51 protein-coding genes and 1 pseudogene (1 of these 52 cut by a window edge) are annotated in these 57,671 nt (G+C 53.1%); 39 read left to right on the top strand and 13 right to left on the bottom strand.

Annotated elements, in window-relative coordinates; genetic code table 11:
• The 8 genes from NYE33_RS01195 to NYE33_RS01160 all read left to right on the top strand — a co-directional run.
• Positions 1-510, top strand: partial view of a nitroreductase family protein gene (locus tag NYE33_RS01195; protein WP_341064477.1) — the 3' portion only. It extends 126 nt beyond the left edge of the window; 510 of the gene's 636 nt are visible here — the last part of the coding sequence; its start codon lies beyond the left edge, outside the window; the stop codon is at positions 508-510.
• Positions 511-568: 58 nt separating this feature from the next.
• Complete coding sequence (locus tag NYE33_RS01190; protein ID WP_076246217.1) at positions 569-865, top strand: putative quinol monooxygenase; 297 nt, start codon at positions 569-571, stop codon at positions 863-865.
• A 27-nt stretch (positions 866-892) separates the two neighbouring features.
• Complete coding sequence (locus tag NYE33_RS01185; protein ID WP_341064475.1) at positions 893-2,080, top strand: pyridoxal phosphate-dependent aminotransferase; 1,188 nt, start codon at positions 893-895, stop codon at positions 2,078-2,080.
• Between the two features lie 242 nt (positions 2,081-2,322).
• Positions 2,323-3,951, top strand: a complete 1,629-nt coding sequence (locus NYE33_RS01180; RefSeq protein ID WP_341064473.1) for a phospholipase D-like domain-containing protein — start codon at positions 2,323-2,325, stop codon at positions 3,949-3,951.
• 65 nt (positions 3,952-4,016) lie between these two features.
• The gene (locus tag NYE33_RS01175; protein WP_341064471.1) at positions 4,017-4,394 is read left to right on the top strand and encodes a hypothetical protein; all 378 of its coding nucleotides are present in this window, start codon (positions 4,017-4,019) and stop codon (positions 4,392-4,394) included.
• A gap of 112 nt (positions 4,395-4,506) precedes the next feature.
• Positions 4,507-4,833, top strand: a complete 327-nt coding sequence (locus NYE33_RS01170) for an ArsR/SmtB family transcription factor (RefSeq protein ID WP_039306638.1) — start codon at positions 4,507-4,509, stop codon at positions 4,831-4,833.
• A gap of 108 nt (positions 4,834-4,941) precedes the next feature.
• On the top strand, positions 4,942-6,720 hold the full coding sequence (locus tag NYE33_RS01165; protein ID WP_076246224.1) for a SulP family inorganic anion transporter: 1,779 nt from the start codon (positions 4,942-4,944) through the stop codon (positions 6,718-6,720).
• A 214-nt stretch (positions 6,721-6,934) separates the two neighbouring features.
• On the top strand, positions 6,935-7,636 hold the full coding sequence (locus NYE33_RS01160; RefSeq protein ID WP_042133288.1) for a DUF1361 domain-containing protein: 702 nt from the start codon (positions 6,935-6,937) through the stop codon (positions 7,634-7,636).
• Here NYE33_RS01160 and NYE33_RS01155 read toward each other — a convergent pair.
• A complete protein-coding gene (locus NYE33_RS01155; protein WP_042133289.1) occupies positions 7,612-8,004 on the bottom strand; it encodes an MGMT family protein in 393 nt (130 codons plus the stop codon). The genes NYE33_RS01160 and NYE33_RS01155 overlap by 25 nt on opposite strands.
• Positions 8,005-8,285: 281 nt before the next feature.
• On the opposite strand from NYE33_RS01155, the gene NYE33_RS01150 reads away from it, so the two are divergent.
• The 10 genes from NYE33_RS01150 to NYE33_RS01105 all read left to right on the top strand — a co-directional run bounded on the left by NYE33_RS01150 (position 8,286) and on the right by NYE33_RS01105 (position 18,231).
• The gene (locus tag NYE33_RS01150) at positions 8,286-9,833 is read left to right on the top strand and encodes a spore germination protein (RefSeq protein ID WP_341064468.1); all 1,548 of its coding nucleotides are present in this window, start codon (positions 8,286-8,288) and stop codon (positions 9,831-9,833) included.
• The gene (locus NYE33_RS01145) at positions 9,830-10,984 is read left to right on the top strand and encodes a Ger(x)C family spore germination protein (RefSeq protein ID WP_052421650.1); all 1,155 of its coding nucleotides are present in this window, start codon (positions 9,830-9,832) and stop codon (positions 10,982-10,984) included. Before NYE33_RS01150 ends, NYE33_RS01145 begins: the two co-directional genes overlap by 4 nt.
• A 2-nt stretch (positions 10,985-10,986) precedes the next feature.
• A complete protein-coding gene (locus NYE33_RS01140) occupies positions 10,987-11,190 on the top strand; it encodes a hypothetical protein (protein WP_042133291.1) in 204 nt (67 codons plus the stop codon).
• Between the two features lie 27 nt (positions 11,191-11,217).
• On the top strand, positions 11,218-12,312 hold the full coding sequence (locus NYE33_RS01135) for a GerAB/ArcD/ProY family transporter (protein WP_341064464.1): 1,095 nt from the start codon (positions 11,218-11,220) through the stop codon (positions 12,310-12,312).
• Positions 12,313-12,435: 123 nt separating this feature from the next.
• Positions 12,436-13,056, top strand: a complete 621-nt coding sequence (locus NYE33_RS01130) for an alpha/beta hydrolase (protein WP_042133293.1) — start codon at positions 12,436-12,438, stop codon at positions 13,054-13,056.
• Between the two features lie 15 nt (positions 13,057-13,071).
• Positions 13,072-13,368 carry an antibiotic biosynthesis monooxygenase family protein gene (locus tag NYE33_RS01125; RefSeq protein ID WP_039306615.1) on the top strand — a complete coding sequence of 99 codons (297 nt, stop codon included), beginning with the start codon at positions 13,072-13,074 and terminating at the stop codon, positions 13,366-13,368.
• Positions 13,369-13,385: 17 nt separating this feature from the next.
• Positions 13,386-14,201 (top strand): phosphotransferase family protein, encoded by an 816-nt coding sequence (locus tag NYE33_RS01120; RefSeq protein WP_042133294.1) that lies wholly within the window; start codon positions 13,386-13,388, stop codon positions 14,199-14,201.
• A 28-nt stretch (positions 14,202-14,229) separates the two neighbouring features.
• Positions 14,230-14,775 carry a DUF1697 domain-containing protein gene (locus NYE33_RS01115; RefSeq protein WP_042133295.1) on the top strand — a complete coding sequence of 182 codons (546 nt, stop codon included), beginning with the start codon at positions 14,230-14,232 and terminating at the stop codon, positions 14,773-14,775.
• A gap of 261 nt (positions 14,776-15,036) precedes the next feature.
• Positions 15,037-17,217, top strand: a complete 2,181-nt coding sequence (locus NYE33_RS01110; protein ID WP_341064462.1) for a glycosyltransferase family 39 protein — start codon at positions 15,037-15,039, stop codon at positions 17,215-17,217.
• A 30-nt stretch (positions 17,218-17,247) separates the two neighbouring features.
• Positions 17,248-18,231, top strand: a complete 984-nt coding sequence (locus NYE33_RS01105) for a glycosyltransferase family 2 protein (RefSeq protein WP_340948124.1) — start codon at positions 17,248-17,250, stop codon at positions 18,229-18,231.
• Between the two features lie 587 nt (positions 18,232-18,818).
• Here the strand turns inward: NYE33_RS01105 and NYE33_RS01100 are convergent.
• The 3 genes from NYE33_RS01100 to NYE33_RS01090 form a co-directional block, all read right to left on the bottom strand.
• The gene (locus tag NYE33_RS01100) at positions 18,819-19,385 is read right to left on the bottom strand and encodes an FAD-dependent oxidoreductase (RefSeq protein WP_042133298.1); all 567 of its coding nucleotides are present in this window, start codon (positions 19,383-19,385) and stop codon (positions 18,819-18,821) included.
• Positions 19,386-19,610: 225 nt separating this feature from the next.
• The gene (locus NYE33_RS01095) at positions 19,611-21,239 is read right to left on the bottom strand and encodes a sensor histidine kinase (RefSeq protein WP_341064461.1); all 1,629 of its coding nucleotides are present in this window, start codon (positions 21,237-21,239) and stop codon (positions 19,611-19,613) included.
• Positions 21,236-21,922, bottom strand: a complete 687-nt coding sequence (locus NYE33_RS01090) for a response regulator transcription factor (protein ID WP_341064459.1) — start codon at positions 21,920-21,922, stop codon at positions 21,236-21,238. The genes NYE33_RS01095 and NYE33_RS01090 overlap by 4 nt, the downstream gene beginning before the upstream one ends.
• A 477-nt stretch (positions 21,923-22,399) precedes the next feature.
• On the opposite strand from NYE33_RS01090, the gene NYE33_RS01085 reads away from it, so the two are divergent.
• The 3 genes from NYE33_RS01085 to NYE33_RS01075 all read left to right on the top strand — a co-directional run bounded on the left by NYE33_RS01085 (position 22,400) and on the right by NYE33_RS01075 (position 27,227).
• Positions 22,400-23,563, top strand: coding sequence for a glucose-1-phosphate adenylyltransferase (locus NYE33_RS01085; RefSeq protein WP_341064457.1), 1,164 nt, complete (start codon positions 22,400-22,402; stop codon positions 23,561-23,563).
• A 22-nt stretch (positions 23,564-23,585) separates the two neighbouring features.
• The gene (gene glgD / locus NYE33_RS01080; RefSeq protein ID WP_042133301.1) at positions 23,586-24,689 is read left to right on the top strand and encodes a glucose-1-phosphate adenylyltransferase subunit GlgD; all 1,104 of its coding nucleotides are present in this window, start codon (positions 23,586-23,588) and stop codon (positions 24,687-24,689) included.
• Positions 24,690-24,794: 105 nt separating this feature from the next.
• The gene (locus NYE33_RS01075; RefSeq protein WP_042133302.1) at positions 24,795-27,227 is read left to right on the top strand and encodes a glycogen/starch/alpha-glucan phosphorylase; all 2,433 of its coding nucleotides are present in this window, start codon (positions 24,795-24,797) and stop codon (positions 27,225-27,227) included.
• 145 nt (positions 27,228-27,372) lie between these two features.
• Here NYE33_RS01075 and NYE33_RS01070 read toward each other — a convergent pair whose 3' ends face one another.
• A complete protein-coding gene (locus tag NYE33_RS01070) occupies positions 27,373-27,852 on the bottom strand; it encodes a GAF domain-containing protein (RefSeq protein ID WP_039309920.1) in 480 nt (159 codons plus the stop codon).
• A gap of 221 nt (positions 27,853-28,073) precedes the next feature.
• Between NYE33_RS01070 and NYE33_RS01065 the strand changes: the two genes are divergently transcribed.
• From NYE33_RS01065 to NYE33_RS01055, 3 genes are all read left to right on the top strand, one after another.
• Positions 28,074-28,373, top strand: a complete 300-nt coding sequence (locus tag NYE33_RS01065) for a hypothetical protein (protein WP_039309934.1) — start codon at positions 28,074-28,076, stop codon at positions 28,371-28,373.
• 177 nt (positions 28,374-28,550) lie between these two features.
• On the top strand, positions 28,551-29,111 hold the full coding sequence (locus NYE33_RS01060) for a GNAT family N-acetyltransferase (RefSeq protein ID WP_171715677.1): 561 nt from the start codon (positions 28,551-28,553) through the stop codon (positions 29,109-29,111).
• A gap of 26 nt (positions 29,112-29,137) precedes the next feature.
• On the top strand, positions 29,138-30,643 hold the full coding sequence (locus NYE33_RS01055; RefSeq protein ID WP_042133304.1) for an MDR family MFS transporter: 1,506 nt from the start codon (positions 29,138-29,140) through the stop codon (positions 30,641-30,643).
• 125 nt (positions 30,644-30,768) lie between these two features.
• Here NYE33_RS01055 and NYE33_RS01050 read toward each other — a convergent pair whose 3' ends face one another.
• Positions 30,769-31,236: a MarR family winged helix-turn-helix transcriptional regulator gene (locus NYE33_RS01050; protein WP_039309924.1), complete on the bottom strand. Its 468-nt coding sequence runs from the start codon at positions 31,234-31,236 to the stop codon at positions 30,769-30,771.
• 404 nt (positions 31,237-31,640) lie between these two features.
• Between NYE33_RS01050 and NYE33_RS01045 the strand changes: the two genes are divergently transcribed.
• Positions 31,641-32,384 (top strand): ABC transporter ATP-binding protein, encoded by a 744-nt coding sequence (locus tag NYE33_RS01045; protein ID WP_042133307.1) that lies wholly within the window; start codon positions 31,641-31,643, stop codon positions 32,382-32,384.
• On the top strand, positions 32,381-33,631 hold the full coding sequence (locus NYE33_RS01040; protein WP_341064455.1) for an ABC transporter permease: 1,251 nt from the start codon (positions 32,381-32,383) through the stop codon (positions 33,629-33,631). Before NYE33_RS01045 ends, NYE33_RS01040 begins: the two co-directional genes overlap by 4 nt.
• 77 nt (positions 33,632-33,708) lie before the next feature.
• Here NYE33_RS01040 and NYE33_RS01035 read toward each other — a convergent pair whose 3' ends face one another.
• Positions 33,709-34,977 (bottom strand): BaiN/RdsA family NAD(P)/FAD-dependent oxidoreductase, encoded by a 1,269-nt coding sequence (locus NYE33_RS01035; protein WP_042133311.1) that lies wholly within the window; start codon positions 34,975-34,977, stop codon positions 33,709-33,711.
• A 160-nt stretch (positions 34,978-35,137) separates the two neighbouring features.
• Here NYE33_RS01035 and NYE33_RS01030 point away from each other — a divergent pair, with 160 nt between their 5' ends.
• The 3 genes from NYE33_RS01030 to nadE all read left to right on the top strand — a co-directional run bounded on the left by NYE33_RS01030 (position 35,138) and on the right by nadE (position 38,405).
• Positions 35,138-36,859, top strand: coding sequence for an ATP-binding protein (locus NYE33_RS01030; RefSeq protein WP_341064452.1), 1,722 nt, complete (start codon positions 35,138-35,140; stop codon positions 36,857-36,859).
• A 176-nt stretch (positions 36,860-37,035) separates the two neighbouring features.
• The gene (locus tag NYE33_RS01025; RefSeq protein ID WP_039309930.1) at positions 37,036-37,470 is read left to right on the top strand and encodes a BrxA/BrxB family bacilliredoxin; all 435 of its coding nucleotides are present in this window, start codon (positions 37,036-37,038) and stop codon (positions 37,468-37,470) included.
• A gap of 125 nt (positions 37,471-37,595) precedes the next feature.
• A complete protein-coding gene (nadE, locus tag NYE33_RS01020) occupies positions 37,596-38,405 on the top strand; it encodes an ammonia-dependent NAD(+) synthetase (protein WP_039309932.1) in 810 nt (269 codons plus the stop codon).
• 112 nt (positions 38,406-38,517) lie between these two features.
• On the opposite strand, the gene NYE33_RS01015 is transcribed toward nadE, so the two are convergent.
• Positions 38,518-39,336 (bottom strand): alpha/beta hydrolase family protein, encoded by an 819-nt coding sequence (locus tag NYE33_RS01015; protein WP_336101139.1) that lies wholly within the window; start codon positions 39,334-39,336, stop codon positions 38,518-38,520.
• A gap of 166 nt (positions 39,337-39,502) precedes the next feature.
• Here NYE33_RS01015 and acpS point away from each other — a divergent pair, with 166 nt between their 5' ends.
• Together acpS and mutY are read left to right on the top strand one after the other, a co-directional pair.
• A complete protein-coding gene (acpS, locus tag NYE33_RS01010; RefSeq protein WP_341064449.1) occupies positions 39,503-39,895 on the top strand; it encodes a holo-ACP synthase in 393 nt (130 codons plus the stop codon).
• A 134-nt stretch (positions 39,896-40,029) separates the two neighbouring features.
• A complete protein-coding gene (mutY, locus tag NYE33_RS01005; RefSeq protein WP_445669796.1) occupies positions 40,030-41,520 on the top strand; it encodes an A/G-specific adenine glycosylase in 1,491 nt (496 codons plus the stop codon).
• Between the two features lie 287 nt (positions 41,521-41,807).
• On the opposite strand, the gene NYE33_RS01000 is transcribed toward mutY, so the two are convergent.
• Positions 41,808-42,089 (bottom strand): hypothetical protein, encoded by a 282-nt coding sequence (locus NYE33_RS01000; protein WP_341064448.1) that lies wholly within the window; start codon positions 42,087-42,089, stop codon positions 41,808-41,810.
• Positions 42,090-42,259: 170 nt separating this feature from the next.
• Entirely contained in the window at positions 42,260-42,868 is a 609-nt protein-coding gene (locus tag NYE33_RS00995) for a superoxide dismutase (RefSeq protein WP_039308673.1), read from the bottom strand.
• A gap of 480 nt (positions 42,869-43,348) precedes the next feature.
• Here NYE33_RS00995 and NYE33_RS00990 point away from each other — a divergent pair, with 480 nt between their 5' ends.
• The 5 genes and pseudogenes from NYE33_RS00990 (at position 43,349) to folE (ending at position 47,412) form a co-directional block, all read left to right on the top strand.
• Positions 43,349-43,768, top strand: coding sequence for a GNAT family N-acetyltransferase (locus tag NYE33_RS00990; RefSeq protein ID WP_039308670.1), 420 nt, complete (start codon positions 43,349-43,351; stop codon positions 43,766-43,768).
• Positions 43,769-43,978: 210 nt separating this feature from the next.
• Positions 43,979-44,596: a signal peptidase I gene (gene lepB, locus NYE33_RS00985; RefSeq protein WP_081969806.1), complete on the top strand. Its 618-nt coding sequence runs from the start codon at positions 43,979-43,981 to the stop codon at positions 44,594-44,596.
• A 38-nt stretch (positions 44,597-44,634) separates the two neighbouring features.
• Positions 44,635-46,406 (top strand): annotated as a pseudogene (gene queG / locus NYE33_RS00980) (tRNA epoxyqueuosine(34) reductase QueG).
• Between the two features lie 106 nt (positions 46,407-46,512).
• A complete protein-coding gene (locus NYE33_RS00975; RefSeq protein ID WP_042133331.1) occupies positions 46,513-46,764 on the top strand; it encodes a YneF family protein in 252 nt (83 codons plus the stop codon).
• A 54-nt stretch (positions 46,765-46,818) separates the two neighbouring features.
• Complete coding sequence (folE, locus tag NYE33_RS00970) at positions 46,819-47,412, top strand: GTP cyclohydrolase I FolE (protein ID WP_039308661.1); 594 nt, start codon at positions 46,819-46,821, stop codon at positions 47,410-47,412.
• 87 nt (positions 47,413-47,499) lie between these two features.
• Here the strand turns inward: folE and NYE33_RS00965 are convergent, their stop codons facing one another.
• Complete coding sequence (locus NYE33_RS00965; protein WP_341064446.1) at positions 47,500-48,693, bottom strand: Fe-Mn family superoxide dismutase; 1,194 nt, start codon at positions 48,691-48,693, stop codon at positions 47,500-47,502.
• 203 nt (positions 48,694-48,896) lie between these two features.
• A complete protein-coding gene (locus tag NYE33_RS00960; protein ID WP_042140714.1) occupies positions 48,897-49,892 on the bottom strand; it encodes an alpha/beta hydrolase in 996 nt (331 codons plus the stop codon).
• Positions 49,893-50,240: 348 nt separating this feature from the next.
• Here NYE33_RS00960 and NYE33_RS00955 point away from each other — a divergent pair, with 348 nt between their 5' ends.
• The 3 genes from NYE33_RS00955 to NYE33_RS00945 all read left to right on the top strand — a co-directional run bounded on the left by NYE33_RS00955 (position 50,241) and on the right by NYE33_RS00945 (position 54,605).
• The gene (locus NYE33_RS00955; protein ID WP_042133334.1) at positions 50,241-50,990 is read left to right on the top strand and encodes an IclR family transcriptional regulator; all 750 of its coding nucleotides are present in this window, start codon (positions 50,241-50,243) and stop codon (positions 50,988-50,990) included.
• 168 nt (positions 50,991-51,158) lie between these two features.
• On the top strand, positions 51,159-53,375 hold the full coding sequence (locus NYE33_RS00950) for a helix-turn-helix transcriptional regulator (RefSeq protein ID WP_340948113.1): 2,217 nt from the start codon (positions 51,159-51,161) through the stop codon (positions 53,373-53,375).
• 198 nt (positions 53,376-53,573) lie between these two features.
• Positions 53,574-54,605 carry an ABC transporter substrate-binding protein gene (locus NYE33_RS00945; protein ID WP_341064445.1) on the top strand — a complete coding sequence of 344 codons (1,032 nt, stop codon included), beginning with the start codon at positions 53,574-53,576 and terminating at the stop codon, positions 54,603-54,605.
• Positions 54,606-54,722: 117 nt separating this feature from the next.
• On the opposite strand, the gene acnA is transcribed toward NYE33_RS00945, so the two are convergent.
• Positions 54,723-57,467 (bottom strand): aconitate hydratase AcnA, encoded by a 2,745-nt coding sequence (gene acnA, locus NYE33_RS00940; protein ID WP_042133336.1) that lies wholly within the window; start codon positions 57,465-57,467, stop codon positions 54,723-54,725.
• Between the last annotated feature and the right edge of the window lie 204 nt (positions 57,468-57,671).

Here is a 57,671-nt window from a genome sequence, read left to right as displayed (position 1 = left end):
GCCCCTTCCTCCGTTAATATGCAGCCTTGGCGTTTCCTTATCATCGAAAGCCAGGAAGCCAAAGCCAAGCTGGCCACCATTGCCAAATTTAATCAGCTTCAGGTAGAAACCTCAGCAGCAATGATTGCCGTATTTGGTGATCTGAACAACTTCGACTATGCTGAAGAAATCTACGGAACTGCTGTAGAACGCGGACTGATGCCTGCTGAGGTAAAAGAAAGACAACTGGCCTCTCTGGGTGCCCACTTCGCGAAGCTGCCTGCGGACGTAAACAGAGAAACGGTATTGATTGATGCCGGTCTGGTCTCGATGCAATTGATGCTGGCAGCCCGTGCCCATGGCTATGACACGAACGCGATCGGCGGATTCGAGAAGGATCAGATTGCGGAATTGTTTGATATGGACAAAGAACGTTATATTCCGGTCATGCTGATATCGATCGGCAAAGCGGTTGAAGAAGGCTATGCATCCGTCCGTCTGCCGGTTGACACTGTTGCCCAGTGGAAATAAATATTGGATAATACTGGACCATTGAGTTAATATTCAAGAAACTTAGGAGGAATACTAAATGATTATTATTCACGCATTGCTTCAGGTAAATCCCGCACGTGAGCAGGAGTTCCTTGAAGTCGCGAAGACTCTGGTTGCTGCAACCCACGAAGAAGAAGGCAACATCTCATATGAATTGTATAAGCATACAGCGGACGGAAATACCTACATCATGGTCGAAATCTGGCGTGACCAGGCGGCTGTAGCTGCCCATAATACAAGTCCGCATTTCACCGGCTTCGCCGCCAAAGCAGGAGAATTCCTGACTGCACCGCTGGATGTTAAGCTGTATAACGCTGAGGAATTAAGCAAATAATTCCGGTTTGAAGAGGGGAGCATGCCCGTGAATCGTTTTGAACCTTCACAAATGCTGAAATCTCTGCCCAGGCAATTCTTCGCCGCGCTTGTCGCCAGAGCCGGAGCCGTTGCTGCCGAAGGGCATGACGTAATCAATCTGGGGCAAGGCAATCCGGACATGCCTACACCGGCCCATATCGTGGAGTCCCTCCAGCTGGCCGCAGTGAACCCTCTGAATCATAAATATCCGCCGTTTCGCGGCCATGTTTACCTCAAGGAAGCCGTGGCCGAGTTCTACCTGCGGGAATATGGAGTAGAGCTTGAACCGGAACGCGAGGTCGCCATTCTGTTCGGCGGCAAGACCGGTCTGGTTGAGGTGGTGCAGTGTCTGCTCAATCCGGGGGATACGGCGCTGGTGCCTGATCCCGGTTATCCGGACTATTGGTCGGGGATTGAGCTGGCACGGGCTGTTATGGAGATGATGCCGCTGACGGCAGAACGCGGGTTTTTGCCCGATTATGGCAGCATCAGCCCGGAAGCCGCCGCGAAGGCGAAGCTGATGTTCCTGAACTATCCGAATAATCCTACGGGAGCTGTGGCGACCGCGGATTTCTTCAGGGAAACGGTGCAGTTCGCATCGGATCACAACATTTGCGTGGTGCATGATTTTGCCTACGCCGCCATTGGTTATGAAGGGCAGAAGCCGCGGAGCTATCTCCAGACCCCGGGTGCGCAGGAGAATGGCATCGAAATCTATACGTTGTCCAAAACCTACAATATGGCCGGCTGGCGCGTCGCGTTCGCCGTAGGGAATGCCAGCGTGATCGAGAGCCTTAACCTGCTGCAGGATCATATGTATGTCAGCCTGTTCGGCGCGGTGCAGGAGGCAGCCAGAACGGCATTGCTTGGCCCGCAGGCCCCGGTACAGGCGAATGTGGCCCGCTATGAAGCGCGGCGTAATGTCCTGATTCAGGGTCTGCGCAGCATCGGCTGGGAAGTGGAAGCCCCCCGCGGCTCCTTCTTCGCCTGGCTCCCGGTTCCTGCAGGCTATACCTCGCAGAGCTTCGCTGACCTGCTGCTTGATGAAGCTCATGTGGTGGTAGCGCCAGGCATCGGCTTCGGAGCCTATGGCGAAGGATATGTGCGGGTGGGGCTGGTCAGTGAGGAGGCCCGGCTTGCGGAAGCGGTAAAGCGGATTGCCGCGCTGAAGCTTTTTCAGCCCTCCGGGCTATAATTATGTAGCTCTCCTATTAAACTAGCTAATATACACACTCACTATGGGGAAACCCCGGCAGTCTTAACGGCTGCCGGGGTTTCCCCTTTGGCATCCCGCAGCGGGAGGCGGAAGAAAATAATGCTAAGAAGCGGAACGTTTATAAAACAGGCGTGCCGGGTATCTAAGCTTACCCTTACACGAGCTGTAACGCGCAGGCGGGACCTGAAGAGAGTGGGGAATGAAAGGGATGAGGGGATCGAATGGGAAACATACATAGGAACAAGCAACTGCCGCAATTACCTGCAGCGCAGTGGGATGAACGGCTTCGGCAGGATCTCGCGGATTACGTGAATTACCGGATATCCGGCGGCTATTTAAGAACTACCGCTAAGAACACGGACGCCGCCGATTCTATTATTGAGCCTATTCTGGACAGCGCTGTTGTCCGTGCTTACCGGCAGGCACAGCATGGGGGGGTGATCACCGATGTCCGGCAGCTGGAGGAGCTTCCCGGATTCAGCCCGGAGCTGCTTGAGCAGCTCGCATCAGCCGTTTCCGGCCTGGATTCCGGCAAGCTTAGAGCGCTGGCGCCGCAGACTACAAGGCATAACAAGGTGGATCCATATGTGAACGGGCCGCAATGCCTGGAGATGCTGCTGGAAGAGATCCGCAATGCACAGCGTTATATCCATCTGTCCGTGATGCTGTTCTTCAATGACCATTCGGGAAAGCTAATCGCCTCGGAGCTGCTTCATGCGCTTCAGCGGGGAGTAGAGGTCCGGATGCTGGTGAATTACACCGTCACCGCCTTGGGATACGGAAGCAATCTTGAAGTAGGAAGATTCTCCGAGATTGCAGCAGTCCTTGAGCAGGCTGGAGCCCGGCTGAAGGATACATTTCATTCCTGCTACGCTGCTGCGGAATGGGCAGTGAAGCGTGAGGAACTGAAGTCTCAGGGCGTCCCTGAGAGTATCCTCTTTCTGCAGGACAAGGTGCAGGAGGATGTCAAAATTACCGGGCTGAATGTGATCGACCACCGTAAATTTATGGTCATTGACGGAATAACATCCGTTATAGGCAGTCTCAATATCGGTGACCAGTATACTTTTGCAACGCCTATCCGGGAGTCGGCAACTGAACAGATTGACGGACGCCCGCTTGGGATTCCCTCCAGGGAAGAGGAGTGGCATGACGGCTGCTTCCGGATTCAAGGGGAGGCTGCCCGGCCGCTGAATGAGGCTTTTCACGCCAGATGGCTTCTGCTTGGAGGAGATCACTTTGAGGTGGAAGACCCGTTCTACCACCCAGCGGCAAACTATGAATTCGGCGGGGAAGAATGCACGCTCTTTCTAAGTTTTCCCGGAAATCCGGTGAATCTGATTCAGCAGTATTATCTGGATTTGCTTACGTATGCCGCCGAAGAGACTATTATTGTGAATCCTTATCTGATCGACCAGGCTTTCTGGGACCGGCTCGGTGAAGTTGGACCGGAGTGTTCCCGCCATATCTCGATATGCAATCCGCTTGAGGTCAATGATCATCCTACGAACAAGTCGGCGGTGCGCAGCAATATGTACATTCCTTTCTGCAATGGGGTGTCCTTCTATGACTACAGCTTTACAGAACGCTTCTCCCACTGGAAAATCACTTATGACCACAGAGCGCGGGCTGTATTCCACGGCTCGTATAATATCAACGAACGAAGCGCCTGCCATGATTTCGAAATGGGAATGCTGGTTAAGAGTGAGCCGTTCGCAGACAAGGTGAAACGGATGATTGATTATGATCTTGGGGTATCCCGTAAAATCAGCGACAAGCACGAATTCTTCAAACATCCCTGGCTGCATCCCAGCACGTATCTGAACAAGGCGACACAGAATTACACCTGATATGTCTGCTGGCCCCATGTCATGTATAATGAGCAGTATAACATATGAAGATGGAGCTAATGAGGATGAACATAAACATACTTGGGACAAGCCTGAAGAAGAATGAGGTACTCTTCGCGTCCGAATTCGGCGAGGGCAGAGGAACCTGGTGCGGTGCCGCTGTGGCTGCCGGGGAGACCTGCGGGGCTGAATTTGAGCTGCCCCCGCTGTTCATGCGCTGGGTGGATATTGTGCCGGCGCACGGAGGCCGTTGTGAGATACGTATGGACGGGAATGTTGTCATATTGACGGGTATACTGGAGAATATAGAGGAAGACGGGACCGGTTATCTGCGGCTTGGCCGCGATGTAATCATGTTCGAATGCCTGGGTGAACCGATGGCGCTGGGCGGATTCGTGGAGATCAGGACCGGGGAGATCATGTTGTACCCTGTCAATCCTTGAGCCTGCGGGGCGTATGCCGGACTAACTATTTCCTGCTCCGGCGTAGCCACCTTCGGCTAAATGAGCTAAGATAATATACATTAGAAAGTATAGCAAGAGGAGCAGAAGTCCCATGAACAGCGATATTCAACAATTTAAGACGGAATTCTTCAAGGCGCTGGCTCATCCGATGCGGATCCGCATTCTGGAGCTGCTCAGCGAAGGCGAGAAGAATGTGAATGAGCTGCAGGCGATCCTCGGCTCGGAAGGCTCTGCCGTATCCCAGCAGCTGGCCGTACTCCGTGCCAAGAACGTAGTGGCCAGTGTCAAAGAAGGAACCACCGTAATTTATGCCCTCCGTGATCCTCTGATCAAAGACCTTCTGGCTGTAGCCAAACAAATATTCGACAATCACCTTGTGAACACCATCTCCCTGCTTGAAGGCATCCGCAGCGAATGACCCCGGCTTCCCGGGGGGCGGATTACCCCGTTGACAAGAACGGCAGGCAGGAGTAATGTGAGTCTTATATTCAAATAATCAGATATTTAAAGAAAAGAAGGTTAAATGATGACAGGGTGGGGCCGTTTTAAAGGCTACAATATTGCTTCTCTGCGCAAGGATATCATTTCAGGGACGATCGTCGGCGTGATTGCCATCCCCTTGGGGATGGCATTTGCTATTGCCTCCGGTGTGAAACCGGAGTACGGAATTTACACGACCATAGTAGCCGGTATTCTCATTTCCTTATTCGGCGGTACAAAGTTTCAGATTGGCGGGCCTACGGGTGCGTTTATTCCTATTTTATTCGCGATTGCCATGCAGTACGGGTACGAGAATCTGCTGATTGCCGGAATGATGGCCGGGGTCATTCTCGTGGTGATGGGCGTTCTGCGGCTCGGGGTGCTGATCAAGTTCATTCCGAAGCCGGTGACAATCGGGTTCACGGCAGGAATTGCCGTTATTATCTTCAGCGGGCAGATCGCCAACTTTCTCGGACTAAGGGATATGGAGCGGCATGAGAGCTTTCTGGACAATATGAAAGAGATCGGCGCCCATATCTCGACAATCAATCTGTACAGTATTCTGACTGCGGCGATTTGTCTGGCTGTCGTAGTGCTGGGGATGCGCTTCGCGCCGAAGGTGCCCGGTTCTCTGATCGGGCTGCTCTGCGCTACGGTCATTGCTGCCTTATTCTTCAGCGGCAAGGTGACTACCATCGGTTCAGCTTACGGGGATATCCCGAATACATTGCCGAGCTTTCATTTCCCGGTCATTACCTGGGAGAAGATCAGGCTGCTTATCCGCCCGGCCTTCATCATTGCGATGCTGGGCGCCATTGAGTCGCTGCTGTCCGCAGTAGTCGCCGATGGCATGTCAGGCAGCCGCCATGACAGCAACCGCGAGCTGGTCGGCCAGGGGATCGCCAACATTGCTGCGCCGTTGTTCGGCGGAATACCAGCGACCGGGGCGATCGCCAGAACGGCAACCAATATCCGCAGCGGTGCGGCTTCGCCGCTCTCGGGTATCATTCACGGCGTTGTTGTGTTTCTGATCCTGCTGTTATTCGCACCCTATGCCTCCAGCATTCCGCTGGCCGCGATGGCCCCGATCCTGATGGTCGTGGCCTGGAACATGAGTGAACGCAAGGAATTCCTTCACCTGCTTAAGCTGAAGACGGGCGATTCACTGGTGCTGTTCATTACTTTCCTGCTGACTGTGTTTGCGGATCTGACGCTGGCGGTAGAGGTGGGGCTGGTGCTCGCGGTGATACTCTTCGTGAAGCGGATGGGAGAAGTACACATGGTCTCCAAAGTACTACCTGACCCTTCCTCCGTGAAGGTTGAGGCACATATGGTGACGGACAGCCACGATTGTCCGCAGATCGGAATCTATAATGTCGAAGGACCGCTGTTCTTCGGGGCAGCCTACCGCTTCGACAGTACCATGCCGGGACTGGGGCCGGATCAGCCGAAGGTCATTCTGCTCCGCATGGGGAAGGTGCCGCTAATGGACACCACCGGTGAAGCCAATCTGGCTGGCCTGGTGAAGCAGCTGCACGCGGATGGCGGAAGACTGATGATCTCCGGTATCCAGAGCCAGCCGCTGGATCTGCTGAAGAAGACAGGTCTGTATGACAGAATCGGGGCTGCGCAGTTCTATGATCATACAGGGGAAGCGATCAATGAAGCGCTGGGAAGCATTGATTACAGCCGTTGCCTGGGCTGCAAGCATGCTGCCTTCAGAGAATGCAGCGCATTCTCAGGGCTTGATGAGGCATACCCGCGCAGCGCAGCCTTCAAAGGGCGTACTCCGGCTGTCGCCAGGAAGCTGAGCGGCGGGGTATAGAGACCGGAATCCGGTCCTGTTAATCCAGATTTACATTAATAGGAACAATAGCAACAGCTCCAGCCCGGACATTCACACGTCCGGGCTGTTTTTATAGCTGCCGCATACAATGTTGGACTATGCGGTTCCATATTTGTACAATTAGGAAGAGTGAAAAGGCAATTGCAGAGTGTACATAGCTGAATTATATAACAAGTAAGGAGAGTATTCCCTCATGAAGGAACTGAATTATTCGAAGGTATTTATACTTCTGGCTGGAATGACGGCGGCAACACTTGCCGTATATCGCGTAGTTTCGCTGCAGACCGATACGTTCTATGCTTTTCTGCTCTGGAATCTGTTTCTGGCCTGGGTGCCGTTCTTCTTCTCCATGGCAGCACATGAGCTGGATAAGCGGAAGATTGGGGGGCTGCTGATTCTGCCGCTTGGCATAGCCTGGCTGCTCTTTTTCCCGAATGCGCCTTATATTATGACTGACCTCGTGCATTTAACCATCCGCAAAAGCAAATACATCGTAGGCGGGACGATCCAGAACCGGTACTGGTACGATCTGACCACCCTGCTCTTGTTCACCTGGAGCGGCTGGCTGACCGGATTCTTCTCCCTGTACCAGTTCCAGCATGTGATCTACCGCAAAACCAATGGGGTGCTGTCCTGGATCTTCGTGCTCTTTGCCTGCGTAATGGGCGGTTATGGCGTTCTGCTGGGCAGAGTCTACCGCCTGAACAGCTGGGATGTGCTGACAGACCGCCACCAGCTGTACCAGCTGGTTAAGGACAGCCTGAACCGGCAGTCCGTATTTTTCAGCTTATTCGTAGCCTTTGTGCTGCTGGTGATTTATGCCACGCTCTATTGTCTGCTGAACGGACTTGCCAGCGGGAGCGGCAAAGCTTATTCGAAGGGCGGCAGAAGATGATCTTCAGGGTCAGGGTTGAAATCCTGCTCCGGCTCCAGCTCTAATTCCAGCTCCAGCCCGGGTCCTGGGTGATACTGGTAACGTTCAAGATCAATCACACCCCGCTCATCAAAAATAATCCCTTCACCCAGCAGGTACAGCTGCTGCAGTGAGCCGGATTCGTCTTCGGTGAGCGAGATCATTCCTTTGGAATTGATGACCCTGTGCCACGGCAGCTTATATTTCCTGCTCATAGAGTGCAGAATACGCACCACCTGCCTGGCTCCCCGGGGGCTTCCGGCCGCGCGGGCAATACCGCCATAGGTCATGACGGCTCCTTCCGGGATGGACTGAATAATGGTGATCACTCTTTGGGTGAATGGCGTCATGTACAGGCTCCTTTGTCTATAACAGAACTATCCGCTGTATGTACTTAAGACAACCATAACATAAAGCGCCGCATAGAGCATCTGCCGGGAAGGAGTAACCGCGACAGCGTGATAATAGCTCTCCCCGGTCCCGCCCGGCCAAGCCCCTATCTGCACAGAAGGGGCTATTTGCTGTTCTCTGCCTAATCCTGAGTTCTTCCTCTACAGCATAATTATGGCGAATAGGAGTTAGAGAGACGGGGGATAATCAGAGCAATAGAAATGTGACAGGAGTGACTGCTGTGAAGAGCGAGGATGCTGCAATAGACAGTGAAGCTGACGGCAAAATATCATCTTCCCAGCCGCTAAGTCCTTCGCTGGATGATACGCTGGCTCTGTTCCGGAAGATTTTCAGTAATGATGGGACCCTGAGAATTCGTGTGATTGAGAATAAGCATAGCATGCCCATCCGCTGCGGCTTGATCTACGTGGATGGAATGATTGACCGTGATCTCATACAGAATGGGATTACCAAGCCGTTCATGGCCTATGGATTCACAGAGCAAGAGAGCGGCAATCCCGCAGAGCTGATGGAAAAAATCCGTATGGAAGTTATCAATATCAGTGACATTATGGTTTCCACGAAACTGGAGGAACTGGTCAGTGCGGTAGTCAGCGGCAAAACAGTATTCCTGCTCGACGGCTACGCAGGAGCCCTAAATATCAATGCCCAGGGCTGGGAGACCCGGGCTATAGAAGAGCCTACCACGGAAAAAGCCGTCCGGGGCCCCAGAGAGGGATTCACCGAATCCCTGCTCGTCAATCTAACCCTTATCCGGCGCAGGGTACAGAATTCCGATCTGAAATTTGTGTTCACTGACATCGGGACACGTACGAAAACGCAGACCTGCATCTGCTACATGGAGGGCTTGGCTTCACCCGATATTCTTAAAGAGCTCTACAGCCGGCTGGAGCGGGTGGAGATTGATTCCATCCTGGATACGGGTTACTTGGCTGAGCTTATCCGCGATGAACCCTATTCCCCATTCGAGACGATCGGCAATACCGAACGGCCGGATGCTCTGGTGAGCAAAATCATGGAGGGCAGAATCGCTGTGCTCATTGAAGGTACCCCGTTTGCCTTGACGCTGCCGTATGTTTTCGTAGAGAACTTCCAGGCCAGTGAGGATTACTATATCAACTATTATTTTGCATCCTTTAACCGTCTGCTCAGAGTGCTGGGAGCTTTCATGTCCATTAGTATTCCAGCCGGGTATGTCGCACTTGTAACCTACGCGCAGGAAATGGTGCCTACATTACTGCTGCTGAGTATCGCTACCGCAAGGCTGTCTGTCCCCTTTCCTACCGTCGTTGAGGCGCTGCTCATGCTGACAATCTTCGAGGTGCTGCGCGAAGCGGGGGCGCGGATTCCGACCTCAATTGGCCAGGCTGTAAGTATTGTAGGGGCGCTGGTGCTGGGCCAGGCTGCGGTAGATGCGCGGATTGTCAGTGCGCCCATGGTGATTGTGGTGGGGCTAACAGGAATAACGACACTGCTGAATCCAAGGCTGACAGGCCCATTGATTATAGTCAGGCTGGGCCTGCTGTTCCTCAGTTTTTTCCTGGGGATATACGGATATTTCTTCGGTCTGCTGGGTCTGGTGATTCATCTGATGAGCCTGCGCTCCTTCGGGGTCCCTTATATGCTAGGAGTGGGCTCGATCCGGCCGCAGGATATTAAGGATACTGCCATACGTGCACCCTGGTGGGATATGTATCTGCGCCCTGCGATGATCGGAGCGCGGAATATGAAGCGGAAGCCCTCGAACAAGCGGGTGAAGCGGTTATGAGCATCTTGCGCAGAGTCCTGTTGGGCCTGTCCTCAATAGTACTGCTGTTCAGCATATCCGGGTGCTGGAATTATACCGAGGTGGATGATATGTCCATTGTAGCCGGCGTAGCGATCGACAAGAACAAGGCGGACGGCAAGCTGCTGCTTACTGTAGAGTTGATAGATATCAACGGGGGACTGGACAAGACACAGGCAGGGTTTAAGATGATTAGTCTAAGCGGGGATACCATGTTTGAAATTGTCCGCAATATCATTTCCATAACCGGCAAAAAGCTGTTCTGGAGTCATGCCAAGGCCATTATTTTAAGCGAGGAGGTGGCCCGTGAGGGCCTCATTAAAGCAATTGACTGGTACAGCAGAGATACGGAGACAAGATCGGATGTATATATCTTCGTCTCGGGAGAGAAGACGGCCCGTGAGGTTCTTAATCTGAACAGTACGACGGAAATGATCATGTCGTTTGAACTAGCCCAAATGATGCGGGATGAGATGCATATCAGCAGTGCGCCGACTGTGGAAATATGGGATTTCATCGACAAGCTCGAAACGTCAGGTAATAGTGCGGTTGCGCCGATAATTACGATTCATCAGAAGAATGGACAGAAGAACGAACGCGTAGAAGGCACTGCCATATTTGTGGAGGACAAGATGGTCGGCAAGCTGGACGGGAATGAGGCAAAGTGTATGCTGTTTGTTAAAAATGCAATTAAAGGCGGGGTGCTGGATGTGGAGGATAGACACGGAACCCCATCGTATTCCCTGGAGATCAACTCCAGTCAGACCAAGCTGAAGCCCAGAATGGTTGACGGCAGGCTGCAGATGCAAATCCAGATTCTGACTACAACCGGACTGGATGAAGTAATGACAGCGGAAGGCTTCATGGAAGGGGAAACCATTCAGGATATCGAGAAAAGGGCTGGTGAGCGTATGGAGGCAGATATTCTTGCCTTAATCCATAAGGTCCAGCAGGAGTACGATGCCGATATTTTTGCCTTTGGCGAGAATATTCATGAGAACCGGCCCAAGCTTTGGGCTAAGGTCAAGGATCACTGGCCCGAAGTATTCGCTGATCTGGATGTGACGGTCAGCTCCAAAGTCGAGATCCAGAGCAGTGCCAAAACAACGCGTGCGATTAGGCTGGGGGATTAGTCATGGTTATTTACATTGTGGTTATCTATGTGTTTGTAGCCATCCTTGATCCCTACGGACTGCTGAAGCGGGGAATGAAGCGGGACTTCTATGTATGCTCTGTGCTGTACCTGATCTCCTTCTCCCTGGCCTTTGCCTTGTCGATGCACTGGAAGATTCCCAGTCCGTCCCCGCTGATTGAAAATCTGATTAAGAGGCTGTACTAGAGCATACTCCTGAAGGAGGAGGTAAGCATGAGCAAAGAGATTATACCAGCGGGGCAGTCGATCAGCATAGCTGTATTATTTATCAGCGGCAGCTCACTGTTCATGGGAGCCTCGGGGGAGTCCGGCAACAGCAGCTGGATTGCCCTGCTTTTGGCTATCCTGTTAGCCGTTCCGCTCATGCTGGTCTATTCGAGACTCCATGTGCTTTTTCCGGGTAAGGATCTGTACGACATGCTGATCGCTGTGTTCGGGGCAGTCCTCGGGCGTATGCTCTCCTGCCTGTACATATGGTACGCGCTGCATTTGGGATCGCTGGTGCTGCGCAATTTCGGGGAATTCAGCAAAACCGTTGCCCTTACTGCTACACCGATGATTGCCCCGATGCTTGTGATCGGATTGCTCTGTGTCTGGGTGGTGGGTGCCGGGATGGAGGTGCTGGGGAGAAGCTCCAAGTTCCTGCTGCTGTTTTCGCTCATGGTGATTGTGTTTATAGAGCTGCTCTCTGTTCCTAAGTATGAATATCATCACCTCAAGCCGCTGCTGGATAGCGGATGGGGACTTGTCCTCAGGGATACTGCCGGCTCCTTCACCTTTCCCTTTGCCGAGATTGTAATCTTTCTGGGTGCCTTCAATGTACTCCCGGCCAAAGGCTCGGCCAGAAGGGTGCTGCTCAGCGGTACACTGATCGCCGGGATGATCATTATTGTTGTTACATTGCGCAATTTACTGGTACTGGGCCCTGATATTCTATCCAGTCTGTATTTCCCTTCGTATGTGGCGGTCAGCAGAATTAACATTGGGGATTTCCTGACGCGGATCGAGGGTTCGTCGGCTATTATATTTGTAACAGCGTTGTTCATAAAGGCCAGCCTGTGCCTGTATGTAACCTGTAATGGGGTAAGTAAAGTATTCAAGCTGAAGAGCTACCGGTCCGTGGTGCTCCAGATGGGGCTCATCATGGTGTATCTATCCGGTTTCATCTATAAGGATATTATGGAAATGCAGTATTTTGCCTATCACATCTACAAAGTGTATGCCCTCCCGTTCCAGGTGGTTATTCCCGTTATGCTGTGGATTACAGCAGAGATCCTCTCCCGCAGAAAGAGCAGCAAATCCATATGAGCTATGCCATCCCTCCACAGCCCCGCGTTGCGGGGCTATTTATTTTCAACCTGCGCGGAAGTTGGCTATAATGAGAGGCAGAGAATGTGTTGTAGAAGAGGATAACGAAAGGCGTGAGAATAGATGAGTGTATCCAGCATCGTAATGTCCTCACATTGGGGCAGGGAAGTCAGACATAAGTATGTGGCACAAGGCTCCAAGTCGCTGACCGTGGTGTTTCCGGGGCAGAATTATTCCGCCGAGCGTCCGTTGCTGGAGTATGCGGGCAAGCTGGCCCGGGAATACGGCTGTGATCTGCTGCTGCTGGAATATGGATACCAAAGTGCACGGGCGCCCTTCAAACGTGAAGAAATTGATATTGTCGCAGAGGAATGCAAGGTGGCGCTTGCTTCGCTTCCGGAGTATGAGCAGCTGCTGTTCATCAGCAAAAGCATGGGGACAGTGATCGCCGGCAAGGTAGCTTCAGAGACAGGAATAGGAGAGAAGGTTTCCCATCTGTTCCTCACCCCTGTTGCTGAAAGTATCCCGTACATTAAGCAGAGCCGGGGAAGCATTATTTACGGCGGGAGTGATCCGCTGTTCACGGAGCAGCATTCTGCCGAGCTCAGCGGCCTGAAGCAGGTGCGGGTGTACAGGATTGATGATGCCAACCATTCTTTGGAGGTAGGCAGTGTCAACGAGTCACTGGCCGTGCTGCTGGTCATTATTAATTTCTATCATGAGTTTTTCCGCGATTCACTTTAAGAGGGAGATGAGAGCATGATTACAGAAGCGGCAATGCTGCAGGTAAAGCCGGGATTGACCCGGCAGTTTGAGCAGAGCTTCAGGGAGGCATCCCCGCTGATTGCCTCGATTGACGGTTATTTGGGGCATGAGCTGCAGCACTGTATGGAGGACGACCATAAATATCTGCTGATTGTCAGATGGCGCAGCCTGGAGGACCATACGGTGGGGTTCAGAGAATCCGCCCAGTATCAGAAGTGGAAAGCGCTGCTGCATCATTATTACAGCCCATTCCCTGTAGTTGAGCATTATACCCGTATCATTCTGGATTAGAGGAAAGGAAGCGCAGTATGTTGGGGAAAGTAATCGGTAAAGGCCGGACTGCGGAAGTTATGGAGTATGGCGAAGGAACGATTCTTAAGCTCTATCTGAATGAGGTGCCGGAGCATCATGTGGACTGGGAATACCACATCAGTACCTATGCCTATGAACAGGGAGTGCGTACCCCGCGGCCGGTTGAGCTTGCCGCGGAAGAGGGCAGAAAGGGCATTGTGTTTCAGCAGATTCATGGCTCCCCGCTGCTGAAGCTGATGGGTGCGAAACCGTGGCTAATTGCCAGCTACGCCAAGCAGATGGCGGCTCTGCAATACAGCCTCCATCAGCTTGCAGGCCCGGGTGAAGCCGGAGAACAGAAAAAACGGCTGAAGCAGAATGTTATTGCTGCCCCCATGCTTAATATGGAAGAGAAGGCACCTATTCTATCTCAGCTGGAGCTGCTTCCAGGCGGGAATAAGCTATGTCATGGTGATTTCCATCCGGACAATGTGCTGATGGACGGGCAGCTGTGGGTTATCGACTGGATGACTGCCGTTTCAGGAGATCCTGCAGCAGATGCTGCACGGTCCATAGTCATGTTCAGTATAGGAGCCATGCCCAAACATGCTTCTTTGTTCACCAAAGTATTCTTAGGCTTCGCCAGAAAGCGGATGACGAGCCAATACACCCGTGAATATATGAGACTATCAGGGGTGTCCCGGGCGGACATTGAAGCCTGGATACTGCCGGTAGCGGCTGCACGGCTGGTGGAGTGGCTTCCGGTATCAGAGAAGGAACAGCTGGTCCGCGAAATCCGCAAGCGCTTGAGATCATTGCCTTCCGCCCGATAACCATTTCATAGAGAAAGCAGGTGAGCTTATGAATACATACATCGCACTGCTGCGCGGAATTAATGTCGGCGGCAACAAGTTGATCAGAATGCAGGAGCTTAAGGCGATGTTCGGGGAGCTTCAGTATGCGAATGTACGGACGTATATCCAGAGCGGCAACGTGGTATTTGAGAGTGAAGCGGCTTCCGGCGAAGGGCTTGCCGAAGTGATCAGCCAGCGTATCCGGGAGACCTTCGGCTTCGAGGTCCCTGTGATCATCCGTTCCGTGGAGGAGCTGGAAGCGGTCATTGCCGGCAATCCGTTCCCGCTGACAGAGCCGGAGGAATTCAAACGCCTGTATGTATCATTTCTGGCTGACGAGCCTTCGGCTGAAGCGCTGGAGAAGGTTCGTCCCTATGAGGATGGAGCGGATCAGGTACGGGTGATCGGCAAAGAAATGTACACGTACTATGAGGTGAGTGTAAGCGAATCGCCGCTGTTCAAAGTGCAGTTCGATAAGCTGCTGGGCACGAATCTCACCGCACGCAACTGGAATACCCTCGGTAAGGTGACGGCGCTGGCCCGCAAGCCGTAGGTAAGATTAGCTTAAGAATATTGCCCTGTGTGCTTTATGTATACCCCCGCATCCGTTCTCTAGAGTGCTGCTCAGGCAGCATGGACGGCTAAGCGGGGGTGTTTGCCGTTCCCTTTTATACAGTACCGTTTCAGCAAACATTCAGCCAGTATTCATTATGAGTTAAGGTAAGGATGCAATAATACACCTATACAAAGACAAGGCCGGTCAACAAGGCGTCTTACCGGATGTCAAGAAGAACGGATTGGAGCGGGTGAATCTATGAAATGGTTAAAAAGGCTGGGTTCCGACGCCGTCTTGCTGGGTATTCTGCTGCTGGCGGCAGTTCTGTACGGCTATGGAATCTGGAATGATCAATATGTCAATACGTACTACACTACGGCAGTAGGGAGCATGCTGCAGAGTTTCCATAACTTCTTCTTCGCCTCACTTGACTCTGCCGGATCCGTAACTGTCGATAAGCCGCCGGTAACGTTCTGGCTGCAGACCCTAAGTGCGCTGATCTTTGGCCTGCATGGCTGGAGTGTCATTCTGCCGCAGGCACTGGGCGGTGTAGGTTCGGTCTTGATCGTCTATCTGCTGGTGAAGCCTACTTTTGGAAAAGCCGCTGCAAGGCTCGCTTCCCTGGCTATGGCGGCTACACCGGTAGCAGCTGCAGTGAGCCGCACGAACAATATTGATGCACTGCTGGTGTTTACTTTGCTGCTGGCGGCATGGTTTCTGTTCAGGGGCATCAGGACCGGCCGGATGGGCAGCTTACTGGCTGCATTCGGGCTGATTGGTGTAGCCTTCAATGAGAAGATGCTGCAGGCCTATATGGTTGTTCCGGCATTCTATCTCTTCTATATTCTGGCTGCCAGGGTCAACTGGAAGAAGAAGACCGGGACTCTGGCCGCCTGCACCGCAGTGCTGCTGGCTGTTTCACTCTCATGGGCGGTAATTGTTGATTCCATACCGGCGGACAAACGTCCTTATATCGGAAGCAGCGGCACCAACTCTGTACTTAATCTGGCTTTTGGCTATAACGGGGTCTCCCGTTTAACCGGTGACCGCAGTACGGGCGGCACCGGAAGCGGCGGCGGTTTTGGCGGCGGCGGAATGCCCGCAATGAACGGGCAGATGCCGGAGTTTGGCGGTGCAATGCCGGCGTTGAATGGAGACGGCGGATCGTTCAGCGGAAATCAGCAGGGACAAGACTCGCCTCCGGGGATAACCGGTGACGATCAGGGCGGCGGCAGCGGTGGCGGAACAGCCGGTGCTGCAGACGGCGGAGGCTGGGGAACGGCTCCTGGTCAGGCTGACGGAACGGAGAGGCAGGATGGAGGAGGCAGAACGGGCGGCGGACGTCAGTCGGGTGATTGGGGCGGCGGGGACGGCGGCCAAGGCGGACGGTTCGGAATGAACGGCGGCGGTGGCGCTGGGGGGATGTTTAATACCGGTACCGCCGGCCCGCTGCGGCTGTTCCAGTCCGAGTTATCCGGCCAAGCCAGCTGGCTGCTGCCGTTCGTGTTGTTCGGCTGCATCGGGATTTTTGCCAGCCTGCGCCGGAAGAACTTCACCCGGAAGCATAAGGAGGCCTTGTTCTGGCTCGCCTGGCTGGTACCGGTCATGGGCTTTTTCAGCATCGCCGGCTTCTTTCACCAGTATTATCTGATCATGATGGCTCCGCCGGTTGCGGCGCTGGCAGGTGCAGGGTGGTCACAGCTCTGGAGCTATTACAAGGAACGTACATCGTGGCTGTCCTGGCTGCTTCCGGCAGCGGTACTCGCAACAACGGCTCTCGAGGTATATATCATCCATCCTTATAACGATACCATTGGCCGCGGCTGGTCCATTGTTGTCCTGGCAGCGGGTGTTGCAGCTTCCGTAGTGCTGCTCATCCTGCGGCTGCTGAAAGCCAGCGCAAATAAGCAATCCTTATTGCATGCCGCTGCTGTAACAGGACTTCTCGTTCTGCTGATCGGTCCGCTCTACTGGGCTTTTACACCGATCACGTACGGCAATAACAGCATGACGCCGGCGGCGGGTCCGGACAGCAGCGGTGCTGGCGGCATGGGCGGCAGAAATAGTGCTGCAGGAGTTAATGAGAATCTGCTGGCCTATCTTAAAGAAAACAACACCGGTGAGAAATACCTGTTCGCAGCTATGGATTATGGAACGGCAGGTGCCTATATTATCGACGAAGGCGAATCGGTGGTCATCCTTAACGGATTTAACGCATCAGACGTTCCCTACACCACAGATACTTTGAAGGCGCTCGTAGAGAGCGGCCAGGTGAAATACTTCCTGGTCAACAGCGGCGGTATGGGCGGCGGGCGCGGAGGCGGCAGCTCGGAAATTACATCCTGGATCACTGAGAACGGGACGGAGATTCCTTCCGCAGACTGGCAGGGAACATCAGGGGGCGCTGGCGGATCATTATACGAGGTCACGCTTAACTAAGTAACTACATCATTTGAGGAGGAGCTGCCCATGAGCACCCAAGTGCGCTATTCCATAATTATACCGATGTTCAATGAAGAGGAAGTGATTCAGGAGACGTACCGGCGGATCAAGAAAGTAATGGGAGCAACAGGGGAGTCGTATGAGCTGCTCTTCGTCAATGACGGCAGTACGGACAACTGTGCGCAGATGATCGAGGAGTACAGCTACTGGGATGAAAGTGTGAAGCTGATTGACCTGTCCCGTAATTTCGGCCATCAGATTGCTATTACAGCAGGGATGGATTATGCGCTTGGAGATGCCGTGGTTATTATCGATGCGGATCTGCAGGACCCCCCGGAACTGATTCTGGATATGATTGCCGAGTGGAAAAAAGGCTATGAGGTTGTCTACGCCAAGCGTATCAAACGAAAAGGGGAGTCCCTGTTCAAAAAATGGACGGCAGCCCTCTTTTACCGGATACTCCGTTATTCGACAGATATCTCTATCCCGGTAGATACCGGCGATTTCCGGCTGATTGACCGCAAAGTCTGCGATGAGCTGAAACGTCTGCCGGAGAAAAACCGTTTCGTCCGCGGACTGGTAAGCTGGGTGGGCTTCCGCCAGAAGGCGCTTGAATATGAGCGTGATGAACGCCTGGCGGGCGAAACCAAATATCCGCTGAAACGCATGATTAAGCTGTCGCTGGACGGTATCACCTCCTTCTCCTACAAACCGCTGAAGCTGGCGGGCTATCTGGGAGCACTGCTGTCCGCATCCGGCTTTCTGTACCTTATGTATGTGCTCTACCTGGCGCTCTTTACGGACGAGGCCGTTAAGGGCTGGGCGTCGATGATCGGGATTACGCTAACCTTCAACGGGTTTGTGCTGATCATGCTGGGTGTGCTGGGCGAGTATGTCGGCCGGATCTATGACGAGTCCAAGGGACGTCCGCTCTACATTGTTCAGGAGTTCTATGGCGGCAAGAAGCAGCAGAGTGCACAGAAGCACAGAGTAGCCCATCTCAACAAATAACGGAAGGCTGCGCGGACGATTACGATTACGGCAAGCGAACCGTAATCGTCCGGAGCAGTTTTTTGCTGCGGCTGAACTCTGGAGCATTATCGTTAACGCCCAGACCCCCGAACCCCCGAACCCCCGAACCCCCGAACCCCAAAGCCTCCTAGGTTCAACGCCCCGTTACAGCACCCGGGCTCATGAAATCCTGCATAAAATACAACAATCCAAAGACATTTACCCGGAAAAATCGGAAATCTTGCACGAAATGCAACAATTTAGCGCGCTGGGGCCTCGATGGCGCTGAAATGTTGTATTTTCTGCAGCAATATTTACTTTGTGGGGGTCCTGAGCTGGAAATCCTACATTTAGTACAACAATCCGCAGTTTGGATAGGCTGCAGCAGACTCTGTTGCGTTTAGCGGTTCTCGGATAAAGGTGTTTGTTCAAGACTTGCACACTCAGTAGCGGATTTCTGCCAACAATAGCCTGGCTAGGCTAGCTGATTCTTCTCCCTTATAACAAAAAAACGACCCGCCCTTCATCCATGATGAAGGCAGGTCGTTTATGCATTTTTTATTGGGAATCTTATTAGTCTGTGTGAATTATGCCTTCAGCAAGTCGTGATCAACATACCGCGCACCGTTCAGCTCACTGATAACATTAACCGCAACCTTGGCACCGTCTCCGGCAGTAATAATAGCGTGCACACTCACACCGGCAACTGTTCCTGCTGCCCAGATGCCGTCAATGTTGGTTTTGCCTTCTGCAGTAGCTGCAATAACTGTCTTGATTCTCGGCTCCGTGCCATCCTTGGTTTCCACTCCGGCCTTGGCGGCCAGATCGGTGAGAACCCCTGTAGCCAGAATAACATGCTTGGCCTCGTAAGCAGCTCCGCTCTCCGTCTCGATTACGAACCCTTCACCGCTTGCGCTCAGTCCGGTAGCCTGCTCAGCGACCAGCTCGGCTCCGAATTTCACGGCCTGCTTATGTCCGGTCTCCACGAGGTCGGGTCCGCCGATTTCGCTGATTCCGTAAAAGTTCTCATACCAGCCTCTGCGGGTCATGCCTTTGTCATTGTCAATCAGCAGTGTTTTTTTGCCCGCCTTGGCGGCGAACAATGCGGCACTAGCCCCGGCAGGGCCGGCGCCGATAATAGCGATTTCGTACATGATGTAACCTCCTAAAAGTTTTGTTGTAGCCCAGCTTCCGTGAATTCACTTCGTACAAAACTCGCATCGGAAGCGTGGGCTTAAGTTTTGTTGTAGCCCAGCTTCCGTGAATTCACTTCGTACAAAACTCGCATCGGAAGCATGGGCTTAAGTTTTGTTAGCCATGCTCAATGAGGACAGCTATTTCTTCTGCTTACTATTATATCGTTAATTACAGGTCATTAGCTAATCCGGCAGGCAGGGGAGAAAGACGTGGAAGATTGTGAATTCACCAGGAGTGCTGGTTACAGTAATCTCTCCTTGATGCGCCTCCACGATAGACTTGGTAATGGATAACCCGAGCCCCGAGCCGCCGTACTTTCTGGTGCGGGATGAATCACTGCGGTAGAACCGGTCGAAGACATGCGGGAGATGTCCGGCAGCAATACCGGAGCCGTTGTCCTTCACAGTCAGAACAGCCACTGTTCCTCTGGCATGCAGCGAGACTTGTACCGCTCCGGATTCCGCATCCGTATGCTGCACGGCGTTATGGAATAGATTAAGAATAACCTGCTTTATTTTGTCAGGGTCAACAGGGCCGCGTACACCATAAGAAATATCGAAGTTTACCTTCCGTTTGCCAGCCAGCACCAGCAGCTGCGGCTGCATCTCGTCAATCATCTCACCGAGCAGCAGATTCTTGACCCGCAGCTGCGGAGCACCATCCATACGGGCGAGCAGCAGCAGATCCTCCACCAGTTTGTTAATGCGTTTGGCCTCTCCATGCATGCTGTTGAGCGCGCTATAGAGCTGGTCCCGGTTATCGGCTGCTCCCCGGAGCAGTACCTCCAGGAATCCGTATATTGAGGTCAGCGGGGTTCTTAGCTCATGGGATGCATCTGCCGCGAACCGGCGCATCTGTTCTTTGGCCTCACGTTCATTGTGAAAAGAAATCTCCAGACGCTCCAGCATTCCGTTGAAGGACTGGGAGAGCTTGTCGACCTCAAGCTGGCCCTGATCTACAGGGAAGCGCACATCCAGATTGCCGGCGTCGATGCTTTGCGCGGATTCTCCCATTTTGGACAAGGGAATCAGCGTTTTGCGCAGCGCGGGTAAGTACAGGAACAGTCCGGCCAGCAGAGCGACCACCGATAACGCGCCAAAAATAAGCAGCTGCTGCATAATCACATCTCTCAGAGGGCCGGTTTCTACGCTCATTTGCAGCAACAATTTAGTAGCACCCGGTCTGCCAAGGTTCATGAAGACAGCCAGATGCTCGTTGCCGTCTGCTGCAGTAATCAGCCTGTATTTCCCGGTAGCCTTATCCGATGTCTGCTTCAGCAGGGTGTTATATTCGCCGTTGCTCATTCTTGGTGCTACTGACCCAGACAGGGTTTCTTCCTGCAGATCCTTGAAGGTGCCGTCTGAGCTGTATATGGCTATCGTAGTATGGGCATCAAGCAGCAGCGGGCGGCGGTCTCCGTAGAACCGCTTGTTGCCAGGGCTCATGTTGGCGTTATTCCCGGCGCTGTCAGCCCCGCCAGGAGTTCCGCCTTGGAGCGTGTTGCCAGGGCTTATAGTCCCGCTTACAGCTCCGCCAGGAATATTGCCCCCCGCACTGTTGTTTAGATCTGCTGCATTTCCCGCAGGATTATTAAGGTTAATGTAATAGAATTCGCGCGGCACGGAGCGCATCTGGGTTTCCATCGCCTCCGCGCGGTTGCTGTAGATGAAATTCCGCATCAGAGCATACTGGAGTACGCCGATCAGAATCAGCAATACGGACAGGATTAACAGCGAGGTGGCCAGCAGCTGTTTGCGCAGGGATCGCGGTGCCTGCAGTTTGCTGAGGAAGCCCCGGGTCCGGGCAATCATACAAGGTCCACCCGGTATCCCGCGCCGCGCAGGGTGCGGATAATCCGGTGATCCTTGTCCCCGAGCTTCTCGCGGAGGGAACGGATGTAGACCTCAACGATGTTCTCCTCGCCGCCGAAATCATATCCCCACACCTTGTCCAGAATCATGGGTTTACTCAGCACCAGCCCGTGGTTAATAACCAGATATTGCAGCAGCTCATATTCTGTGGGCGAGAGCTCCAGCACCTCCTCCTTGTGGCTGATTTCTTTGCGCCGGCCGTCAATCCGGAAGGGGCCGCAGCGCACCTCGCCGAGCAGTCCCGGGAACTGGTTGCGCAGGCGGGCCTGAATCCTGGCTAGCAGCTCATCGAAGCTGAAGGGCTTGACCATATAATCATCCGCACCGATAGACAGGCCTTTAACCCGGTCATCCACTTCATCCTTGGCGGTAAGCATGATCACGGCCACCTCTGCCTCCTCTGAACGGAGACAGCGGACGACCTCGAAGCCGTCCATGCCGGGCATCATGACGTCGAGAATCACGACATGCGGCTTGAACTCTGCGGCCGCAGCGATTGCACCTGCACCATCCGGCGCAGTCTGCACTTCAAATCCTTCGTTCATTAATCCCAGTTCGAGAAACTGGAGGATATGAGGCTCATCATCCACCAGAAGCAATCGGACGCCTTGCGCTGCTTTCATTAGCAGTTCCTCCATATTCAGTGGTTATAGTGTCCATAGTATGACGCTATACGTTGAACGTTTGCTGAAAATAGGTCTTTGGAGCCAAAGATTGGATTCAGAATTGTCGTTCATGGTTAATCATAATGGTTAATCTAATTATACGGAAATATTAATGTTATTAATAAGGAATATAGTTAGAAATTAAAAGTTTTTGAAGCGGACAATAAAGGGTTTTGACGGCGGGTAGAGAACACTTTACAATAAGGATACAATCCCGGTTTTGAGCGTTTTTCCTGACAAAACCGGCATGTCCCAATTCTCTGTTTCCTCCCCCGTTTTAAATCTTATTCATTCCTGTCACAAGCATTTCTTATGGTTTGCTTCTTTCCGCTTCATTTCTTTTTGGGTTTCAATGTGGGATCTACACTACACCGCACCAATCATTCAACCTATTTATTACATGTTTCACTACCCATAAGTCAAGGAGGCTCTTCCATGAAGAAAAAAGAGATGGTAGCCATGCTATTGGCGGGAGGCCAAGGAAAAAGATTGAAGGGATTAACCAAATCGATTGCCAAACCGGCTGTTTATTTCGGAGGAACCTACCGCATCATCGACTTCCCTTTAAGCAACTGCTCGAATTCGGGTATCGACACAGTGGGTGTACTGACACAGTATGAACCGCTGGTGCTGCATTCGTATATTGGAGTCGGCAGTGACTGGGATTTGAACCGCAAGGACGGCGGGGTGTTTGTATTGCCGCCGCATGAGCGGGAGAATGGAAGCAGCTGGTACCGGGGCACGGCTGATGCGATTTACCGCAATCTGAAGTTCGTTGATCAATTTGATCCGGAGCATGTACTGATTCTGTCCGGTGACCATATTTACAAGATGGATTATCATGCTATGCTGCAGTATCACAAATCCAAGAACGCCGACTGCACCATTTCGGTCATTGACGTGCCCTTGGAGGAAGCGAGCCGCTTCGGCATACTGAATACGGAAGACGATCTCAAGATTTACGAGTTTGATGAGAAGCCTGCCAAACCTAAGAGCACACTTGCTTCTATGGGTGTATATATTTTTAAATGGGATGTTCTCCGCAAGCATCTGCTTGAGGACGGGGAGAACGCCGGCTCGTCCCATGACTTCGGGAAGGACATCATTCCGCTGATGCTGAATGACGGAGAGTCCCTGTATGCTTATCCATTCGAAGGCTACTGGAGAGATGTCGGTACTGTAGACAGCCTGTGGGAAGCGAACATGGATCTCTTGAGTGACAATCCTCCGCTGAACCTGAATGATACCAGCTGGAGAATCTTCACCCGCAATCCGAATCAGCCGGCGCAATATGTTGCACCTGGAGCCAAGGTATCCAGCTGCATTATTAACGAAGGCTGCATTGTATACGGCGAGGTTAAGCATTCGGTACTGTTCTATGGGGTAGAAGTGGGCGAAGGCAGCGTGATTACGGATTCTGTAATTATGCCTAAGGTGAAGATCGGCAAGAATGTAAGAATTCACAAAGCCATCATCAGTGAGAACACAGTCATTGAGGATTATATGGAAATCGGCGTCGACCGGGAGAATGAGGACGAAATTCTGCTGATTGACAAACGCAGCAAAAAAAACAAATCCGTAGCAGCCAAAACCATATAACCACAGAGGACGGGGGATACCGATGAAAGAGCTTATGGGCGTAATCAATCTTGACCATGAACTGGATAATTTAAATGAATTGACCTATTTCCGCTGCGGGGCAGCGGTCCCGTTCGCCAGCCGCTACCGGCTGATCGATTTCGTCTTGTCCAACATGATGCGTGCGGAGCTGGAGAGCGTTGGACTGTTCGTCCGCCGCAAGTACCGCTCGCTGATGGACCATCTCGGCGACGGGAAATCCTGGGACATGAACCGCAAGCATGGCGGCTTGTTCATTCTGCCGCCGGACTGGAATGACCCTACAGACACGTCCCTTGGCGATCTGCAGCATTATCATAACAATCTGGATTTCTTCAAACGGGCGTCTGCCAAATATATTGTATTCTCCGGCAGCCAGCACATTAATACGGTTGATCTGCAGGATGTATACCAATACCACCTGGAGCAGGGCGCAGATGTGACCATGGTCTACAAGCAGATCGATCAGCTGCAGCCGGAGCATGATCCCTGCCTGCGGGTAGAGGTCGATGAAGACAACACAGTAACGAATATTCACCATGAGAAGCATCATCCCAATGTATATTTGGATATCTTTATTATGGAGAAGAAGCTGTTCCTGGAGCAGGTGGAGCATTGCATCGCCCATGGCGAAAGTTATTTCTTCCGCGATGCCATCCAGAAGAACCGCCACAAGTTCAAGATTGCCGCTTATGAATACAAAGGCTATCATTCCGTTATCAATTCGCTGGAGAGCTACTACAAGAACAGCTTGGAGCTGCTGAAGCAGGAGAATTATTTCGGCCTGTTCAAAGAGAGTCCGGTGCAGACCAAGATTAAATATGAAGCCCCTACCCGTTATCTGGACAGCGCCTCGGTGAGCAATTCGCTGGTAGCCAACGGCTGTATTATTGCCGGAACCGTGGAGAACAGTGTAATCTTCCGTGGTGTGCAGGTTCGCAAGGGAGCCAAAATCATCAATTCTGTAATCATGCAGAAATGTGTAATTGAAGAGAATGCCGTAATTGAGAATGTCATTATGGACAAAGACGTGCATCTGAGCAAGGAACGGATACTCGTCGGAGACAGCAGGCGTCCGTTTGTCATTGCCAAGAGCAGCAAGATATAATATCTGGATCAGGGGAACTGTGCAGTGCGGCAGTTCTTCTGATCCAGTGTTGTAATAGGCAATATTTTTCCACAAATACAAGCATCTGTTAGGAGGAACCTGCTGTTGTTCAACGATAAAGAGACTTTCAAACAAGTGTTCCGCGAGAAACTAATCGGGAAATTAGGCAAACCGCTGGAGGAAGCTTCGAACGCCGATATTTACAATATCCTCGGGAATATGATCCGCGAGAATGCCGGCAAGAACTGGGCGGACACCAATCAGAAGTTCAAGATCGATCAGGATAAGCAGGTCTATTATTTCTCCATGGAGTTTCTGATCGGCAGGCTTCTGGGCAATAACCTGCTGAATATGGGTGTGCTGGAGGTTGTCCGTGAAGGACTCTCGGAGCTGGGCTTCTGCCTGCAGGATATCGAGGAGGTTGAAGCGGATGCAGGGCTTGGTAATGGCGGTCTGGGCCGCCTGGCTGCCTGTTTCCTGGATTCACTCGCCTCACTGCAATATGCAGGGCATGGCTGCGGCATACGCTATAAATACGGCCTGTTCGAGCAGAAGATTGTAGACGGATATCAGGTAGAGCTGCCGGACTACTGGCTGCAGAATGATAATGTGTGGGAAGTCCGCCGTGAAGACAAGCAGGTGGAAGTGCACTTCTGGGGACATGTGGATACCCGCTGGGAGAATGATGAGCTGTTCTTTGAGCACAAGGACTATGAAGCCGTGAGGGCCGTTCCGTATGACATTCCGGTGATCGGGGCAGACCGCAGGCATGTGAATACACTGCGCAACTGGAGTGCAGAGTCGATCACACAGCCTTCGAGAGTCTTCGGTGCACTGGGGGGGACAGATTATCACAAGTTCCTGGAGTATAAACGCTCCGTAGAATCCATCTCGGAGTTCCTGTATCCGGATGATTCACAATACGAAGGCAAGCTTCTCCGGCTGAAACAGCAATATTTCCTGTGTAGTGCCGGACTGCAGAGTATTCTGCGTACCTTCGCCAAGACAGGGGCTCCAATTGACAGCCTGCCTGACAAGGTGGCCCTGCATATTAACGACACGCATCCTACACTGGTTATCCCTGAGCTGATGCGTATACTGATGGATGTGCACGGGATTGGCTGGGATCAGGCCTGGGGCATGACGACACGTATGGTCTCTTATACGAATCATACCATTCTGAGTGAGGCGCTGGAGAAATGGCCGCTTGGCATGGTCAAGGAGCTGCTTCCGCGCATCTTCCTGATTATTGAGGAGATCAATGCCCGCTTCTGCGGGGAGCTGATGAGCAAGTATCCGGGGGACCAGAACCGCATCAATCAGATGGCCATCATTCATGATGATCAGGTCCGGATGGCGCATCTTGCCATCGTGGCCAGCCACAGCGTAAACGGCGTAGCGGCACTGCATACGGAAATTCTGCAAAAGCGTGAGATGCGCCTGTTCAATGAGATGTATCCGCACCGCTTCAATAATAAGACCAACGGCATCACACACCGCCGGTGGCTGCAGCATGCCAATCCGGAGCTTGCCGGACTGATCAGCGAATCGATCGGCACCCGCTGGATTCATCAGCCGCAGGAGATGATCGGACTCATCAAATACAGTGAGGATTCCTCCTTCCAGGAGCAGGTGGCTGCGATCAAACGCCGCAACAAGCTGCATCTGGCCGACTACATCTACGGGAAGCACGGTGTCCGGGTGGACCCCGACTCCATCTTCGATGTGCAGGTGAAGCGGCTGCATGCCTATAAGCGCCAGCTGTTGAATGTATTGCACATTATGCATTTGTACAATCAGATCAAAGACAACCCTTCGCTGAACATCGTACCGCGTACGTTCATCTTCGGTGCGAAGGCGGCCCCGAGTTATCATCTGGCTAAGCGGATCATCAAACTGATAAATACGGTGGCTGATGTAGTGAATAAGGACCCGGACATTAACGGGAAGATCCGCATCTTCTTCCTGGAGAATTATTCGGTATCGCTGGCGGAGAAGATTATTCCGGCAGCGGATGTAAGTGAGCAGATCTCTACAGCGAGCAAAGAAGCCTCCGGTACCGGGAACATGAAATTTATGATGAACGGTGCGCTGACTGTCGGGACGATGGATGGAGCTAACGTGGAAATGCACGAAATGGTAGGAGACAATAATATGTTCCTCTTCGGTCTCCGGGCAGAGCAGGTCATGGACTACTACCAGTACGGCGGTTACCACGCCCGCGATATCTATAATGGCGACGGCCGGGTGAAGGAAGTGTTGGATCAGCTGATTGTACCTGGACCGTTCTGCGCTCATGCCCAGGAATTCGATACGCTCTACCAGTCGCTGCTTGATAATAATGATGAGTTCTTCGTCCTCAAGGATTTCGCCAGCTATGTGGAGACCCATGTCAAGATTGACCTGGCCTACCGCAACCAGAAGGAATGGCTTAAGAAGTCAATTATCAATATCGGCCATTCCGGCAAATTCTCCAGTGATAATACGATCGCACGCTATGCCTCCGAGATCTGGCATATCCATCCGGTTAAGGTATAACGCGTCAGCTACAGGCTGAATCTCCGCAACAGGAGCCTCAGCCTGTGCTATTTCTGCACATGCACATGAAGAAGCCGCTCCATCAGCAGGACATTCCTGCAGTGGAGCGGCTTCTTCATGCTAAGACTTATGGAGAGGAGGAGAATTACAGCACCTCGGATACCATGGCTGCGAACCGTTCAAGGAAACGGCGTTCCTCATCGTCGAAGCGGTGCTTGAGCGGGCTGTCGATATCCAGTACGCCGTACAGGGTATCCCCCTTAACCAGCGGAACTACGATTTCGCTGTTCGAGGCAGCATCACAGGCAATATGACCCGGAAAGGCATGGACATCGCCTACGACAAGGGTGCGGCGTTCCGCAGCCGCTGTTCCGCATACGCCGCGGCCAAGCGGAATACGGATGCATGCCGGAAGTCCCTGGAACGGGCCCAGAACCAGCTCTTTGCCGTCAAATAAATAGAAACCGGTCCAATTGGTGTCCGGTAGAGAAAGCTTTAACAGAGCCGAAGCATTGGATAAGTTGGCGATAGCATTGGGCTCGCCCTCCATAAGTGCCCCGAGCTGGCTTAGAACGGCTTCGAACCGTTCACTGCGGGTGCCATCATAAGGCATGGCTTGAAACATGAAGCATCACCTTCCTGTACCTTGAGTCAGTATGAATCCATAACTGTTAACTAACAAGATAGTACAGCGGAGCGCAATACGTCAAGCGATAACGGAATTATCCGGTTAGTGGAAGATCAGGAAGATGTATGAATAGTCTCCGGGCGGATGTTTCCGGCAACCCCGGGCAGGGTAATGCTTTTATAAATATACCGAAGGCTTATAGCCGGAAGGAGTGGAATATGCGCGCCGACGTACAGAACTTGTTTATAGGAATCCATATGCTTTATTTCGCACATGAGAGGAATCTGACACTGACGGAGATGCAGCCGGAGCTGGAGGATTTGGGATACCGGGTAGCGGAACGCGAAGTGAAACAGGAGCTGGAGCGGCTGACCCAGGAGAACTTCCTCACGGCCCATGGTGAGGCATACAGCATTACCGGAACGGGAATAGAGGAATTCAAAGCGATTCAGGCCAAGCTGGGAGTGCTATGCACCGAAGTGCTTAAGCCGGTTAAGGCTGCGGGTACATCGGGTTAATTCTACATCAAGTAACCATTCATGTTCAGAAAACGTACGGCGTCTGATCGCGCGGAAGCAAGCCGCGCGGAGCAGGCGCTATTTGTGTGGAGTGTGGAGTTCGGATTCATGTCAGATTTCGCTTAAGGGAATGCTTACATCTGATGTATACTTATTAGGATGGAAGGGGACGGGAAGATGTATATATGCGGCGGAGTAATTCCGGAATTAACCGGCCGGAGAGTGCGGCTCCGGGCTATGGCTGCCGGAGATGCAGGAGCGCTGTTCGGGATCTGGTGCCATCCTCAGGTTGCGCCCTGGCTGGATGCCCCCTTCTTGTCCTCTGCAGAAGAAGCGGGAGCACTGATTGCTCTGCTGGCACAGATGGCCCGGGAAGAAGAAAGCATACGCTGGAGTATTCTGGGGCCGGAAGCAGAGGTTATCGGAAGCTGCGGCTATAATCACTGGCAGCTTGAGGGGGCTTACCGGGGGGAGATCGGTTTCGAGCTGTCACCTGCCGCCATGGGTCAGGGGTATATGCGGGAAGCGCTGGAGCTTATGCTGGAATTCGGCTTCGGCAGCATGGGGCTGAACCGGATTGAAGCCTTATGCCATCCTGACAATATCCGGGCGGAGCAGCTGATTACAAGGCTCGGCTTCCGGCAGGAAGGGCTGCTGCGTCAGTACCGGCATACGGCTTCCGGCTATCAGGATGTACGGATGTATTCCTTGCTGCAAGGAGAGAAAGTGCGGGGCTGAGAACATAGAGAGAGGATTTGGATTGATTGAAGTCACCTGGTGAAACTGAACGCAAGTTAATTTTAATTGGAGTACTGCTGGCCACTTTTCTGGCAGCAATCGAAGGTACGGTCACAGGACCGGCGGGACCGGCCATTGTCGGCGATTTTCAGGGCATGCAGTGGCTCAGCTGGATATTTACCGCTTATCTGCTGGCTATGGCGGTTACGACGCCTATTTTTGGCAAGTTAAGTGATCTGATTGGCCGCAAGCCTGTGTTCATTGGCGGGGCCGTGGTCTTTCTGGCAGGCTCGCTGTTATGCGGGGTTTCGCAGAGCATGCAGCAGCTGATTATTTTCCGGGGGATACAGGGGATCGGTGCGGGTGCGCTCATTCCTATGACTTTTACGATTATCGGGGATATCTACAGCATTAAGGAACGGGCGAAGACTCAGGGGCTGCTCAGCTCGGTATGGGGGATTTCCTCTCTCGTAGGACCGCTGCTTGGCGGTTATGTGGTTGATTATTTGAGCTGGCGCTGGGTATTTGTCTTTAATCTGCCTTTTGGGCTGCTATCTATTATATTCATCTCGCGGTATCTGAAGGAAGAGAAGGTCCGGCGCAAGACCAGAATCGATGTGGCCGGAGTGCTGCTGTTCGCGGCAGGAATGGGAGCGCTGCTCTTTGGTCTTACGGCGGGAGGGCAGAGTCTGGCATGGAACTCTCCGCTGCTGCTGGCTATCTTAGCGGGGGCTGCGGTGCTGCTGGCCGTGTTCCTGTTCGTGGAGCGCCGTGCTCCCGAGCCAATGCTGCCGCTGGAGCTGTTCTCTATCCGCAATATCGCTGTCTCTACAGGAGCTAACCTGCTGGTCAGCACCTTAATTATCGGGCTGTCTACATACGTGCCGCTGTGGGTGCAGGGCGTCTTCGGTAAAAGCGCAGCCCTCTCGGGCCTGCTGCTCGCCCCGATGTCGGTGGGCTGGATGCTCGGCTCCATCGCTGGCGGAAGAATGATTCTGCGCGCGGGTACCCGCCGTACAGGGATGCTGGGGCTGTCGCTGATTGTTGTCGCAGCGGTAGGGCTGACTCTGATGAACGGGGATTCGTCCCAGCTGCTGCTATTGATTCTGATGCTGTTCTGCGGCGTAGGTTTTGGTTATGCTTCTACAGTCTTCACGATTATCGCGCAATCCTCTGTACAGCATGAGCAGCGCGGTGCGTCAACGGCCCTGAATACCTTCACCCGTTCACTCGGGCAGACGGTGGGGGTAGCGATCTTCGGGTCTTGGCTGAACTACAATATCGACAGGAAGCTGGCGGAACAGCCTGGGGCTTCTGCTACAGGGGCTGATATCAACCAGCTGCTTAACCCGCATAGCGGGAGTACCCTGTCCGCTGAGGCCTGGGGCAGTCTGCACGGCGCGCTGGAGAGCGGCCTGCACTCGCTCTTCATTGTGATGGCCGTCTTTGCTGTGGCCTCCCTGGTTATTTCTGCGGGGCTTAATAAAGGGCTGCCAACCATTCAAGAGGGAAGTACCGCGTCCAAGCCATAATCTTCAAGCCTGCTTATTCATAACAAAGCGGCAGCGCATCCATCAGGATTGCGCTGCCGCTTTGTTATCATTACTATTAAGCAGATTAGTGAATAGATTCACAACTGCATCTGCCTCAACTGCGCTTATTTGCGTGGAAGCGGGGAGAGCTTCTCAGCCTGCAGGCCCATCTTCTTCAGAAGAATAATCATTTGTTCCTTTTCTTCATCGCTCAGTCCGCTGAAAGCCAGATGCAGGCGTTCCGAATACTTCGGGTACATTTCGTTCATCAGGCGCTCGCCTTCTACAGTCAACTCGGCAAAAATCACACGCCGGTCGCTCGGGCAGGGCTTGCGCTGCAGGTAGCCGCGTTCTTCCAGTTTGTCGATTACGTAAGTAACGTTGCCGCTCTGCAGCAGCAGCTTGGCACCGATCTGCTGGATAGGCTGTGCCCCCTTATAATAGAGGACCTCCATAACGGCGAAGGCTGTAGGATTGAATCCTTCAATCTTGCTGCCGGTAACGGCGTGTTCGTTAATGCTCTTGAAAGACTTGGCAAAAACCCGGTACAAATGCAGTGTCAATTGAGTATCGCGTTCATATGATTGTATCATGCTTCTCCACCTCTATTGTTAATCGTACAGGCTTCCCCGCACGGTTTGGAATACTGCTTTTCTTGATCTAGCTTTACATTACTTCAAACAAAGAATGAAGAACATGTCATTTGTCACAATAAGCACACTTTTAATTATTAAAAATCAAACAATTTTTTGATGGTGCATAGCTGCTGCGGATTTCACACGATTTTCACATAATGATCTGTACCTAAGCTGTAACGCAGGGGTGGAAATAGTGGGAGCCGGCGCGGGTTTGAGGTCTGCCCCCGGTAATTCGTATAATGGGATACAGAGACCAGGCCGCTGACGGATAGCGGTGGTGAAATTTTTTGCAGCATAGACCCGTCTATGGTGTTATGATCGCATTACTATGAACGATTGCCTAGGAGATGGAGAGTTGTATGGACCAGATTACGAATTATTACGAAGAGCGTGAAGACGATGAGGATATCGTGCTTGATGTTGTTATTGAGGAAGCCGGTTATGAAGCCGGAGATATACGGATATCAGGGATTTCCTTTCAGGTGCGTAAGGGCGAGCTGCTTGGATTAATCGGACCGAACGGGGCCGGCAAAAGCACTACGATCAAGACCCTGCTCGGCCTGCTGAAGCATGCCAAGGCTAAGGTGAAGCTGGGCGGCGAGAACAAGTCCTATGCCTATGTGCCGGAGCAGCCGGTATTCTACGAAGATCTGACGCTGTGGGAGCATCTCGATCTCGCGGCCGCAGCCTACGGGCTAAGCTATGAAACCTTCGAGTCAACAGCGGAGAAGCTCTTGACCCAGTTTGGTATGGAAAGTGTGCGCAATGATCTGCCTGCCGGCTTCTCCAAGGGCATGAAGCAGAAGATGATGCTGATGCTGGGCTTTCTGGTCCAGCCCGATGTCTATATTGTGGACGAGCCGTTCATCGGGCTTGACCCCCGGGCAACCAAGGATTTCCTGCGCCTGCTTGAGGCGGAGCGCGAGCGTGGAGCCGGGGTGCTGATGTCTACGCATGTTCTGGATACAGCGGAGAAGATCTGTGACAGCTTCATATTAATCTCCGGCGGAAGAATTGCTGCCGAGGGCACGCTGGAAGGTATACGCGGGGATGCAGGGCTGCCGGAGGGGTCGTTGTTTGATTGCTTCGACGAATTAACATGAGCAGGAATTCATTTGCGTTTCCTACAGCTGCTGCTCTTTTCCGGCGCCGGCTGGCTTCCCACTTCCGTGAGCAGTCTACTATTATCCGTACAGCTGTAGACTGGACCGTCCTGCTGTATATTATTATCCCGGGAGGCTTGCTTGGCGGACGCTTCTACTATGGGTACTGGAACGGGGAGCAGCCGGCGTGGATCAGCACTGTCCCCTATATGGTCGTACCTGCGCTGCTGGCCATTCTGCTGGCTACCGGAGGAATCGTATTGCTGCTGCAGGAAGGTGACTCGCTGTTTCTTAGACAGCGGCAGAACTGGATCAGCACCATTATCCTGCGGGGAATGGTCTACAGCCTTGCGGTAACCACGCTGAAGATGGCGGCGGCCTTTGCCATTCTGCTGCCGTTTCTAATCAAGGGCTTCGGAGTCAGTGCGGCAGGGGCCTACGGGCTGCTGGCGCTGACGATAACCTGCAGCTGGTCCGTTAAGCTGCTGGGCCATATCGTTAAGGTGCAACGGCAGGGCTTCCGCCGCTGGCTGTGGCTGATTCCGGCTGTCACCGTGCCCTGCGGTGTCTATCTGCGTCTGGCAATCCTCTGGAAGGACAGCCCCGTCCTGCTGTTCATTGCTGCTGGCGGATTCGCCGTGATGGCAGCCATAGTGTTCAGGACCCGCCTGCGGCTGCGCGGCACCTTCATGAACGATGTGCGCGAAGACTACAAGCAGCGGATGAAGATTGCGGCCATTCTGCTGCGCGGTGTACTGGATAAGCCGCGGCCTACACGGTATAAACCGTGGATCTTCCGCAAATCGCAGCCGCTGCTGGCCTCGAAGGAACCGGAGAGCCGCTTCTCGGCCGCAGCGGTCAAGGCGATGCTGCGCAATCCGGCCCACTTCAAGCTGTATTTGTCGTTTACCGGCGTGGCGCTTGTGGCCATCTTTATTGTGCCGGCCGTTCTGAAGTGGCTGCTGTTTGCCATCCTGACAACACTGATGGCGTATTGGCTGTCTTCCTTCTGGCTGCTGTTCTCCGGCGATGACTATATCGGTATTCTGCCGTTCACCAAAGCGCAGAAGGCGGATGCCGGTTCCAAGGCCATGCCGATTCTATTAATGCCGTTTGCGGTCCTCAGTGCAGCCGTTGTCTGCATCCCCGTGTATGGCTGGTGGGGGCTCCTGCTCTTTATACCGGTAGGCGCTGCGGCAGCCATCTGGATCGGCCGTATATTCAGTGTCATGCGGTTTGCCAGATAACATACAATAAGCCTTCCTCCGCACCTGGAGGAAGGCTTATTTAATTATAGGAATGAGCCCGGGAGCTCAGCGGCTGCTTATCCGTGCACTTGCCCGGCCGCATGTTTGCCGGCTGTGTATCCGGTCGAGAAGGCAGCCGTAATATTATAACCTCCGGTATATCCGTGAATATCCAGAATCTCGCCGCAGAAATACAGCCCCTGCGTAAGTTTCGATTCCATTGTTCTCGGATCAATCTCCTTCAGATTCACCCCTCCGCCAGTCACAAAAGCTTCTGCCAGGGAACGCGTTCCGTAGACCAGTACCGGCATACGCTTCAGCAGGGTAGCCAGTGCCTGAAGACCGGTCCGCGGCAGGTGATGACCTGTAAGCTCACCGTCCAGTCCGCTTTTGGCCAGCAGCAGCGGAATCAGGCGCTCAGGCAGCAGGCCCTTCAGCGAATTGCGGATGGCCTTCTTGGGCTCCAGCTCCAGCTTATTCTGCAGCAGGTTCTCTGCCTCTTGCAGAGTCAGGTCGGGGAAGAGGTCGATAGACAACTCTACGGTATCTGTACCTGATTTCTTCTGAACCTGGCGCAGGAACTGGCTGCAGCGCAGGGCGATCGGGCCGGACAGCCCGAAATGAGTGAAGATCATATCTCCGCGGTGGGAGATCACCTTCTTGCCCTTGGGATTCCAGACCGTAAGACTCACGTCACGCAGGGATAAGCCCTGCAGCTCACCAGATTTAATCCATTCCTCCCTTGAAAGGATCGGCACCTCCGTCGGGAACAGCTCCGTGATCGTATGTCCGGCAGCAGCGGCCCACGGATAGCCGTCACCGGTAGAGCCGGTCTGCGGCACCGATTTGCCGCCGGTAGCGATAATAACGGCCCCGGCACTGAAGGCTTTTCCCGATTCCAGACGTACGCCCGTGGCCGCACCGTTCTCATAGATAACCTCGCGCACCGGACTGTCTGTCATAATCTGTACGCCAAGACTGCGCACTTTGCCAACCAGCGCGGAGACAACACTTGCAGCCTTGTCCGATACAGGGAACATCCGACCGTTGTCCTCTTCCTTCAGGGCGATACCGAGGGCTTCGAAGAACTCAATAATATCCCGGTTGTTGAAATGATCGAATGAGCTGTATAAAAAACGGCCGTTGCCCGGGATATGGGCGATCAGCTCCGCAGTTTCCTTGATATTGGTAACATTGCAGCGTCCGCCGCCTGAGATGCCCAGCTTCCGGCCAAGCTTGGCACCTTTATCAATTAATAATACAGCCGCCCCGTGTCCGGCTGCCGCTACGCAGGCCATTAATCCGGACGGGCCGCCTCCAATGACAATTACATCATAGTTACTCATAACTCTGCTCCTTTACATGTTGCAGCACTCTGCTAACGGCATCATACCATTCCGGCCGGAGTGTAGCCAGACCCGGAGAGGCTTGATGTGATTATCGTTGTCAGGAGTGCGCGGTTGTGCTTTAATCTAAGGGGAAAGGGTATTTTGTCCAAATTGGGGAGTGATTGCAATTATTCATGCGGTTAAGGATATTTTATTGCAAATATCGGCTGCGTGCACCTTCCTGTTTCTGTTTCAGTGGCGGTTGGACCAGGGCCATTTCACACGCAGAAACCGCAGATTTCCGGATGACCAGACTTTTCTGATAATATGCTGTGCACTCGGGGTTACATTGTGTATGGCCTTGTCGACTACAATGTTCGGAGTAGTGTATCTGAATCTGGCTATCCTTCCGGCGTATATAGGGATCTTGTACGGGACTTTTCGTTCAGGGGCTTACCTGGCAATGTATTTCATCTTTTGCACTGTACTATTCTCGGTTCCTTCAGGATTTGATCATCTCATATTAAATTCGGGGGTACTGCTGTATCCGCTGTTGTTTGGTATGGCCAAGCCCTTCAAGAGTGCCTCTTTAATCCAAAAAGTCGGCATGCTATGGGGTACTCTGTTTCCCAGTATGCTGTTTATTGTAATTGTACCTAAGATGCAGGGACAAAGCATCTTCAACACACCCCCCACGGATGCGATTCTGGTAGGGGGGTATTTATTAACGGCTGTTATTTTGGGCGGACTGTTTATTGTATATATTGAAACGGCCTGGGACAAGCTGCAGGTCAAGGAACGGATGAAAGGTATCTCCGAGAGATTCCAGTGGGAATCGGAGAAGCTCCAGCAGATTACTAATGTGGTGCCGCTGAATATTATGTCGTTTGATGACAACGGATATGTGACGGAGCTGAATGAATACATGCTCAGCCTGATTCAGCGTCATTGCCCCCATCTGACCAGAGAGATTATATTATCCCAGCCGGCTGACCGGGTCTTCGGCCACAGCATGGATCAGGAAACCTATGAACACTTACGGGGAATCCTGCTGAACAGGCAGCGTGCCAATACCAAGATCAAGTATGATTCCATGACCTATCATATCTTCACGGCGCCGTTACAGCATGAGTCCGGTATTGCGGGCGGCCTTGTCATGATTATACAGGATCTTACGGAAGAGGAGAAAATCCGCAGCGAGCTTGATAATGTTGAACGCCTGACGCTGGTCGGGCAGATGGCGGCCGGAATTACCCATGAGATCCGCAACCCGATGGCGGTAGTGCGCGGATTCCTGCAGCTGATGCGGGAAAAGAGTCCGGAGGACCTGCATTCCTATTACCATATTGTAATGGAGGAGCTGGACCGGGCCAACAGTATCATCAATGACTTCCTGTCGCTGGCCCAGAGCCGTGTATCGGACAAGGAAATGGTGCAGCTGCATCTCATTATGGAGGAGCTTACCCCCCTGATCTGGGCGGATGCCAATCTTCGCGGACAGAGCGTTGAATTGAAGCTTAGCCCGTCTCTGCCGCTGCTGCGGCTGAACGTCAGGGAGATCAAGCAGCTGATACTCAATCTGGCCCGCAACGGAATGGAGGCAATGGAGGCCAAAGGGGTGTTGACGCTGGAAACCTGTGAGCATGAAGATACTGCTCAGCTGATCATCACAGATACGGGAAGCGGCATCCCGCAGAGCCAGCTGAAGCAATTGTTTGCCCCGTTCTTCACAACCAAAAGCCAGGGTACAGGACTTGGACTGTCGCTTTGCCTGAGTATCGCCGAGCGTCACAACGGAACCATTCATGTGGAATCCGAAGTGGGCAAAGGCACCTCGGTCATCGTTACGATCCCCTTTGAGCCCAAGGAGGAACCCGCTGAGGTGGAAGTCTATTCTTAGGGATTCAAGGCTCTAACTATGCGCTTTAGCGCTGCTGTATAACGGCTTGTAGGCAGGTTGCTTCTCTTGCTTTCACAGAGTATGTATGTATAATAAAGTTAGCAAGTAGTGCAGTAACGCGGCGACGTTATCCGGGTTCTGACAACTATTCTAAGGGTAAAGGAGAGTGCAGAGAAATGTCCATGTCTTTTAATCAATATATGAAGGATTCCATTCAGCCTATGCGCGATGATCTGACGAGTATCGGATTTCAGGAGCTGCTGACTCCGGATGAAGTTGAAGCAACTCTTCCAGCCGTTAAGGGAACTTCGCTTGTGGTTGTTAACTCCGTTTGTGGTTGTGCCGCCGGCCAATGCCGTCCAGGTGTAGCCCAGGCGCTGCAGAACGAAATTCTCCCCGATCACCTGTTCACGGTATTTGCCGGCCAGGAGAAGGAAGCTACAGCCAAGGCGCGTGAGTATTTTGCTCCGTACCCGCCATCTTCACCATCCATTGCCTTGATGAAGGACGGCGAGCTTGTTCATTTCATCGAACGTCACGGCGTTGAAGACCGTTCGGCTGCTGAAATTGCGGCTGAGCTGAAGGAAGTTTTCAATCGTCTGTGCCAATAAGCTCATTTTCTGTAAGGGATATTCCCGCATCAGCCGGAGGCTAGGCTCATGCGGGATTTTTTCTGAACATATAGGCACCTGAGTCCCATCGGACAGATCAAGTTATAAGATAAGGGGTGTGTGAATTGGGAATGCAGGAAGAGATTATTAAAGCCCTGGGAGTCAAGCCGGTGATTGATACCGGAGCGGAAGTGCGCAAACGTGTGGATTTCCTGAAAGCATATGCGCTGCAGGCGGGTGCCAGGGGGCTGCTGATTGCTATCAGCGGAGGCGTTGATAGTGCAGTGGCTGCGGGTCTATGCAAACAGGCTACGGACGAGCTGACGGCAGAGGAAGGCAAAGAGTATATTACACTCGGTGTATTCCAGCCTTACGGCGAGCAGGAGGATATTGAGCACAGTTACGCGGTAGCCAAGGCGTTTGAGCTGACGCATACGGTGGAGACGAATATTGAAGAAGCTGTAAACGAGATCGCGCTGGAGGTAGAGCATAGCCTGAAGGCGCTGGGACAGCACCGCCACATCACCCATCAGGGCAAAGGGAATGTGAAGGCGAGAACGCGGATGGTTATGCAGTATGCACTAGCCTTCGAGAACAATCTGCTGGTGGTAGGAACAGACCATGCCTCTGAAGCCATCACCGGGTTCTATACCAAATGGGGCGATGGTGCAGTTGATATTACACCGCTGTCTTCACTGAATAAACGGCAGGTGCGGCAATTGGCTGCGGCGATTGGAGTACCGGCCGATATCGTAACCAAAGCACCGACAGCCGGCCTCTGGCCGGGCCAGACGGATGAAACCGAGCTGGGGATCACCTATGATGACAACAGTGACTATCTGGAGGGCAAAGCGGTGTCTCCCGAGGTCGCCGGGAAGCTTGAAGCCTACTACCGCAGAACGGGGCATAAACGGGATGCAATCCCTGGAATATAAGCAGTCAGAAGTATAAAAGAACCGCCGGAGAAGCTGCAGTCATTTCGCAGAATTCCCGGCGGTTCTGGCTTTCATAAGTATTAGCTGGAGAGGCGCTGCCCAACTTGTAAGCTTAGCCGGCCAGGATCTGGTTAATAAACTCCAGGGAGGCGGATATTGCCTCCTCCAGCTGCGGGGTAGCTCCTTCGAACGGGTGCACGGTACCGAAGGTGTGATTGCCGCCGGGAATCTGCACCCAGCGGATATCCGGGCGGAGCTCCGTTAATTGCTCTGATCCCCGGCGCAGCCGTTCACTGTCCTGGCTTCCCTGAATAAGAACCGCCGGGAAGCTGGCTGTTGTCATCCGTTCCAGCAGGTTGTAGCGAACGGCATGCTGTTCCAGGTCCTCCAGCAACACGGCATCCAGCGGCATTTGCTGGCCGGTCCGGCCATTAAGCACATGGGTCCGGCCGCTGCGCCTCATCTCAATCTTCTGTTCCTCCGTGAACAGGTCGAGGTCGGTAATGCCGTTCCAGGAGATCACTCCGGTGATCTCTCCCGGATGGTCCAGCGCGTACAGCAGGCTGCCTCCGCCGCCACGGCTGTGGCCCAGCAGGAATAACGGCAGGCTGCCGAATTTGTGGTGCTGGCTGAGATAAGAGAGCAGGATCTCCATATCCTTGATCTCACGGGTATAGGTATTGCGGGCGAACTTCTCAAGCTCCGTGAAATTCTGCAGATCTTCGCCGATTCCGGCATGTGAGAAGTTGAAGGTTATGACCTCATGCTCCTGGCTGAGGGCTGCCGCAGCATAAGGAAACATCCCCCAATCCTTGAACCCCTTGTAACCGTGGGCGATAACAATCAGGCTCTTAGCCTTATCCCGGGCGGGGAAATGCGAGCAGCGGAGTACAGCATCTTCTCCTGCGGGCAATTGGAAATTACGGGTCATCGGGTAAATCCCCTCTCTATATAATCTGAAACGGATTTGAAGGTTGTATTATTGATAATGTTTATGAATAATGTTTATGAAGATCATACCATTATTAAAGCAGGTAAGGATAGGGCGGTTTTTTACAGTAATTGCATATTGCCTGTCCAGCTAAGGAGTGGATATAGTGATTTATGGAATCGGAAATGATGTGCTGGAAATCCGCCGGATTACGGCTCTGCTGGCAAGCGGACAAGCAACCGGATTTCTGCAGCGCATTCTTACAGAGCGTGAGCTTGAGCTGGCCGCAGGGCGGAAGGGGAAGGCAGCGGAATTCGCTGCGGGGCGTTTTGCCGCCAAGGAGGCAGTAGTGAAGGCACTGGGCTGCGGAATCGGCGCGAAGGTGGGATTTCAGGATATTGAAATTCTGCCGGACAGCCAGGGCAAACCGGTCGTTTCACTGTCGGAGGCGGCCTGGGACCGGCTGCTTCTGCAGGGCGGCGGCCATATCATCCATCTGGCCATTACACACAGCGGGGATCTGGCTTCAGCCTTTGCCGTAGTGGAGCAGGTAAACTAAGCTGCTGCGGAGTGCCGGATCCTGCCTGCGGCTTCGCAGAGCGGTATTTATACGGGTAAACTTTACGCAATAAGGGGACGAGCTGCTTATCGCGGAATATAGATACATTCAATATAGAAGCAAGGAGATTAATGATGACTACAAATGAGCAGCAGGAAGCCAAGTCATATTTCAGCCGTAATTTGCTGGAGTGGTACCATGGGCAGAAGCGGGATCTGCCGTGGCGGCGTCACCGCAATCCTTATTACATCTGGATTTCGGAGATTATGCTTCAGCAGACAAGAGTCGATACGGTTATTCCTTATTTCAACCGGTTCATCGAGCGGTTCCCTACGGTGGAGTCACTGGCCGATGCCCCGGAGGAGGATGTTCTGAAGTGCTGGGAGGGGCTTGGCTACTATTCACGCGCCCGGAATCTGCAGCACGCCGCGAAGCAGGTGAAGGAAGAGTATGGCGGGCAGGTTCCCAATGACCGTGATGCCGTATTCGGGCTTAAGGGAGTAGGGCCTTATACGGCCGGAGCTATTCTCAGCATTGCCTTCAACCGGCCGGAGCCCGCTGTGGACGGCAATGTCATGCGGGTGCTGTCCCGATATTTCCTGATTGAGGATGATATCGCCAAAGGCCCCACCCGCGTCAAAATGGAGCGCCTGGCGGCAGAGCTGATTCCCGAAGGGGAAGCCTCGCACTTCAATCAGGCGCTGATGGAGCTTGGCGCGCTGATCTGCACGCCGAAATCACCGCGCTGTCTGCCGTGCCCGGTGATGGAACACTGCTCAGCGCGCCTAGCGGGCTGCGAGACCTCGCTGCCCGTCAAGACCAAGGCCAAGCCGCCTCGCCCGGAAGAGCGGCTGGCAGCCCTGATAGAGGGCCGCGGCGGGCACGCGGGCCGGGTACTCATCCGGCAGCGGCCATCCAGCGGGCTCCTGGCCCGCATGTGGGAGCTGCCGCACTGGCCGGCGCCGCCTGCGGAGGGCGGCGCTTCCGCTGCGCTGCTGCCGGAGACGGCAGCGCAGGACCGGCTGCGCCGGTCCCTGCTTCAGGCCGGGATTTTCGCCCGGCCTGAAGGGCACTGGATGGCTGCGGAGCATACATTCAGCCATATTGTCTGGACCCTGCAGGTGTACCGCTGCAGGGAAGAGGAGGCCCCGGCCCTGCCGCTGGCTGCGGAAGGGCGTTCCTTGTACGGCGCAGCGGCCAGGAACGGCGCTGCCAGTGCTGATGCTGCAGCCACCGGCGCAGCACCCGGGGCTGCCGGGGCTGCCGGGGCTGCCACCGGCCCGGCTGATCCGGGCAGCACCTCAGCTCCCGGCCCGGGTGAACCGGTTGCCGCTGCAGACTATACCGCCGCAGACTATGCCGCCGCCAGTGCGGCTGGTGCCGGTGATCGCTCCGCCACCAGCCAAGGCATGTACAACGCCGGGCTCACCGCGTCCGTTCCCGCCGATTTATTCGCCGATGGCAGCGGGCCCGTCGAGCGCTTCGCGGACGGAAGCGGAACAGCGGAGGATGCAGGCGCAGTACGCTGGATCAACCGCAGCGACATGGCGAATTACGCCTTTCCCAATGTGTTCCTCAAGCTGCTCAACGCTTATTTTGATGAGCAGGAGGGGGGCGCCGTGTAATCCGGCTCGGCTATGCAGTCTTGCTAGCTATAACCGGGAGTACCGGCAAACCGTTTGGTCTGGCAACTCCGCTTCTGAGGTTAAGGAAGACAGTTTGGCCAGGCCAGTTATTGCGGACGGGTATAACCCGGAGGAAGCTCCATTCCTTGTGCGTCATCCCGGAGAACAAGTGAACAAAGAGCATTTGATTTTCTCTAATTATTCGGAATTCGTCCTCGAAGGTGAAATCAGATAAATTAGGTGCCGTTTATCCACCTTTCCTGTTCTGCGCGGACGACATCGTATAATTAAATGTGCAATTTCTCTAATTCCACCAAAAGTGGGCGGTATGAGGAAATTAAAGGGAAAAATCCCTCTAATTCCACCAAAAGTGGGTGGTATGAGGAAATTAAAGGGAAAAATCCCTCTAATTCCGCTGAAAGTGGGCGGTATGAGGAAATTAAAGGGAAAAATCCCTCTAATTCCGCTGAAAGTGGGCGATATGGTGAAATTAAAGGGAAAAATCCCTCTAATTCCACCAAAAGTGGGCGGTATGTGGAAATTAAAGGGAATTTCCACTTATCAGGCATGTACCCGAAGGGATAGCGCATCGCACTAAGACATATACCTGCATTCGCAGGAATGTGTGCCGCGGGTGCCTGTTCCTCCGTATTCCCAGCACAAAAAACCGGGAGCCACCCACAAGGGTGCTCCCGGTTTTTCTTATACCGTGATGCTGCGGCTTACACGCCGCAGTTCTTTATTTTGCGCTTTCGTAACGTTTGCCGACTTCTTCCCAGTTCACTACGTTCCAGAACGCCTTGATGTAGTCAGGACGTTTGTTCTGGTAGTTCAGGTAGTAAGCATGCTCCCATACATCGAGGCCGAGGATTGGAGTTGCGCCTTCGCTGACCGGGTTGTCCTGGTTAGGAGTGCTGGTCACAGCAAGCTTGCCGTCTTTCACGACGAGCCAGGCCCAGCCGCTGCCGAAGCGTGTAGTAGCTGCAGTAGCGAAGTCTTCCTTGAATTTATCGAATCCGCCCAGTTCGCTGTCAATTGCAGCAGCCAGAGCGCCAGTGGGTGCGCCTCCGCCGTTCGGTCCGATAACTTCCCAGAACAAGGTGTGGTTGGCATGTCCGCCGCCGTTGTTGCGAACAGCAGTGCGGATAGCTTCAGGTACAGCGTTCAGGTCAGTCAGCAGCTCATCGATGCTCTTGTCTTGCAGTTCAGGTGCTTTTTCCAGTGCGGCGTTCAGGTTCGTCACATAAGTGTTATGGTGCCTGTCGTGATGAATCTCCATCGTCAAAGCGTCGATGTGTGGTTCAAGAGCGTTGTTTGGATAAGGAAGTGCCGGTAATTGAAATGCCATGGAAAAATCCCTCCTGAGTATATTAGAATTTGTATAGATAAAGAATTTTGGCGGTCTTGACGTCAAAACCCCTTATTTCCGATGTGGCTTATAGGTTATATATCCGTTGAGATACTTATTATTAAACCGTATCTGGAACAATAATGCAACATTAAACAAACAATAGTGTTTATAAAGTATTTTTTCATCCATAGCTCACTACAAATGTTAAGGGTGTGTTAAAGTTATAAAACTCCTTAAGAGAGAGTGTTTGCACTGCGATAATTTCCTTAATCAAGAAAAAATGAAACTATATTCAATGAAAACGCTTCATATCAAGCGCTTTCAAAAGAAAATTGATGATATCGCGAGAAAAGTGTGCTTTAATAGATTTAAAAGCAGGTATTCCTCGGTTTTTGATGCTTTTTTCCTCTTTACACTGTTATGGAAACTCCTTCTTTTTGTAAAATTCTAAGCCATAGAAAAGGGAGACTTTTAAGTATGCACGTTCGTTCCTTTCAATTAAGCGACGTTACTCCAGTGACTGAATTGCTGCAGACCGCATTATCGGAAGAATGTTTCGAGAGCACGATCGAGCCCTTCTCCAGGCAGCTTTCATGGGATTCAGATCTCATTGTAGTTGCAGAGGATGAAGGAGAAATCATCGGCGCACTGATTGGTACGATTGAGAAGAACCACGGCTGTTATTTCCGCATTGCCGTCCATCCTGAATACCGCCGCAGAGGAGTCGGCAAGAGTCTCGTATCGGCAATGGAACACAGATTCCAGGCACGCAAGGTCAGCGGTATTTATGTAGCCGTTGATGAGCATAATTCCTTCGCACTGCCGCTGTATGAGGCTATGGGTTATGGTGAGGACCAGATCTTCAAATCTGTACGCAAGCTGAGCATTGTCGGGTAATTATTTTTTGAAACGGTGCTGTAAGCGGAAACAATTGGTAGAGTAGAGAACTAATGCAGCCTGTACTTTTAGAATAAGGTCACACCTGCATAGTCTGTTTCATTATACTAAAGCATATCTTCCCAGTGTCCATTGCATTGCAAATGGGCGGAAGATATGCTTTTCTATTGTTATGGACTTATAAACCCAATCGAAGCAAGTAGGTGGCCTATGAACCGGGAGCTTGAAGAAGAATTCATGCGGAGCCGCAAACAACGATACAGATCCGTTACCCATAACAAATCCAAGCGCGAATCGAGAAGAATTTGGCTTAAGGATATGCGGGAGTGGATCATCACTGCGGGGATTGTATTCGCGATCATGTCACTGCTTAATATTTTTGTGTTCAATGTGTCTACTGTGATTGGCCAATCCATGCAGCCGACCCTCTACGAAGGGGAGAAGCTGATTATTAATAAGATTGCACTGAGCTTCGGGAATCCGGGCCGGGGCGATATTGTTGTTCTGCATGACCCCAGCACAGGGCCGGACCGTAAGGAGTACCTGGTTAAGCGGATTATTGGTATCCCCGGTGATATCGTGGAAGTTCAGGACCAGCAGCTATATGTTAATGGTAAAGTAGTGGATGAGCCTTACATCGATACGGCCATTCAAGACCCGGATTTCAGTCAGCTGACTGTGCAGGACGGCACCTACTTTGTAATGGGGGATAACCGCCATGCCGGGGCCAGCAAGGACAGCCGTTATTTCGGCGCTGTTGCACAGGAGCGTATTGTGGGGAAGGCATCACTGATCTGGTGGCCTGTAGCTAAGATGAGAGTCCTGTAAGGGATTTGTATAGACATAATAATAAAGGAGAGGCGGAAATGAATTCTAACTTCCAGTCACCTTATGCTCCGCCGCCTTCCAAGTGGGAGGATCTCAAGGCTGCAATCAAGGCTGCTGCGCCGGCGCTCGGTATTGACGATATCGGGTTCACCACCGCAGAGCCGTTTTTATATTTAAAAAATATTCTTCAGGAACATAGGGACAACGGGTACGACTCGGGCTTCGAGGAGCCGGATCTGGACAAGCGGACGGTTCCGGCGCTGCAGTCGGGAGAGCAGCCGCTCTCTATTATTGCAATCGCTGTAGCCTATCCCTCCAAAATGGAGGACCCGCCCAAGTCCGAGCCCGGAGCACGCAGAGGCATACTGGCCAGGGCATCGTGGGGGCAGGACTATCATCATGTACTCCGTGAAGCGCTGGCGAAGCTGGAGAACTTCATCCGCGAGCGTGTTCCGGATGCCGTACTGGAGAGTATGGTGGATACGGGCGCTCTTGTTGACCGGGCGGTTGCAGAGCGGGCGGGCATCGGGTTCAGCGGCAAAAACTGCGCGGTTATCTCCCCAAAATGGGGATCTTGGATCTATCTTGGGGAAATGGTGACGAATATACCGCTGCCTCCGGATCAGCCGGTGCAGGAAGGCTGCGGGGACTGTACGAAATGCATCGATGCCTGCCCTACCGGCGCACTGGTCGGTCCGGGACAACTCAACGCCCAGGCTTGCATTTCCTACCTGACACAGACCAAGGGGTTCCTCAGTGAGGACTATATGACCAAGATAGGGAACCGGCTGTACGGCTGCGATACCTGCCAGATTGTCTGTCCCCATAACCGCGGCAAGAACTGGAATCACCGCCCGCAGCTGCTTCCTGATCCGGAGATCGTGAAGCCGCTGCTGATGCCGATCCTGGATCTCAGCAACCGTGAGTTCAAGGAGAAATTCGGCAGCAGCTCGGCTGCATGGCGGGGCAAAAAGCCTATCCAGCGTAATGCGGTGATCGCGCTTGGCAATTTCAAGGAAGCTTCTGCCGTGCCGAAGCTGACCGAGATTCTGCTGCAGGAGCCGCGGCCGGAGATGCGCGGGACTGCCGCCTGGGCCCTAAGCCGCATCGGCGGCAGTGAAGCCCTCACAGCCGTGGAGCAGGCACTGCAGAAGGAAGAGGACGTTACGGTGCGCGGAATGCTAAGCCGGGCACAGGACAAGCTGCTTGGGCAGAAGGAGGCGGAAGGAGAATGAATCACCGTCCAGAGAGCAGCGAAGGGGCGGAAGCTTCGCTCTATTATAAGGAGATCGATTCAATCATTGGCCCGTTGACGCTATGCGCGACAGCTTCCGGACTATGCATGATCAAGTTCGGCACCTATGATGCGAACTCGGACACTATTGCAGGCTGGGTGAAGACGCAGCTGGGTCCCGCTGCACAGATTTATGCGGATGCCGGGAGCTTGTCCGAGACGGAGCAGCAGCTTACAGCGTATTTCTCAGGGGAGCTGCAGAGCTTCAGTGTGCCGCTGGATATGCGCGGAACGGATTTTCAGCGCCAGGTATGGGAAGCTCTGCTCAGCGTGCCTTACGGGGAGTCCGCCTCTTATAAGGATATTGCGGTCATGATCGGCAATCCGCAGGCTGTACGTGCTGTTGGCGGGGCCAATAACCGCAACCCGGTTCCGGTCATTGTACCCTGCCACCGGATTATAGGTGCCGGAGGCGCACTTGTCGGTTATGCCGGAGGTCTGGGAATCAAAAGCCGCCTTCTGCAGCTGGAAGCGGAGCAGGCAGGGCCCGGCTTAAGCGGCAACTATCTCTTCTGAATCACGGGATTTGCCAATTGCTGTCCAGTTGTTGAAATGCTATGATAGATTCGCGTGCCTTAAATAGGGGCATTGCCAGACAATAGAGTACAAAGGTGGATTACAGATGAATATTGCATTGCCTATTATTACGCTTGTTGTAGGTCTGATCGGCGGATTCTTTATCGGTGTGTATTATCTGCGCAGACAAATGACAACGATGCAGAATGATCCTGAAATGCTGCAGAAGGTTGCTAAGCAAATGGGATATAACCTGAACGGAAAGCAGATGCAGCGTGCCCAGCAGATGATGAAGAACGGCAATCAGCCGGGGCGTGCTCCTGCGGCAGCCAAAGGACAGGCCCGCAAGAAGAAATAATCAGGATAAGGAAATAGATAAGAATCAGCTGCGGGTGCGGAAGGGGGAGATTTCATGGGGAGCATCAAGGAGTACATGAACGGGAAGGTTTCTGTAAACCGTGAGCAAATCGAATATCATGTTGAGAAAATATTAGAGCTGATTGGTGAAGATACCAGCCGCGAAGGCCTGCTGGAAACACCGGCTAGAGTCACGCGGATGTATGAAGAGATATTTGGCGGTTATTCGATTGATCCGCGCGAGGCGCTGGGCGTAACTTTCGACGAGTCTCATGAAGAGCTTGTCATTGTGAAGGATATTGTCTACTACAGCCAGTGCGAGCATCACATGGCTCCTTTCTTCGGCAAAGTGCATATTGGCTATGTCCCCAGCGGGCGGATTGCCGGACTGAGTAAGCTGGCCCGGCTCGTGGAAGCGGTCAGCCGCCGCCTGCAGGTGCAGGAGCGCATTACTGCCCAGATCGCCGACATCATGACCGAGGTGCTGAATCCGCACGGTGTCATGGTGGTTGTCGAAGGAGAGCATCTGTGCATGTGTGCCCGGGGTGTGAAGAAGCCCGGCAGCAAGACAGTAACCATGGCAACCCGGGGCACTTTCCGTGAGGATGCTGCTGCCCGGGCCGAGTTTCTTGCTCTGATCAAAGAATAGTACGCGGGACTAATATTCCCTGACTTGTGCAAGGCAAAGCCCGGCGGCCACTTTCGAGTGGCCGCCGGGCTTTTTTGGGGAAAGACCTCAAAAAGGCTGCCAGACCAGCTTGCGGGCGGCACTGTACCGCTCGGCTACGTAAGGCCAATTCACGACTTTCCACCAGTCCTGGATATAATCTGCGCGGTTATTCTGATGCTTGAGATAATAGGCATGCTCCCATACATCCAGCGCCAGCAGCGGGACAACATCCCACTGGGACAGATTCTGATGCTTCTCAGCAGTCAGAATCTCCAGCCTGCGGCTGCGCGGGCTCCAGACCAGGATGGCCCATCCGCCGCCCTCCACTTTATTGGCCGCTTCAGTGAACTGGGCCTTGAAGGCATCGTAGCTTCCGAAGCTCCGTATAATGGCATCCAGCAGTGCTCCGGATGGCCGGCCGCCGCCCTGCGGGGACATGACGTTCCAGAAGATCGTGTGCAGATAATGGCCCGCCCCGTTAAAGGCAAGCTCCCGTTCCCAGTGTTTAACGAGATCATAATCGTTGCTCTTCCGGGCTTCCGCCAATTTAATCTCTGCTTTATTGAGTCCGTCTACATAGCTCTGGTGGTGCTTGTCGTGATGAATAATCATCGTCTTCTCGTCAATGTAGGGCTCCAGCGCATTATAAGCATAAGGGAGCGGGGGCAGTGTGTGCCCGCCGATCGGGACCGGCCCCAATTCACGGGCTTCCCACAGAGGAGCCGTCCAAGCCGCCGTTTCCTGGGGAGAGTCTTCACTTAGGGACACCGCAGGCACAGCAGCCGGTTCATCCTGCTCTATTGGGTTCTGCCGCATCATGCCGGCACCGGCTCCATATTCCGGGGCGCTGAGAGCCGTAAGCACGGCAAGGAAATACTCCGATTCGCAGATAAAATGCTTCACTACGACCCCGGCCAGAGGGGAGGCGCTCATGGCCTGGCTAGCCTCCCCCATAGCCTTCAGCTGGCGGATGAATTCACTGGATTGGCTGCAGGCTGTATGAAGCAGCAGCTCTGTTTCGGCGGCAAGGCTTCCCGGACCGCCGAAGGCCGGAGCCTGTTGGCTTCCGAGCAGTTGACACGCCGCCTGCTCCGTAGCCAGGAAGACAACCGTCCATTCCTGGAGCAGCTTGACATAAGGCTCCTTGAGGTTTGGAGTAAGCTGGATAAGAACCTCAGCGTGTTCCTTCTCCTGTTTTTTCCAGAAGGCAATTTCCCCTAGAATGTGCACTGGCAGCGGCGCACCGGATACATATTGCATAGCATGCAGTCCTCCCGTCCTGAATTTTCAACGCTTCATTATATGACCGGGAGAGTCCGCTTATGTAACGGTATTCGTTGTGGCCTAAGGCACTATGGTGAGCAAACCCCAAAAAAGCATGCGCAGCATGTATAAGGAAATACATCTGCGCATGCTTAGTTAATCCAATATAGGTATAGGAACGCTGCTGTTTCTGCTTGTGGTTACTTGCTGGCCTGACTTCCGTTGTCCCCGCTGATGCGGGCCAGCTGGACATTGCCGAGAAATGCTGAGACACGGCGCAGATACTCACGCGGATGCTCGCGGAACAGCAGCTCATGATGACTGTCCTCCACAATCCATGAGTCGGAGTACGGGTTGGTCTGGTTCGCGGCCAGTTCTTCGGCAATCGGATAAGGTGCCTTCTCGTCCATAGTACCGTGCATGAAGAGTACCGGGAACGGATAGTCCTCGGATTTCACCTTGGAATAGGGAATCTGATTCAGCCCTGTACCGTTCAGTACCGGGAACAACAGCTCCATAATCTCCAGTGAAGGCTGGCGGGGAAGATCTATATTCTGCTTGATATTGTGATAGAGTGTATCCGGCTCCAGCAGGAAGGTGCTGTCCAGTATCATCGCATCCACGTCTTTGGTTACGAGACCCGCCTGCAGCGCGGTACCAGCACCCATGGAGAAGCCCCAGACTACGATTTCGTTTGCACCCTTGTCCTTGGCATATTCGATCGCCCCAAGAAGCTGCTGGGATTCTTTTTTGCCGCCGGTAGCGATATCTTTATTGACCTTGGAGGCGAAGCCGTAATCAAACATGACCACATTAAATTTTAGGCTGTGCGCATAATGGGCCAGGTCGTACATAGGAACCCAGCTTTCCTCTCGGTTAGCACCGTAGCCATGGCTGAAGACAATGGTCTTCTTGGCTCCCTCTGAAGGAATATACCAACCCTGCATAATACGGCTGCCGTCCTTTGCCGGAAAGGTGATCTCCTCATACGCCAGCCCTTTGGCAAGATAAGGGTTAGAGTAGAGGGGCGCTACAGTAGGATTCGAGAGCACCCAGGCTATATAGCCGTGCAGGGCGATGAAGCAGAATAAAAAGAAGAAGAACACAGATAACAGCAGAGCTACGACAATATGCTTAACGCGTATCATCCGCAGTGAAATAATAGGTATGGAATTAGGCTTATCCTCGTTAGGCATACGGGAGACCGGCGAGCCGGGGTGACTTGTTGCCAGATCCATAAGGTCCCCTCCTAAAAGTTTTGTGGAACATCCGCTTCCTGTGAGACTACTTCGCAGCAAAACTGCTTCGGAAGCATGAACTTAAGTTTGATTAGCAGAAATACTTCATATATTTAATCGTATGGTTATGCCCTTACAAAGTCAATGAATTCAGCGGTTTTGTAATGTAACTGTAAACTGCGGCCCAGTCTTTACCGTACAGTGAATATGCTGGACTTTTTTCGGACCTTTGCACTAAGATAGAATGGATCTGAAGAATAATGTAACCGGGTTTCAAGAGGTGAAACACATGAGGGGGAGAACAGGGTGGAAGACCGGAAACTGACTGTACGCGCCGTGGAACGTGCGCTGGATATATTGCTCTGCTTCACTCAGGATAATGATTATGACCTCAGTCTGACGGAGATTTCCGCCAAGATTGGCCTGCATAAAAGTACGGTGCACCGCCTGCTGACTACGCTTGAGGAGAAGGGCTTCCTGCAGCGCGATGAGGGCACGGAGAAATACCGGCTCGGGATTCGCATCTGGGAGCTGTCTACGCATTTGCCGACCCTGAATGAACCGGCGGTACTGCTGCTGCCGGCGATGGAACGGCTGCGTGACCGTCTGGGAGAGACGGTCAGCCTCTATTTGCGCGACAATCTGGAGCGCGTGCGCATCCAGGCCGTACAGAGCCGGCAGGCGATCCGCCGGGTGGCACAGATCGGCGCAAGGCTGCCCCTCTCTGTAGGTGCATCGAGCAAGGTGCTGGCCGCTTACGCGCCTCCGGAAGTGCAGGTCCGGCTGCTGGCCGATCCGGCATGGCCGGAAGCTGTAGACCGGAGCCAGTATCTGGAGCAGCTCAAGGAAATCACCCGCTGCGGGTATGCTACCAGCTTCGAGGAACGCGAACCGGGTGCGGCTGCAGTGGCGGTGCCTATCACCGGGCGTGCCGGGGGAGTGGTTGCAGCGCTCTCTCTTTCAGGTCCGGTCAGCCGGCTTTCGCGGGAGACGCTGGAGGACTATGCAGTGATTCTGGGTGAAGCTGCGGCTGAAATGGGGCTGATGATGGGCTGAAACGGCGGCGCCCGTTATATGCCGTGATTAAGGGGTAATTTTAGTAAATAGAGGCTAACCAGGCCTGTCAGTTCCATTGTATATCTAGTTAAAATGAACTATTATTAAAAAATATTAGTTACAATTATTAAAAGATATGAAATGTAATCCAGAGCATGAGGTGATGGGATGAAAGCTGTAATACCCGATTCACTGATGGGAGAAATTCAAGAGCTCCAGGATACGTTCGGTTCTGTCACGAGTCAGGCTATTGTGCTTACGGATCAGGCAGGGAATGTAATAACCCGTCCAACGCTTTACGGAATATTCTATCAGAAAATGTTCAGTTCTTTGCAGGAGACGCAGCGCCCTTTCGAGCCGGCTTTGCTCAGACTGGGCCCCTTATCGCATCCTGCTGTATTGGAAGAATGGGTTCCAGGGCTAAAGTATGTGGTCAGTCCGCTGGTTCCCGAGTATGGACAGACTTATTATTTGTGGTCGGGCCTATACATGGAAGAAGGGACCCGGGAGCTTGTACTGCAGGCGTTTGAGGCCAAAATGAGGATTCACCCCCACTATGATGAGTTACGGACTGAACTGCTTGCCATGCCTGAGCTTAGCCGGGAGCGTATCGGCATAATCAGGGGCAAACTGGCCGTTCTTGGAAACATACTGTCTAAATTACTGGCGGGCGGTGTACTCAAACCCCTGGCGCAGAGAAGCGGCATGGTGGTTTCACAGCTGCTCTCCAATCTGGAAACAGACTTTCTGAAGATTGAGGATGTTTTGCAGCAAATGGCAGGAAGGTTCTCGGATGCCGATTTATATGCTTTTGCCAAAGAGGAAGAGGCAGGCAGGTATAAGGTGAAATATTCCGCCGGCAAAGAAGCGAATCTGTTGATGAATGCCGAGTTCCAGCAGGGGGACGGATTTCTGGGACAAGCTGTTCTCGGCAGGGAGCCCCGGCACTGGCAGGGCGTTGCCAAAGATCCGAGGTCGTTATTCTTCACCCAGCGCGGAATTACGCAGCCGGAGTATTTGTCATGTTATCCGGTTCAGATTCACAGCGGCAAAAAAGCGCTGCTGTTGGCTGTGGGCTTTGGTGAAATCCGCCAGTTACAGGACCATGCCCAGCAGGACCAGATGGTTGCTTCTCTGCTTGGGCTATCCTCACGGGGGGAGAAGCTGCGGCAGCGCGAAACCCTGCGTAATGATGCTACACTGAGGCTTAAAGAGGCCGCGTGCCTGCTGCCGCAGACTACATCATCGCAGGAGCTGGGCATTCAACTGCTCGATATCATTATGGGGATGCCGTTCTATCCTTCATCTGTACTCGTCTACTTTGAGGAGGCAGCGGGAGGCAGCCATCATGCGAAGGGCTGGAGCCCGGAGGCGGCTGCCCAGTATGTCCAGGAGATTGAGGAACGGTATTCGCCGCAAGCCTTTCTCTCCTCTGCTATTATCAACGAGGATGCCGAGGGGCAGGTGCTGCTGGAATGTCCGCTGATTGCCGAGAAGGTATTCAAAGGAATTCTGGCGGTAGGCTTCAGACGCCGCAGTGAAGCAGAGGAATGGCTGACATTCGCCAGCTGCCTGGCCAGTCTGGCCAGCACGGCAATCCGGCTCATCGAGAAGGATAGCAGGCTTGTGAAGCAGGCGGGGGTATTCCTCCAGCATACCCGGGATTATCTGAGGAGCACTAATCCTGAGCTGCAGCGCTTGTCGCTGGAAGCCTCTTCAATGGCGCATGAGCTTGCCCGCTACACCGGTCTGCCGGAACGGGAAGCGGAACGGATGAGAAACGCCTGTCTGCTGGCTCCGTTCAAACTTGATTTTCTGCAGGGATACGGCTTCTATCAGGAAGAAATAGCTCTGCTGAAGCAGGTGGATCAATTGGCATCCTTCTATTTCAAGATGGATAAGCCGTCGGTTTCTTTGCCCGCACAGCTGCTGGCACTTGTGCTTCATCATACCGCCAAACATGCGGATAGGGATAAGCTTGCGGAACCAGAGGTTGAGTGGCTGGACCCCTCCCGCTACAGTATGGATGATTATATTGCCGGGGAGATTGACAGTGAGCCGCAATCAGCCCTTCAATCGTTTCTGCGCAGCCGCTCGGATGCGCAGCCAATGAGGAGAACGGTTTCGGCGGTCAAGCTGCTGAACAGCGCTGCACTGAAGACACCTAAGGAAGAATGGGGAATCTCGCCGCGTGAAGAGGAAGTGCTTGAATTGATCATTCTGGGCAAGACGAATAAGGAAATTGCCAGTGCCTTATTTATCAGCGAGCATACCGTTAAGAATCATCTAAGCCGTATTTTCACCAAAATGAATGTAACGGACCGTTCACAGATCATTGCTCTGGTCTATAAAAGAATACTCGACTCTGAGCGCATCGAGATCTGATTACGCCGGGTTTAACTGCTTTGCTCCATATGGATATCCATCCCCTTTCGGCTGAAAGGGGATTTTTTGCGGTTATATGCAGCAGGAGGGCAGGTGCACAATTTTAAAATTTAACAAAATGAAGTTGTCAGAGAGAAAGAGCTGTGTTATATTTTAAATGATAATGATTATCAATATCATATACATAGGGGGATTATTTTGCGACATTCTAATAAAAGTCTGGTGCTTATCGTTTTCACCTTGGCTCTGGCTCTGCTGCTGGCAGCTTGCGGCCAGTCCGCTAATAACTCTGCAAACAATTCCGCTGCAGCAGCTGATTCCGGAGCTTCTCCTGCGGCCTCTTCTACGGCGGCTCCTGCTGCAACAGCTGACAGTGCGGATTCAACCGGTGATGTAGAAATGGTCACTTTCCAAGACAGTGTAGGAGAAGTTCAAGTACCCAAGAATCCGCAGCGAATCGTTGATACCACTGCGTTCTACACGGGTTATTTCCTGGCATTAGGCGTTAAGCCGGTAGGCGCCATGGAGGGGGCAATGGGCAATCCATATCTTGCCGGAATGCTCGATGGCGTGGAGTCGCTCAGCAATGATGTAACACCGGAGAACATCCTTGCCTTAGATCCTGATCTGATTATTGTATACACCGGCACGGAAGGCATCGACAAGCTGAAGGAGATCGCTCCGGTGGTGCAGATTCAATACGGCTCCAAGAACTATAAGGACCAGATGATGGACTCCGGTAAGCTAACGAACAAGAATGATGAAGCCAAAGCCTGGGTAGATCAGTGGGAAGCGAAGATTGCTGAACTGAAGCCGCAGGTACAGGCTGCCGTGGGTGACAGAACCGTATCCATCCTGAATCCATACGCCAAGGGATTGTTTGTATTCGGTCATAACTATGGACGGGGCGGCGAAATTCTGTATGGAGAATTCGGTTTGAAGGCCCCGGCAGAGGCCCAGAAAGAGGCAATCGACAGCGGCACGGGCTGGGCCTCCATCTCTCTGGAGAAGCTTCCGGACTTTGCCGGTGATATTATCTTCACTTGTCCATGGTCAGGGGATACTACAGATCCTAAGATTGTATATGACAATCCGCTTTGGGCAGGCCTGCCTGCGGTCAAAGCCGGCAACGTATTCCAGCTTAACCCGGATGCAGACACGTATAATGATCCGGTGTCCCTGGAGGCACAGCTGGATTTCATCACAACAAGCCTGCTGTCCGTGAAATAATCCATTATTGAAATAAGGAAGCTATCTGCAAATCTGCATATAAAAAGCTGCGCCGGTGTCAGATCAATATCTGATACCAGCGCAGCTTTTGTAATATTTAAGCTTGTGTATACAAAGTTATTCTACCGGCAGAGCCGTTTCCGAAGCTGTGGCATCAGCCAGCATCTGGCGGAGCACCGTCTGCAGGATACCGCCGTTGCGGTAGTAGTCGATGTCAACGGTGCTGTCGAGCCGGGCAATGACCGGGAAGTCGAACTGGGTTCCGTCTTCGCGGGTGGCGGTGACGGTCAGTTCCTGACCGGGTAGTACATAGTTGTCGAGACCGGTAATGTCGAAGGTCTCACGTCCGGTCAGGCCCATGCTGCTCCAGCCATGGCCTTCCTGGAACTGCAGCGGCAGTACGCCCATGCCGACGAGATTGCTGCGGTGAATCCGCTCGAAGCTCTCGGCGATGACGGCTTTGACTCCCAGCAGCAGCGTGCCCTTGGCGGCCCAGTCACGCGAGCTTCCGGTACCGTATTCCTTGCCGGCAATGACGATCAGGTTCTGACCGGCCGACTGATACAGCATGGATGCGTCATAGATCGACATCACCTCGTCGCTCGGCAGGAAGGTGGTTACCCCGCCTTCTGTTCCCGGAGCAACGGCGTTGCGGATCCGGATGTTGGCGAAGGTACCGCGCATCATCACTTCATGGTTCCCGCGGCGCGAGCCGTAGGAGTTGAAGTCGGCACGTTCTACGCCATGATTACGCAGATATTCTCCGGCCGGACCGGAGGTGGAGATATTACCGGCTGGTGAGATATGGTCCGTGGTGACGGAATCGGCCAGCAGCGCCAGAACACGCGAGCTGCGGATATCCTTGATGTCGCCTACACCGTCTGCCAGATGCTCGAAGAATGGCGGATTCTGAATGTAAGTGGAATTATCATCCCATTCATACAATTCGCCTTCCGGTACCGGAATGGAATTCCAGCGCTCATTAGCCGTGAAGACATTCTCATATTTGCTGCGGAACATTTCCGGACTTAGCGAGAGTCCTATAGCTTCGCGGATCTCGGCAGTAGTAGGCCAGATATCGGCCAGGAAGACAGGCTCGCCCTGCGGATCGTAACCCAGCGGCTCGGTCTTCAGGTCAATATTAACGGTACCAGCGAGCGCATAGGCTACCACAAGCGGCGGTGAAGCCAGATAGTTGGCTTTGACTTGGGCATGTACGCGGCCCTCGAAATTACGGTTGCCGGATATAACAGCGGCAACGGTCATATCATGTTCTGTAATGGCCTGGCTGACTTCATCCGGCAGCGGGCCGGAGTTACCGATACAGGTGGCGCAGCCGTATCCGGCCAGATAGAAGCCCAGCGCTTCCAGCGGCTTCAGGAGATCGGCCTTTTGCAGATATTCCGTAACGACCAGCGATCCGGGCGTCAGGCTGCTTTTGACATAACCGGGTTTGGTCAGTCCGCGTTCCACAGCCTTCTTGGCGAGCAGTCCCGCTCCCAGCATAACGCTTGGGTTGGAGGTATTCGTACAGCTGGTAATGGCCGCAATTACAACAGCTCCTGTGCTGAGCTTGCTGGTGCTGCCGTTCTTGTGCTGCACTTCCACGACTTCGGCAATCTTCTCATCACTGAGGCCATAGCCGCCCTTATCGATTGGTGTACGGATGATGCCTTCAAAGTTCTCCTTCATATGGGTCAGCTCGACCCGGTCCTGCGGACGTTTCGGTCCGGCCAGGCTGGGCACTACAGAGGCAAGATCCAGCTCGATGATATCGCTGAACTGAGGGTCCGGCGTACTTGCGGTGCGGAACATCCCCTGCGCTTTATAGTAATCGCCTACCAGCTCAACCAGCTCATCCGGGCGTCCGGTGCTGCGCAGATAGGCCAGCGTCTCGTCGTCTACCGGGAAGAAGCCGATCGTAGCCCCATATTCAGGTGCCATATTGGCTACGGTCGCGCGGTCCGCCAGACTGATATTAGCCAGACCAGGACCGTAGAATTCGACAAATTTGCCGACTACGCCTTTCTTGCGCAGCATTTGGGTAACGGTCAGGGCCAGGTCGGTAGCAGTGGCGCCTTCCATCAGACTGCCGGTCAGCTTGAAGCCCACGACATCCGGTGTCACAAAATAAAGCGGCTGTCCGAGCATGCCTGCTTCCGCTTCAATCCCGCCTACACCCCAGCCGACCACGCCAAGGCCGTTAATCATTGTGGTGTGGGAGTCGGTTCCGACCAGGGAATCTGGGTATACGACCGTTTCGCCGTCAATAGTCTTGGTAGTGGCTACAGAAGCCAGATACTCCAGGTTAACCTGATGCACAATCCCTGTTGCCGGGGGAACTGCGCGGAAGTTGTTAAAGGCAGTCTGCGCCCAGCGCAGGAAGCGGTAACGTTCCTCGTTGCGCTCGAATTCAACGTTCATATTATATTCCAGTGCGTCGGCAGTTCCGAAGGCATCGACCATAACCGAGTGGTCAATAACCAGGTCAACCGGCACAAGCGGATTAATCTTCTTAGGGTCGCCGCCGGCTTTCTTGACGGTGTCGCGCATTGCGGCAAGATCAACGACTACCGGTACGCCGGTGAAGTCCTGCAATACAATCCGGGCCGGAATGAAAGGGATTTCTTTATTACGGTCAATGCCGCCGGACCAGCCGGCCAGCTGCTTCACATGCTCTTCTGTAATTGCCCGTCCGTCATACTGGCGGACAGCAGCTTCAAGTAATACCTTAATGGAGAATGGCAGGGATGAAATGTCGCCCGCGCCTTGTTCTTCCAGCGAGTTCAAATGATAGTAGCGATAAGTTTTGCCGCCTGATTCCAGGTTCTTAGCCAGTGAGAAATGGTCCTTGCTTGGCATATATGCGCCTCCTCGTTTCATCTGGTGAAACTACATTTCATATTTCCTATACTTTAAGTATAACGGTTGCAAAGAGGGGAGTAAAGTTTTTTTTCCTTCTTCATGGAAGGTTTGTAAGAGGTTGAAACTGCGCTAAATGGAGCGAAAATGCCGTTTATCCAGAAATTTATATGCTTCATGCTGCAAAGCCGTTTCCGCCTATTT

Origin of the sequence: Paenibacillus sp. FSL R10-2199 (genome assembly GCF_038000235.1) — a bacterium.
GTDB classification, from domain to species: Bacteria; Bacillota; Bacilli; order Paenibacillales; family Paenibacillaceae; genus Paenibacillus_AQ; species Paenibacillus_AQ phytohabitans.
Note: the sequence above shows the minus strand (reverse complement) of the source record. Positions and strands in the feature narration are given on the sequence as shown.

What these genes read in the sequence shown, in the direction of transcription:
- NYE33_RS01190 (WP_076246217.1), top strand. Translation starts at nt 569, where the DNA reads ATGATTATTATTCACGCATTGCTTCAGGTAAATCCCGCACGTGAGCAG.
- NYE33_RS01180 (WP_341064473.1), top strand. Translation starts at nt 2,323, where the DNA reads ATGGGAAACATACATAGGAACAAGCAACTGCCGCAATTACCTGCAGCG.
- NYE33_RS01175 (WP_341064471.1), top strand. Translation starts at nt 4,017, where the DNA reads ATGAACATAAACATACTTGGGACAAGCCTGAAGAAGAATGAGGTACTC.
- NYE33_RS01170 (WP_039306638.1), top strand. Translation starts at nt 4,507, where the DNA reads ATGAACAGCGATATTCAACAATTTAAGACGGAATTCTTCAAGGCGCTG.
- NYE33_RS01165 (WP_076246224.1), top strand. Translation starts at nt 4,942, where the DNA reads ATGACAGGGTGGGGCCGTTTTAAAGGCTACAATATTGCTTCTCTGCGC.
- NYE33_RS01160 (WP_042133288.1), top strand. Translation starts at nt 6,935, where the DNA reads ATGAAGGAACTGAATTATTCGAAGGTATTTATACTTCTGGCTGGAATG.
- NYE33_RS01155 (WP_042133289.1), bottom strand. Translation starts at nt 8,004, where the DNA reads ATGACGCCATTCACCCAAAGAGTGATCACCATTATTCAGTCCATCCCG.
- NYE33_RS01145 (WP_052421650.1), top strand. Translation starts at nt 9,830, where the DNA reads ATGAGCATCTTGCGCAGAGTCCTGTTGGGCCTGTCCTCAATAGTACTG.
- NYE33_RS01140 (WP_042133291.1), top strand. Translation starts at nt 10,987, where the DNA reads ATGGTTATTTACATTGTGGTTATCTATGTGTTTGTAGCCATCCTTGAT.
- NYE33_RS01135 (WP_341064464.1), top strand. Translation starts at nt 11,218, where the DNA reads ATGAGCAAAGAGATTATACCAGCGGGGCAGTCGATCAGCATAGCTGTA.
- NYE33_RS01130 (WP_042133293.1), top strand. Translation starts at nt 12,436, where the DNA reads ATGAGTGTATCCAGCATCGTAATGTCCTCACATTGGGGCAGGGAAGTC.
- NYE33_RS01125 (WP_039306615.1), top strand. Translation starts at nt 13,072, where the DNA reads ATGATTACAGAAGCGGCAATGCTGCAGGTAAAGCCGGGATTGACCCGG.
- NYE33_RS01120 (WP_042133294.1), top strand. Translation starts at nt 13,386, where the DNA reads ATGTTGGGGAAAGTAATCGGTAAAGGCCGGACTGCGGAAGTTATGGAG.
- NYE33_RS01115 (WP_042133295.1), top strand. Translation starts at nt 14,230, where the DNA reads ATGAATACATACATCGCACTGCTGCGCGGAATTAATGTCGGCGGCAAC.
- NYE33_RS01110 (WP_341064462.1), top strand. Translation starts at nt 15,037, where the DNA reads ATGAAATGGTTAAAAAGGCTGGGTTCCGACGCCGTCTTGCTGGGTATT.
- NYE33_RS01105 (WP_340948124.1), top strand. Translation starts at nt 17,248, where the DNA reads ATGAGCACCCAAGTGCGCTATTCCATAATTATACCGATGTTCAATGAA.
- NYE33_RS01100 (WP_042133298.1), bottom strand. Translation starts at nt 19,385, where the DNA reads ATGTACGAAATCGCTATTATCGGCGCCGGCCCTGCCGGGGCTAGTGCC.
- NYE33_RS01095 (WP_341064461.1), bottom strand. Translation starts at nt 21,239, where the DNA reads ATGATTGCCCGGACCCGGGGCTTCCTCAGCAAACTGCAGGCACCGCGA.
- NYE33_RS01090 (WP_341064459.1), bottom strand. Translation starts at nt 21,922, where the DNA reads ATGAAAGCAGCGCAAGGCGTCCGATTGCTTCTGGTGGATGATGAGCCT.
- NYE33_RS01085 (WP_341064457.1), top strand. Translation starts at nt 22,400, where the DNA reads ATGAAGAAAAAAGAGATGGTAGCCATGCTATTGGCGGGAGGCCAAGGA.
- glgD (WP_042133301.1), top strand. Translation starts at nt 23,586, where the DNA reads ATGAAAGAGCTTATGGGCGTAATCAATCTTGACCATGAACTGGATAAT.
- NYE33_RS01070 (WP_039309920.1), bottom strand. Translation starts at nt 27,852, where the DNA reads ATGTTTCAAGCCATGCCTTATGATGGCACCCGCAGTGAACGGTTCGAA.
- NYE33_RS01065 (WP_039309934.1), top strand. Translation starts at nt 28,074, where the DNA reads ATGCGCGCCGACGTACAGAACTTGTTTATAGGAATCCATATGCTTTAT.
- NYE33_RS01060 (WP_171715677.1), top strand. Translation starts at nt 28,551, where the DNA reads ATGTATATATGCGGCGGAGTAATTCCGGAATTAACCGGCCGGAGAGTG.
- NYE33_RS01050 (WP_039309924.1), bottom strand. Translation starts at nt 31,236, where the DNA reads ATGATACAATCATATGAACGCGATACTCAATTGACACTGCATTTGTAC.
- NYE33_RS01045 (WP_042133307.1), top strand. Translation starts at nt 31,641, where the DNA reads ATGGACCAGATTACGAATTATTACGAAGAGCGTGAAGACGATGAGGAT.
- NYE33_RS01040 (WP_341064455.1), top strand. Translation starts at nt 32,381, where the DNA reads ATGAGCAGGAATTCATTTGCGTTTCCTACAGCTGCTGCTCTTTTCCGG.
- NYE33_RS01035 (WP_042133311.1), bottom strand. Translation starts at nt 34,977, where the DNA reads ATGAGTAACTATGATGTAATTGTCATTGGAGGCGGCCCGTCCGGATTA.
- NYE33_RS01025 (WP_039309930.1), top strand. Translation starts at nt 37,036, where the DNA reads ATGTCCATGTCTTTTAATCAATATATGAAGGATTCCATTCAGCCTATG.
- NYE33_RS01015 (WP_336101139.1), bottom strand. Translation starts at nt 39,336, where the DNA reads ATGACCCGTAATTTCCAATTGCCCGCAGGAGAAGATGCTGTACTCCGC.
- mutY (WP_445669796.1), top strand. Translation starts at nt 40,030, where the DNA reads ATGACTACAAATGAGCAGCAGGAAGCCAAGTCATATTTCAGCCGTAAT.
- NYE33_RS01000 (WP_341064448.1), bottom strand. Translation starts at nt 42,089, where the DNA reads ATGCCTGATAAGTGGAAATTCCCTTTAATTTCCACATACCGCCCACTT.
- NYE33_RS00995 (WP_039308673.1), bottom strand. Translation starts at nt 42,868, where the DNA reads ATGGCATTTCAATTACCGGCACTTCCTTATCCAAACAACGCTCTTGAA.
- NYE33_RS00990 (WP_039308670.1), top strand. Translation starts at nt 43,349, where the DNA reads ATGCACGTTCGTTCCTTTCAATTAAGCGACGTTACTCCAGTGACTGAA.
- lepB (WP_081969806.1), top strand. Translation starts at nt 43,979, where the DNA reads ATGAACCGGGAGCTTGAAGAAGAATTCATGCGGAGCCGCAAACAACGA.
- NYE33_RS00975 (WP_042133331.1), top strand. Translation starts at nt 46,513, where the DNA reads ATGAATATTGCATTGCCTATTATTACGCTTGTTGTAGGTCTGATCGGC.
- folE (WP_039308661.1), top strand. Translation starts at nt 46,819, where the DNA reads ATGGGGAGCATCAAGGAGTACATGAACGGGAAGGTTTCTGTAAACCGT.
- NYE33_RS00965 (WP_341064446.1), bottom strand. Translation starts at nt 48,693, where the DNA reads ATGCAATATGTATCCGGTGCGCCGCTGCCAGTGCACATTCTAGGGGAA.
- NYE33_RS00960 (WP_042140714.1), bottom strand. Translation starts at nt 49,892, where the DNA reads ATGCCTAACGAGGATAAGCCTAATTCCATACCTATTATTTCACTGCGG.
- NYE33_RS00950 (WP_340948113.1), top strand. Translation starts at nt 51,159, where the DNA reads ATGAAAGCTGTAATACCCGATTCACTGATGGGAGAAATTCAAGAGCTC.
- acnA (WP_042133336.1), bottom strand. Translation starts at nt 57,467, where the DNA reads ATGCCAAGCAAGGACCATTTCTCACTGGCTAAGAACCTGGAATCAGGC.